This is a genomic window from Amycolatopsis speibonae (genome assembly GCF_042647925.1).
GTDB lineage: Bacteria > Actinomycetota > Actinomycetes > Mycobacteriales > Pseudonocardiaceae > Amycolatopsis > Amycolatopsis speibonae.
In genome coordinates, this window is sequence record NZ_JBHRWK010000044.1 from 113,629 (window position 1) to 171,299 (window position 57,671).

Consider the following 57,671-nt stretch of genomic DNA (forward strand, 5'->3'; position numbering starts at 1 on the left):
CCGCCGAGGCCGCGGGCGATCTCCCACAGCGTCTCCGAGCCACGCAGCCGGTGCGCCCAGGGACGTTCGAGCGCGGGCAGGGGCGGGGACAGGGTGTCGATCAGGTCCACAGTGCCACCTCGCGGCCGCGGCCCGCCGCGATGGCGCGGGCGGCCAGCGCGTGCGCCACCGGGATGTCGGTGATGATCATGCCGCTGCTGAACGCGAACACCCGGTCTTCGGCGCCCCGACGGCCGGGCGCGCGGCCGGCGAGGATCTCGGGAAGTTCGGCGTCGACACGGAAGACGCCGTCCGGGCCCGCCATCCGCCGTCCGGTCACTTCGACCTGCGCGCCGCTGGTGGCCACGGTGTAGTCGGCTTCGGCGAGCGTGCCCTCCTGGACTCCCTTGCTGGCGACCGAGATCAGCAACCCGCCCGGCGGCAGCCAGCCGAGCCGGATCTTCGGATGCGCGGCCCGGCCGGAGGCGGCGACCACGATGTCGGACTCGCGCGCCGCGGCCTCCACGTCGTCGACGAGTTCGACCTCCCTATCCGGGAACCGGTCCTCCATCGCGGCGACACTGTCGCGAAGACCGTCGGGATGCGTGCCGAACAGCCGCAACCGGTCCAGCTCCGGCACCGCGGTGAGCAGGTACGGCAGCGTCCGGATCCCCTGCGCGCCGGTGCCGACCATGAGCACGGACCGCGCGCCCGGCCGGGCGCAGGAACGCGCGATCAGCGCGGTGCTGGCGGGGGTGCGGGTGGCACCGACGCGGTGGCAGTCCATCAGCGCGAACGGCAGGCCGGTGGTGTCGTCGTAGAGGGTGATCGTCGTGTAGTACTTCTCGGCCGACGTGCCACCCTGCCGGTAGCTGGTCTTGAACGCGGCCTGTTCGAGGGAGCCGTCGTAGCCGAGCATCGAGTACGCGACGGCGTCCCGCGCGGGATCCGGCATCGGCATCATCAGCTTCGCCGGGTTGCGCGACGCTCCGGACGCGTAGGCCAGATAGCCGTCTTCGACCATCGTGATCGCCTCGTGCGGGGTGAGCTCGAGGTTGTGCAGGTCCGTACGCGTGAGGATGTGCAGCGAGGGGCCGGGGTTCATGAACGGTCGACCTTTCTGGTGGACGGGTAAAGCCCGGCCGGAGCTTAATGAAAATGATTGTCCTTATCGACAACTGTGGTCCTTGTCACGCTAGGCTGACGGCCGTGATGGGGTCTTGGAGAGCCGCGGAAAGCCGCTCACGCGCGGAAGAAGCCGAAGATCTCCACGCCATCGCCCATCTGGCACCGGAGGACCACTCACCGGGATCGGCCGGACCGCTGGCGGGCGTTCCGCTGGTCGTCAAGGACAACATCCACGTCGCGGGTATGCCGAACACCGCGGGCACCCCGGCGCTGGCGAACCACGTCCCGCGCGAGCACGCGAGCGTGGTCCGGCGCCTGATCGACGCGGGCGCCGTCGTCCTCGGCAAGGCGACCATGCATGAGCTCGCGTTCGGCATCACCTGCGACACGACACCGGTGGGGCCGGTCCGCAACGCCTGCGACCCGTTCCGCTTCGCCGGGGGCAGCAGCGGCGGGACAGCGGTCGCCGTCGCGGCGGGAATCGTCCCGGCGGGCCTGGGCACCGACACCGGCGGGTCGGTGCGCGTTCCCGCCGCGCTCAACGGGGTCTGCGGTTTCCGGCCCACCACGGGCCGCTACCCCTCCGACGGCATGACACCGCTGAGCCACACCCGGGACACGGCCGGGCCGATCGCCCGCGGGGTCGCCGATCTCGCGCTCCTCGACTCGGTGCTCGCGGCCGAGGAGCCGGGAGCCCTCGCCGAGATCTCGCCGTCGGAGATCCGGCTGGGCGTGCCGCACGGCTTCTCGACCGGCGATCTGGACGAGGAAGTCGAAGAACTGTGGCTGGCCACCCTTGCCCGTCTGCGCGCGGCCGGGGTCACCCTGGTGCCGGTCGACGACACCCGGCTGGCCGAACTCGGCGCGGATCAGGGAATGCCCCTGGTGATCCACGAAGCGGGCACCGGGCTCCGGTCCTACCTCGACCGGTACGTGCCCGACGTGTCGTTCGAGCGACTCGTCCACAAGGTCGCCGCACCCGACGTCCGCGCGATCTTCACCGAGTCGGTCGTACCGGGTGTCGATCCGGCCGTCTACGAGGCGGCCCTCGCCACCCGCTCGGACCTGCGCCACACGTACACGAGGATCTTCGGCGAGAACGGCATCGACGCCCTGGGGTTCCCCACGACACCGGCGACGGCCAAGGAGTTCTCGGCCGTCGGGAACTTCGTCCACCGCGGACGCGTGGTCCCGACGTTCCCGACCTTCATCCGCAACTGCCAGCACGGCAGCATCGCGGGCTTCCCCGGCCTGACCGTCCCGATGGGGCGCGACCGGAACGGCCTGCCCGCCGGGCTGGCGCTCGACGGCGCTCTCGGCGAAGACCGGAGACTGCTGGCGATCGGGGCTTCCGTCGAGCGGGTCCTGGCGAATCGTCAGGCGTGAACGCTGCTCCGCAGCGCGTGGATGAGCGCGGCGGCGGCGGGCGGATCCGGCGGATCGCCGTACGTGACGGCGTAGATCTGGCGAGGATCCTCGGCCAGTTCGGTGGCGTGGATTCCCGGCAGCCGGTGCGCGCGCAGCGCCAGCCGGGGCAGCGTGGTGACCCCCATCCGGGCGGCGACCAGCGCCTGCATGACGACGATGTCGTCGCTGACCAGCGAAATACGCGGGGCGAACCCGGCTCGTCCGCAGATCGTGACCAGCTCGTCCTGGCATCGGCCGCAGCCGCCGATCCAGGTGGAATCACGGTGATCGGCGACGGTCTGCCCCGGTTCGCTGGAGATCAGATAGATCGGGTCTTCGAGCAGATGGACCAGCCGCAGCCCGTGTTCCTCGCGCGGCGTATCGGCGTACCGGAAGATCAAGGCGACGTCGATCTGCCCTTCCCGCAGCATGCGCAGCGCTTCGCCCGGCTGTTCGTCGACCAGCCCCAATTCGATCCCGGGATGGGCTCGGGCCAGCGCGGCGGCCGCCCCGGGGACGATGGTGCTCAGGATCGACTGGAACCCGGCCAGCCGGACCCGCCCGGCGCGTAACCCGACCTGCGCGGCCAGCTCGACCTCGGCGCCTTCGACCCGGCCGACGATCTCGGCCGCGCGGGCGGCGAGCAGCTTCCCTTCCGGGGTGAGCCGGATACCGCGGCCGATCCGCTGGATCAGCCTCGCGCCGGTGGCGGCTTCCAACCTCGCGAGATGGTGGCTCACCGCCGGTTGGGTGTAATGCAGTTCCTTCGCCGCCGCGGTCATCGAACCGTGTCTGGCGACAGCCGCCAACACCGTGAGCTGGACCAGATTCAGCATACATAAAGAGTACCTATGAAAGCGAAAGAACGTCGTCATTGGACGCCCGGCGAACAGCGGACCACGATGGGAAGCGACCGGAAGGAGAACACAAATGACCGTCGCGCCCGCCGAAGTCAGACCCGGCCTCGCGGAACTGATTAAAAGGCTTCGTCAGTGCACCGGGCGAAGCGCCGAACCCCACGCCACCGCACAGGCCGTGGCGTCGGTTCTCACCGAGCTCCGGCCCACTCCGCTGCTCCTCACCGAGGCGGAACGAGAGGGGTCCGCCGCCGGGTACACCCGCACCACGCTGCACGCCGAGTCCGCCTTCTCGATCACCGCGCTGGTCTGGCGGCCCGGCCAGCTCACCGAGATCCACGACCATCTGGTGTGGTGCACTTTCCTTGTCCTCCAAGGAACCGAGACGGAGAACATCTTCGACATCGACGGCGACAGACTGGTCAGGACAGCCCAGCGGCAACGCCCGGCGGGCTCGGTCAGCGGCGTCGCACCGCCCGACGACATCCACCAGGTGCGCAACGCCGGCGACACCGTCGCCATCACCTTGCACGTGTACGGCGCCGACCTCAGCAAGGGGACCAGCGTGCGCCGCAATTACCAGCTGCGCGGTGCCCCGACCTATAACTCGTGAGCATTGCTCCATTTCGACCAAGGCGCTCATCTCGATGCCGATACCCGGCCATTTCCGGCGGCAGGGAAAAAGGCGTACCCGCACATTCTTCACCCGATCGCCGAGGCATTCGGGTCAGCGGCCCGCACCCCCAGGCGCCCGGCCGTTCGCTTTTCGGCCAGTCGACTGCGCGCAGTGGCTAGCGCCGTGATCGCGCCGGCGGGCATGCTTCGCGCATGGGCCGCCCCGGACCCCGGCGGCCCACCCGACCGAGGTCGCGTCCTGTCACCGGGATGACAATCACAAGCCGGCGAATTCGCCTTCGCATAATAGTTTCGAGAAGGCCGGGAATATCCGGCCGGTTATCGGTAGTTTCCACGACGCGTGTCCTGTCGCGATTCCGCTATACCTGGAAAGCCGTTCCGGCCTCGGAACGGCTTTTCCGAAAGGACATGCGCGATGAAGCGTGGACCACAGTGGGCCGCCGGGGTGCTGGGTGCGGTGATCGCACTTCTGGTGGCGGTGCCGGGGACGTCGGGTGCCGCCGTCGAGGAAAGTCCCTATGCGCGCGGACCGGCTCCGACGAAGGCCGGTATCGAGGCGGATCGCGGCTCGTTCCGGACAGCCACCGAGCAGGTCCCGGCCGGGCAGGGTTTCGGCGGCGGGACGATCTGCTACCCGACAGACACCGGCCAGGGCACGTTCGGCGCGATCGCCGTCGCGCCCGGTTTCCTGGAAACGGAGGGGGCGATCGCCTGGTACGGCCCGCGGCTGGCGTCCCAGGGCTTCGTCGTCATCACGTTCTCGACCAAGAGCACCTGGGACACCCCTGACAACCGGTCCGAGCAGCTGCTCGCGGCGCTGCGCTACGTCACCGACACGAGCAAGGCCAAAAGCCGCGTCGACCCGTCCCGGCTCGCCGTCATGGGGCATTCGATGGGTGGCGGCGGTTCCTTGATCGCGGCCCAGAAGGCACCGACGTTGAAGGCGGCCATCCCGCTGACGGGCTGGAACCCGAACACGACGTTCTCAGACGTCAAGGTCCCCACGTTCGTCGTCAGTGCCCAGAACGATTTCATCGCGCCGGACGGAACGCATTCCCGCCCGTTCTACCAAAGCCTTTCCGCGTCCTTGGACAAGGCGTATCTGCTTTTGGCGGGCGTCGGCCACATGGCGCCGACACAGCCGAATGTCACCATCGCCAAATACAGTATCTCGTGGCTGAAACGCTTCGTGGACGAAGACACCAGGTACGACCAGTTCCTGTGCCCGCTTCCGGCTGACGATCCGAAGATCGCCGAGTACCGGGGAACCTGCCCGCTCGGCTGAGCACTCGCCCGCTGTGGCCTCCGAGAACCCGGAGGTCACAGCGGCTCGTGCCCGGCGACCCAGACGGCCAGCCGGGTGCGGTTGGTGAGGTCGAGTTTGTGCGAGATGTGCTGCAGATGCGTCTCCACGGTGCGCCGGGCGATGACCAGCCGGGCCGCGATCTCCCGGTTGCTCAGCCCGGCCGCGACCAGCCGCGCGATCTCCGACTCCCGCCGCGTCAGCGGTGGAAGAACGGACCGCTCGCTCTCCGGGTGAGCGAGCGGTCCGGCCAGGGCCTCATGCGGATTCCGCCGCTGTCCCAAGGAGAACGCCGCGTCGAACTCACTCGCCCCCAACGCTTCCCGGGTGGCCCCGTGGAACGTCTGGCGGGTCGCCGCGAGGGCGACATCGGGCTCGGCGCCGCAGCGGTCCCAGAGTGTCGCGGCGGTCCCGAACAGTTCCGCCGCCCGGACCCATTCCCCGCGCCGCGCGGACACCCAGGCCAGCCCGTCCACCCGGTACGCCGCGGACAGCACGTCGGACGCGCGGAGATCGATTTCCAGCGCGGAGCGGATGAACCGTTCGCCGTCGTCGAGATCGCCGCCGAAGCCGACCTCGGCGACCCCCAGCCCGAACAAGGCCATGGAGCGATACCGGTTCTCCCCCGCCTCCTCGCACCGCGAGCGCATCGAGCCCAGCAGCGTCCGCGCTCCAGGAAGGTCCCCTCGGTAGGCCAGCGCGACCCCCTGCAGGAACATCGGATGCATCTGGCGTCGTACATCGCCCCGTTCACCGAAGACCCGCACCGCCTCCGCCGCGTGGGCCAGTGAGTTCGGCTCGGTGGACAGCATCAGCACGAAGGCCCGCGCGTGGGCGACGTAGGGCGCGGCGTTGTCGTCCTCGATCGCCTCGGCGGCGGTCAGCCGCTCCCGGGCACGCGGCAGATCCGCGTGCAGCGCCGCGCAAAGGGCCGCGATCGCCAGGCCCCTGGCCCGGCCCGGAGTCTCGGGTCCCGCCGAGGCGAGCGCGCGGTCGATCCAGTCACGCACTTCCCAGGCGGCACCACGGGCCACCCAGTATTCGATCATCCCGGTGGCCATCTCCAGCGCCACCGGGCTTTCCCCAGGGGTGCGAAGCGACCATGACAGCGCTTCACGGAGGTCGGCGTGCGCGGCCGTCAACCGCTCGTCGGTCTCGTCCTGTCCGGGTCCGAACCACGTGTCGGCGGCCTGCTCGATCAGCCGGGCGTAGTGGTCGCGATGCTTCCTCGCCACGGCGGGCTCTTCACCGGAATCGGCGAGCCGGTGCCCACCGTATTCGCGGAGGAGGCCGAGCATCCGGTAGTGGACCCTGTCCGTGCCGTCGACGCGGGCCAGTACCGATTTGTCGACCAGCCCGTCCACCGCGTCCAGCACGGCCGACCCGGCTCCGAGTGGACCGCAGACGTCCTCGGCGGCGGACACGTCGAACTGCCCGGCGAACACCGAGCAGCGTGCCCAGACCGTCCGCTCGGCCTCGTCACACAGGGAATGACTCCATTCGATGGTGGCGCGCAGCGTCCGGTGCCGCTCGACAGACAGCCGGAGACCGGTGGCCAGCACGCTCGAATTCCGCTCGACCCGGTCCGCGATCTGCGACGGCGACAGGACGCGGATCCGGGCCGCCGCGAGTTCGATCGCCAGCGGCAGCCCGTCCAGCCGCCGGCAGAGGCGGACGACATCCGCGGCATTGCTTTCGGTGACCTCGAACGAGGGCAGGACACTGCCTGCCCGCTCCACGAACAGCCGTACCGCGCCGAACGCGAGCGCCTCGGCAGGTGTCCCGATCTCTTCGGGCGGCACGGCCAGGGGCTGGATCGTCAGGACCTGCTCACCGGCGATCCCCAGCGAGCACCGGCTGGTGGCCAGGACGACGAGGTCCCGGCAGTCGCGCAGCAACGCCGTGATCAGGCCCGTGCTGCCGTCGAGGAGATGTTCGCAGTTGTCCAGCAGCAGCAACGAGCGGCGAGACCGCAGGTACGACACCACGGCGTCGGTGTCGGTCCGCGCCGCCGTGTCGTACAGGCCGAGGCTGTCGGCGACCGTGCGCGCGACAAGACGTCCGTCCCGCAGCTCGCTCAGTCCGGCGACAGCCACGCCGCCGGGGAAAGCCCGGGTGAGCGAACTGGCGACCTGAGCGGCCAGGCGTGTCTTGCCCACGCCGCCTGCGCCGGTCAAAGTGACCAGGCGCCCCACGCCGAGCAGCCGCCGGACCTCGTTCTCCTCGTCCGCGCGGCCGACGTAACTCGTCAGGGGCCGTCGCCCGACCTCGTTGTCGCCCGCCATTTCAGCGGCCCTTGCGGAAGATCGCGGTCACCTGCGCGCCCTCGTCGACCTCCATCGGCCCTGTCGAGCGCCGGGTCTCGACGCCGACGGCGGTCGCCAGCGCGCAGCCGTACAGGTCGAGCGCGGATTCGGCCAGCGAGGTCAGATCGGTGATCGCGGACCGGCCGCGGACCCAGCCCGTCGTGCCGATCACCACCGCCATCACGAGTGCGGGCCACCACAGCGCGCCGAGCAGCAGCGTCGGCCAAGCCCAGCCGGCGACCGTGATCGCCGCCGCGAACGCCCCGTTGGCGGCGGAGATCTCGGCCCGCGCGGTCTCCGGCATGGTGAGCCACAACCGGGGCCACGCGAACGGAAGATCCAGGCCGTACCGCCCGGCCGCGATCGCCTCGACGGCGTGGATCCGGTCCCCCATCCAGGTCGGCCTGCCCGGTCGCGCCATCGCGACCGCGTTCATCCGCGCGGTGGCACGGTCGATCTCGTCCTGCGTCGAGGCGCTTCGGGCTTCCGACGGCTGCGCGGCCTCCAGCTCCTGCCGGTGCCGCAGGCGCCGTTCCCACCTCCGGACCCGCCGGGCCGTCAGGATCGTTCCCGGCCACTGGCCCAGCCACAGGGTGCGGGTGACCGGCGCCATGGCCTGGACCAGCAGACCGACACCGGCCGCCGCGAGCAGTGCCGCGACGAGCACGACCGCCTGCACGGTGCCCGCCCGGCCGGCGATGGACGTCGCCGCCGTCGTGAACACCTGCGACGCCATCGAGAGGTCCAGCGCGTGCGCGTGCCCCAGCCGGACACCGACGAGCGCGACGGCGACGAACAGCGCGCCGGGTACGAACAACAGCCCGATCCACCGCTGTGCGAGGGTCTTCGCCAGTTCCTTGAAGAAGTCGCTCATCGAAGGCGTTTCATCGCCGAGTCGGTCAGCCGGCAACGGGGCACCGGCCCGGCGGGAACGGGCCGTTCCTCGCGCGAACAATGGCCTTGCGGGCAGCCGAACAGTTCCTCGTGTGCCCGGCCGGTGCCGGCGCCGGGCAATCCGCCGTGCAGCGAACGGTTTCCGGTGGCCGGGTCGATGCCGAAGTACCGGGTGAGCAGGCCGGAGATCGGCCTGCCCTCGGCCGCGGCCCGCTCTATCCGGGTCAATTGCCCGTGTTTCGTCTCGTCGAGCCGCGCGACCTCGGCACGCAGATCCGGCAGATCGAGACAGAACCGGGCCACCACTTGCCGTTCGGCGTCATCCATCCGGTTCTTCCCCTCTTTGTCCCTTTTCCTGCGCTTCTGGGGGTACGGTATCGGCTGGTGGCACATTACGAGGCGCTGAACCGATTGTCCGGGCTGCTGACCGACTTTCAAAGATCGGGCGAGCCGGAGAAGTTGTTCACGACGGCGGCCACGGCCGACGCGGATGCTTTGACGTCGCTCGCGCTGTCCGGCGCCGACGACCACTGGGCCACGGCGTGCCAGGTGCTCGGCTGGTGGCATTTCTTCCGTTGCTCCGTTCTGACCACGGACGCCAAGTACGCGGAGTTGGCCAGGGCGCTGGTCTTTCTCTCCCGGGTGGCGGCCGAACCGGCCGCGCTGCCCGAGCCGGTGCGAGCGCTCATCGGCCCTGCCGCCGACGCGGACACTCAGGCCGAGATCGGACGTGATCTGCTGCTGGCAGGCTCACGCTCCCCCGATCCGCGGTTGCTCGACGCCGGGATCATGCTGCTGTCGGCGGCCACCGCGGCCGACGATCCACGCGCCGGCAGCCGGATGGCGCTGCTCATCGTGGGTCTCCAGTGGCGTTACCGGCGTAGCCGTCGCATGGACGATCTGGAACGGGCCGTCGAAACCGGGGAACGCGCGATCCGGCTCCTCGCCCCGGATCATCCGGAACTCGCGGGAATCCTGTCGAATCTCGGCGTGGTGTTCCGCGCCAGGTACGCGCGGACCGACGCGATTCCGGATCTGACCCGCTCGATAGAACTGACCACGACTGCGGTGAACTCGTGTGCCGAAGACGACCCGCGGCGCGTGGCGAGCCTGTCCAATCTCGCCGACACCTATTGCGAGCGATCGATCAGGACCGGTGACCTCGGCGACCTGAGCACCGCGATCGACTGTGCCGAGCAGGCGTTGGCCCTCATCCCCGCCGGAGACCCGGAGCACGCGAGCAGTCTGGCCAGTGTCGGCGCGATCCACTTCCGCCGGTACGAGCGGCTGGGCGACGTCGAAGATCTGCGGCGCGCGATCGACTTCGAGGAGCGGGCCCTCACGGCGGCACCGGATCTGCCCAAGCCGCTGACCGACCTGTGTGTGCTGTATCGCGAGCGATACCAACGGCTCGGCGACGTCGCCGACCTGCGCCGTGCCGTCGAGTCGGGTGAGCGGGCCCTGGCGTCGCTGCCCGATGGCGACGCGCGCCGGGCCACCCCGGCGTCCATGCTCAACCTGGCGTGTCGCCACCTCTACGAGGCGACACAGGAGCCTGCCCAGTTGCGGCGCGCGATCGACTACGGCAGGCAGGCGGTGGCGGCGAGCCCGGCCGGTTCGCCGGACCGGGCGAGCGCGCTGGGCAATCTCAGCCCGGCGCTGCAACGGCTCTACGGGGACACCGGTCTGCTGTCGGATCTCCAGCAGGCCATCGACGTCGACGAGGAAGCGCTCGCGCTGCTGCCCGACGGTCATCCGAGCCGCATCACGTCCCTGTCCAATCTCTGCGTCGCCTACCGGAGCCGAGCGGAGCACACGGAGGCGTCCGCCGACCGGGCACACGCCATCGATCTGGGTGAGCAGGCGCTGGCCGCCATCCCCGCCGACGATCCGACGCGGATCGTCACCGTCCGGATGGTGTCCGCGGCGTACCGGGAACAGTTCAAGCACCACGGCGACATCGCCACCCTGAACCGGGCGATCGAACTCGCCCATCTGGCGCTGGACACGCTGCCCGCCGATCACCCCACCCGTCACCGCTGCTTGTCCGAACTCAACACCGTCTACCAGCTCCGGCACCGGCATTCCGCCGACGTGGCGGACATGCGGCGCGGTATCGAGTTCCAGGAGCAGGCGCTGGCGTGCCTGGAGACCGGCCATCCCGAACTGGCCTTGGTTTCCGCGAACCTCGGCCAGGCGCACCACCAGTTCGCCGACACCACAGGCCGTCCCCTGGGCGAAAATCGCCTTGGCCCCCTCATCGACGTGATCGTCGAATCGGCGGCCACGGCTTCGATGACGCAGCAGGTGCGCTCGTATCACGTGGCGGGCCGGGTGGCGACGGTGCTCGGTGACCACCTCCGCGCCACGGCGCTGCTGGACTCGGCCACCGCGCTGTTGGCGTCGCTCCCGCAGTCGGGCGCGGACTGGCGCGACCGCGAATACCGGATCGGCCAGTACACCGGGCTGGTGCGGGAAAGTATCGCCGCGCACTGCGCCGTCGACGATCCGGCGGGCGCCGTCGAGGCCGCCGAACGCGGCCGGGGCATCCTGCTGGCCGCCGAACTCGACGTCGGCGTCTTCGCCACAGCGGCTTTCCCCGAACTGCGGACGGCGGCGGCCGACGGCGCGGTGGTCCTGGTCAACACGAATCTCCGCCAGGGCGAAGCGATCATCGTCACGGCCACCGGCGACCCGATCCTCGTCCGCCTGCCCGGCCTCGGCGGCGACGGACTGCACGAGCGGGTCCAGCAGCTCATCGACGTCAACCAGCAAAGCGGTTTCGCCGCCGCACTGCGCCGGCGACGGGTCGTCCCGGACATCGTCGGCTGGCTGTGGGACGTGGCCGTCGCCCCGATCCTGGCCGCGCTACCCGGCACACGCCGATTGTGGTGGATGCCGACCGACCTGCTCGGCCTGTTCCCGTGGCACGCCGCCGGGCATCCGGGCGAACCGGGCGCGCTGGACGCCGTGGTCTCCTCCTACACGGCGACCCTGCGCACGCTGGCCCACGCCCGATCCCGCCCGCCGTCGGCCGAACGCCGGCAACTGACCGTCGCCGTCCGCGACGTCCCGGGCGCGACGCCCCTGCCCGCCACCGTCAGCGAGGCGGAACACCTCCACGGCACCCACCCGGATCTGCCGCTGCTGATCGACGAACACGCCACGGCCGACGCCGTACTCACCTCACTGCGCGAAGCGACGTGGGCCCACTTCGCCTGTCACGCCGACGCCGATCTGCTCGTCCCTTCCCGCGGTGGAATCCGGCTCCACGACGAGATCCTGACGCTGTCCGACATCAGCCGCCTGCGGCTGGCCGACGCCGAACTGGCCTACCTGTCCGCCTGCTCGACCGCGAACCCGGGCATCACCCAGGCCGACGAATCACTGCACCTGGCGTCGGCGTTCCAGCTGGCCGGCTTCCGCCACGTCATCGCCACCCTGTGGCCGATCGCCGACGACATCGCCGCCACCACCGCCCGCGAGATCTACCGGCACCTGGAGGGAACGCCGTCCGCCGACTCCGCCGCCCACGCCGTCCGGCGGGCCACTCTCGACCTGCGCGCCGAACACCCGGACCGCCCGGATCTGTGGGCCTCGCTCATCCACAACGGTCCCTGACAGCAAGCCTTCTTCGCAGTAGGGAACTTCGCGGCACGGTCTGAACTGACCCAACGGGAGCCGGTCGCGATCTCTACTGTCCACAAAGGACAACATGTCCGGTCGTTGTGCCCAGGGTAAGGCAAACGTGTCATTTCGTTGAGGTGCCCCCAATGTGGCATTGGGGACGTTGAGTGTCCCTAATGCCACATTGGGGACACTCCGGGGTCGGTACCGCGGTCGTGAAGGCCCCTTTGAAGACGTTCAACGTCCTGAAGGGGGCCTTCAGGACAGTGACATAGCGCGACCTGGAGCACCGGGACCCAGCAGGGTGACGTGAAGGGAACCTTTCCCGCGCGCAATGCGGCGAAAGTTCCCCTCATTCCCGCCTGCTGCTAACGTCCCGCAAGTCCTGGCGTGGTACCGGCCCTTTCGACACTTGCCGCAGTTCAACTGCTATGTCGCCGAGATGGAAGACGAGCGCGGATTCAGCTCGCACGACGTGGTACACCAGTCGTTGCTTCTCGGCGAAGCAAGTCGGCGAATTATTCAAAGCCATTCGCAAACATCAGAATATGCGCACCGGCACCACTTCGATCATCGGCAGTGTCGACGAAGAGCTGGCCGACGTCCTCATCTACCTCTGCGCCATCGCGAACCGGCTCGACATCAGCCTGGAGGAAGCGCTCCGGAAAAAGGAAGCCGTGAACGAAACGCGCTCTTGGATCTAGCGTTTCCACGCGACCACAACAAATTCGCCTTACCCTCACTACGTCGACACTATAGATTGGCCCCATGAGTCGGCCGCTCGTTCAGTCCACCGTCCAGGTCAGGATCGTCGAAGGGCACTTCCTCATCGAGGACGAAGCCCTTGAGTGGCCGACAATCCCCACCTTTCGCGGGCCCGGCGACTGGCTGCTCACCACCGACGACCAGATCGCTGTCTGCGGCGCTTCGGGAGAATGGCATGTCGTCGAAGCGCTACTCCAGCGCTGGGACATCACACCCTCCACCCTCGACCCCGGCTGGGACCTTCATCGACAAGGCCGCTGCCACTTCTCCAGCGGCAGACTGAACACCTGGAACCCCGCACGCGAAGAGATTTTCGGCACCTTCGATCTCGAAGCGCCCGGCACCTACGATGTGCGCGTCCACACGACTGATCGTGACCGCACCAGACGTGCGTTGGAGGACGCGGCAACCACCGCGGGAGACCAACCGATTCGCGGTATCGAAAGATTCCTCATCCAATTCCGGCCCGCACCCGAACAATCCGGCGACCGGATCGCCACAGCTACGGAAACCGCCACGCCGGAATGGCAGAACGGCATCGCCGCACTCGAGATGATCGCTGACGAACGGCGAAACCGGGCCCACGACGCGCGATCACGCCGACGCCGGTAACTTGTCCGGACGTCCAAGAATTTTCACCCGCGGAAGTCATCGCCGATCGCCCGGCGACGCGGGCCCGCCCCGGCAGGCGTTCGGATTCGCACCCACCGGGAAGCTTCCCGTTCGGATGCACGTGCTCTGAGCGGGACCGATCGGCTGACCGGCCAGACGCCCGACGGCAGGCGATCGCACTTCGTCACCGAAGCGCGAGGTATGAACCCTTTACCGGAAGCGGATCCACGAAATATCACTTCCCGATGGCGTTATCAGACAAGATCACGAAAACCCGATCTCGGCGAGTTTTTCAACGAAAAGAACCAAGCCAGTACGATGAACGGGCGCGACCCGATATGCCGATCGCCGGTTCGGCATCCGGCGGGAACCGAATGAAACCGAGCCCATAGGATCATCCTTCCCCAAGTGAAGCTTGACAGCCCGACCAGGCCACGGCTTTCCACGTGTCCAGTGCGGCGCGCTCGGAATCTGTATCCCCGTTCCGCCGTCCGGCCCAAATCCGGCCACCTCGTTCGGCACCATTTCTCCCTTGTCACCCGATTGCTGGTCCTCACCCGCGAGGAGAAGAGGGAAGATCCATGCCGGACCGCGACGAAAGAGGATTCGGCGAAAATGAGTACCGACGTCGCCGCGGCGGTCGGTTTGACGGATCGCCCGAGCGAGCGACCCTGTTCTCGGCGAATGCGGGCACCGCCCGGCCCGGGCCGACCGCACGGCCCGGGCCACGCCGGGCGCCCGTCAAACACCCAAGGGGAACCATGAACCGCGTCACCACGCTTGTAGTAGACGATCAGCCCCTCATCAGATACGCGCTCAGCAGGCTGTTGCAGGATTCGGCAGGGGTGGAGGCGGTGGCCGAAGCCGCGAGCGAGCCGGAAGCGTTGTGGCAGTGCGAAAAAAGCCATCCCGACATGGTCATCACCGAGCTGTCGATCTGGGGCGAACCCGCCGGGACCGCGATCTGCCGGTTCGTCAAGAAGCATTTCGAGCGCGTGACCGTCCTGGTCTTCGCCGGTGACGCCTCGCCTTCGGCCATCGCCACGGCGCTGAACGCGGGCGCGGACAGCTTCGTGCACAAGTCCGCCGGCGTCGGCCAGGTGCTGTCGGCGGTACGCTCCACTCTCGCCGGTCAGCGGGTGTGCCTGCAGGCCGGCGGAACCCCGCCGGTGGTCACCGAAGCCGTGCAGTACGCGAGCCTGATGACCGGGCGGGAGGAGGAGATCCTCGCGTTGATCCTGTACCGGTGGTCGAACGACGAGATCGCCGAAGAGCTGCACCTCGCGACGCAGACGGTGAAGAACTACGTCAGCCGGATCCTGCAGAAGCTGGGCTTCGGCAGCAGGCGTGACCTCTTCCGCGAACTGCGATTCCGGCCGGGCGGCAACCCGCTGCCGCGGCTGGAGACGACCTCGCGCGAAGGCGAGTCATACGCCGCGGACCGGCTGGCCGGGTACCGATGCTAGGCCGGTCGAGTGAGCGACGTACCGGAAGTACCGAGACCGGATCAGGTTCGGTACCTGCCGTATCCTGCGGCGCCGAGATCGTTTTTCTAGCGTTGCTGTCATGACGAAGTCAGGTTCCCTGCTCCTGATCCTCGCGCTCGCCGGAACCCCCGCTCCGGATACCGTCCGGTCTTCGTCGGCCAAGATCCACGAGGTGCTCGGCGGCCCGGCAGGCTACATCGACCTGCACAACACCAGCGGCGCCACCCTGGACATCGGTGGCTGGTCCGTTCAAGCGTGCACAGGCGGAGCCGCACCCGTCGAGCTGGCCACCATGCCGGCCGGGAGCGAGATCCCCGCCGGTGAGCACTTCCTCATCACCGGACAGGGCTTCGGCGGAACCGTGCAGCAGATGGTCGTCGAGGCGATCGTCGGGGACGGCGAGATGTTGCTGGACCGGCGCGGAGCCAAGGTCGACAGCATCGGATGGGCGCCGTCGTCGCCCTGCCGCGAGAATCAGGCCGCCCTCGCCTGTCCCGGTTTCGCTCAGGCAAGGGACGCCGTCAGTCGTGACACCGACAACAACAAGGCCGACTTCGGCTGCGTACTGCCACTCGACTGAAGGCCATCAGCCAATCCGTATTCAACTCCTTGCACCAGTACCGGAAAGGTGCGGTCGTGGCCGCGAACGGCAACCGCGGGGATACGACCCCGCTGTGCGAACTGCTCGCCGAACAACGAATCGCGAAAGGCTGGTCACAGTGTGACCTGGTCGCGAAGTTGCATACCCTCTCCGGCAACGACAGTGTCACCCGGGAGGAGGTTTCCCGCTGGGAGCGGGGAAAACGTATCCCCGGTCCGTACTGGCGGCAGTGGCTCAGCGACGTGCTGGACACGTCCGGCCGGGAGCTCGAACTCGCTGCCGCGGTCGCGAGAGGACAACGCCGGAAGAGCGCTCCCGAGCGCCGGTGGACGGTTATCGATTGACGGGAAAGTACCGGAAAACTGGCCCCTTCCCGGCGGCACCCCGGTTCTCGGATACTTATCTGGTCGGCACCGGCGGAAAGGATTCCGGTCCGACATTAATCCCCCGCAAAAAAGCTGAAAGGAATTTATCGTGCGACGAATTCTGGGCGCCTCGGCGGTATTCGCAATGCTGGCGATGGGTATGGCGGGCGGTGTCGCGAACGCGGCCGGTGAGACCGAGGGCACCGAGGTCGCGCCGCTCGTCTCGTCCACCGTGGTCGTCAACGAGGTTTCGACCCGCGGTCTGAACGGTCAGCTCGACGAGTTCATCGAGCTGCGCAACATCTCGAGCCAGGTGCAGGACATCAGCGGCTACCTGGTCCGCATCTACTCGCCGTCGGGCATCCTGACCGACACGGTCGTCATGCCGGCGGGCACGGTTCTGCAGCCGAAGGGCACCGCCGGCCAGTACGTGGTGCTCGTCGGGCAGAACTTCTCCGGAACCATCGCCGACCAGACGAACGTCGTGCCGTTCACGCTGGCCGGCGTCGACGGCATCCCGACCACGGGTGGCGTCACGGTGCAGAACCTGGCCGGCACGAAGCTCGACGGTGTCGCCTTCAGCAACGCGGTCCTGCCCGCGCGTGAAGGTCAGGCCGCGTCTCCGGAGAGCGCCGCCACCGACCAGCTCAACGCGTCGAACACCCGCAACATCCTGAGCACCGACACCGACAACAACCGGCAGGACTTCTCGCTGCAGCTGCGCAGCGCGGGTCAGTGAGCCGACCCCTCTAGACCGGGCCCGGGCCGCCGTCGGCGGTCCGGGCTCTTCCATGGCGGTATCTCGCCAACGGCGACATACCGCCAACGAGAATTGTGTTCATCCGGCAACTCCTGCCTCATCCTCGGGAAACTCCATCTTCGCGGCGGCCGTGTCCACGGCCGCTTCTCACTATCCGAGGAGAGTGAGGCTCGATGTTCCCCCGTTCCCCTCATTTGACGAGACACCCCAGACACCCGGTGGCGATCCTGGCGGTCTCCGCACTGGTCGCACTCTCCCCGCTGACGGTGACCGCGACCGCCGCGACAGCCGCCGTACCGAGACCCACCCCTGCCGCCGGTCAGCCGGACGTCCATCGTGTCACGTTGCTCACCGGCGACGTCGTGACCTACGAACGGGACGGCGCCGGACACGACAGCGCACAGGTCGAACCCGCGGTGCGGCCGGACCGGCCGAGCCCGGCGTTCCAGATCACGAGCACGGCCGAAGGGATGACGGTGTATCCGTCGGACGCGCTTCCGTTTGTCAGCAAGGGTTTGCTCGGCCGGGAGCTGTTCAACGTCACCACGCTCGTCGGAGACCGGCGTGACGACACGGCGAGCGCCACGATCCCCGTCATCGTGCGCTACGGCGACCGGGCGGGCCTGTCCGCACAGTCGCTGGATTCGAAGGCGAAGACGCTCCCGCAAACCCAGCGACTCACCCCGCTCGTCACCGCCAACGGGGTGGGAGTGCAGGTCAAGAAAGCCGGGACGGGAGACTTCTGGCGTTCGCTCGTCGCGTTCGATCCAGCCGGGAAACCCGTTCTGAGCCAAGGGATTTCGCAGGTCCGGCTGGACAGGAAGGTCCGGGTGGCACTGGACAAGAGCACCGCGCAGGTCGGTGCGCCCGCGGCGTGGAGCGGCGGGTGGACCGGGAAGGGGGCCACAGTCGCGGTGGTGGACACCGGGATCGACGAGAAACATCCCGACCTGGCGGGCAAGACGATCGCCTCGGCGGACTTCAGCGGAGAAGGCGACATCGTGGACCGCTACGGCCACGGCACCCACTGCGCGTCGATCATCGCCGGTACCGGCGCGGCTTCGGGCGGCCGGTACAAGGGCGTGGCACCGGACGCGAAGCTGGTGGTGGCCAAGGTTTTCGACGCTTCCGGCGAGGGTGACACCGCACAGGTCATGGCCGGGATCGACTGGGCCGTCGCGCAGGGCGCGAAGATCGTGAACCTCAGCCTCGGCGCCGGCATCACCGACGGAGCCGACCCGTTGAGCGAACAGATCGACACGCTTTCGGCGAAGACCGGCGCGCTGTTCGTGGTCGCGTCCGGGAACTCCGGGCCGGGCGATCGAACCGTCACGACGCCGGGGACGGCGACGTCCGCGCTCACGGTCGGGGCGGTCGACAGGGACAACAAGATCGCGTGGTTCAGCAGCCGCGGCCCGCGGATGCGGGACGCCGCGGTCAAGCCGGAGATCACCGCGCCGGGCGTCGGGATCGTGGCCGCCAGGGCCGCGGACACGGCGATGGGCGACCCGGTGGACGACAACTACACCGCGGCGTCGGGTACTTCGATGGCGACTCCGCACGTCGCGGGTGCCGCGGCGATCCTGCTGCAGCAGCAACCGGGGCTGACCGGGCAGGCACTGAAGAACACGCTCGTCACCACGGCCAAGGACGTCGGCCTCCGGTGGTACGAGCAGGGAGCCGGACTTCTCGACGTCGCACGGGCGGTCTCCCAGAAGGCGACAGGCACCGCGGTCGCGAGCTTCGGTCGCAACGAGCGGACGACCAACGCCTCGGCGCAGGTCGTCCGGCAACTGTCCTACACCAACTCCGGGACGCAGCCGATGGCGCTGAACCTGAAGCTGACCGTGCAGCCCTGGGACAACGGCGCCAAGCCGGGCACCGGGATGCACCTGGCGAAGTCCGATCTGACGGTCCCGCCGAAATCCACCACCACCGTCGACCTCGCCGTGAATCCGAGCGAAGGGGTGGCGGGCGTCTACGGCGGCGCAGTGGTGGCCACGACCGCGGACGGGACCAACTCCGTGCGGACGCCCGTGAGCACCTACAACGCGTCCGAACTGTTCCCGGTGACGATCCGGGTACGGGACTCGGCGGGCGGCCCGGCTCAGCTCGCTTCGGCCCAGCTGATCGACGACTCGGCCGGTGCGGGCAACCGCAACGACCCGTTCCTCGACCAGGTCAGCCAGCAGATCGGCTTGGTCGACGGAATCGGCCGGGTGCTCGTTCCCGCCGGACGCTATTCGGCACTGGGCTGGGTGATGGAGCGCGGGCTGACCGTGCGCCGCTGGTCGGCGATGACCACGACGCAGGTCGCCGTCTCGGCCCCGGCCGAGATCGTGTTGAACGCGGCGAGCGCCGTGCCGGCGGGACTGGTCACACCCACACCCACCGATCTGCGGGACCGCACGGTGATGTTGAGGCGCGTGATCCCCGGTGGAGCGGGCGTCAACGGCTACGTCGGCGAAGCCGGACTGTCCGGCGGAGCAGGCTGGGATGTGCGAGTGACACCGGCGGCGGCCACGTCCGCAGGTGCGATTTCGTTGCAGGACAGCGCGACGCTGAGCCAGACCGCGGTCGAAATGCAGGTCGTCGGCGGCGGCTCGAACGTGCTGAACCCCGCGTACGACGTGCCGACGCTGACGGCGAAGTCACCCGGTGAACGAACGCTGCCGGTCGTGTTCGGCGGCGCGGGTGGCACGAGTGATCTCGCCGGTCTCGACGTCCGCGGCAAGGCCGTCCTGGTGCGGATTCCGGTCCCGGCCGGATCACCGGACCCGGTGGGGGCCGTCAACACCGGCATCGCGAACGCGGCCCGCACGGTGTCCGCCGCGGGTGCGGCGGCGATGATCCCCTACGCAGGTTCACCGGGTTCGCTGAGCGTTCCGGCTCTCAGCAGTGCGGTGGTGCCGACCCTGTCCCTCGGCTGGGACGAAGGGGAGAAGCTGCGGACAGCCGGTGCGGTTTCGGTGCGCTTGCTGGTGCGCGCGACTCCTGACGTGATGTACAACCTCAGTTACCTCGACGCCAACGGGGTATCGAAGGATCTCGTCCGGCGCGTCGACCAGAAATCCTTGGTCGCGACGAAAACCAGCTATCAGGCCGAAAAGCCGGGGCTGACCGGGCAGAAGAACTGGTACGCCTTCCCGACCGGCAGGTGGAAGACCCAGGCGGTACAAGGCACGAAGATCGCGGTGCCGGGCGCGTGGACGGAGTACACCGGCCCGGCGGACGATCGGCTGGTCTGGAAACGGGTGGTCACCCTTTCCGGTACCGACACCGCGGGCCGTCGCGCCGCGCTGAGCATGAACGCGCAGAACATCTACCGCGCGGGCGAGCGGGCGAGGCCGGACGAGTACTGGTTCCGCGCACCGCTGCACAGCGGCACGGTGGAACTGCCTGCCGACCATCCGGCTCGCTACCCGGCGACGGCCAACGGCTGGACGGTGCTGTGCTCGATGTGCCGGGGCGGCGCGGATCCCGACCTGTTCATCCCCGGGTTGCAGTGGATGGACGGAACGGCCGGCCAGGGCGGGCACTACTCGAATCCCTACGAGAACGCGCGGTACTTCACGGCGACCACGGCACGGCTGTACCGGGACGGGACCGAGATCCCGCGGTCCAATCTGGACGATCCGTACGCACTCGTCCCGGAGTTCCGGCTCGCACCGACCCCCGCCACCTATCGGCTGGACGTGACCGACGTGATGCCCGGCCAGGCGCAGATCGGAGCACCGAGCGGAGTGCTGTTCCAGAACGCCCCACGGACCGACACGTCGTGGACGTTCGCCTCGGCACGGTCCAACGCCACGGCACCAGCCGGGTTCTCCTGCTACGTCTCGGGCAGTGCGTGTTCCTTCCAGCCGCTCATCCAGCTGGACCAGCGGCTGCCGCTGGATCTCGGCGGCCGCGCACCGGCGGGACGTCCGTACACCTTCGACGTGTTCGCCGGCTCGCACAGCGGCGCACGCGGCGGTGGTCCGGTGACGCAGGTGAAGGTCTCGGCGTCGACGGACGGCGGGCGCACCTGGACGGCGGCGACCGTCCGGCCGAACGGGACCGGGCTGTGGTCGGCGACGGTGGATCACCCGCAACTCGCGGCGACCGACGGGTTCGTCTGGCTGCGCTCGGACGCACGGGACAGCTCGGGCAACACGGTGACGCAGACGGTCCAGCGGGCCTACGCGCTCACGGACGTGGCGAAGGTGAACCCGCGCCTTCGATGACGTCCTCCTCACGCGAGGGTTGGGTCCCCGGCAAGGTGACCCAACCCCGCGTGGCGACCTGAAGCCCGGCCTGGAATCGGGTGGTCGCGCCGAGGGAGGTCATGAGATCGCGGAGTCGCCGCTGGAACGTCCGGTAGCTCATGCCGAGTTGTTTGGCGATGCTCCGGTCGGGCAACCCGGTGGTGAGCAAGGCGAGCAGGCGGGCGTCGTCGGAAGCGGCGACGCCCGCCAGCTCGGCCGAGCCGGGCAGGTACAGCGGAAGCCCGCTCTGCCAAAGGAAAGTGAAGACCGCGCTGAGCGCGTCGAGCAGCGCGCACGGGTGGATCACCAGTGCCGTGCCGACCTCGGGAAGATCGGACCGCAGCGGCACCAGTCCGATTCGCTGGTCGACCACGATCATCTTCAGCGGGGCGGCGGTGACCACGCGGGCCTCCTCGCCGAGGGCGAGGCCCGCCTCGAGGTCGGATGCCAGGTCGTGCATTTCCAGCGCGCTGCGTTCGTAAATCCCGCGAAACCGCACACCCTGGCCGAGGAGATCACGTTCGGCGGGATGCAGCACACTCGGCGTTTGCGCGTAAGGCGGTTTGTCGACGAAGGCGACCTCCCGCTCGGCCGAGCGCAGCAGCTGATCGGCCCGGTCGGCGATGAGCGCGTTCCCGTGGATCACCTCGATGAGGTCGACCGGGCGTTCACCGGACGTCGCCCGATACCGCTCACGCAGCCTGTCGGCGACCAGCCGCGCACTCGCGAGTTCCTGCTCCTTCTGCCGGAGCATCGCCTCCAGCGCGATCTCCGGCCGTACCGCCGAATAGGCCTCCGCCGGACCGGGAAGCTTGGTGAGCAAACCTTTTTCGTTCAGCACACGCAGAACCCGGAGCAGCTGCTGTTTGGGCAGCCCGGTTCGTTGCCGGATTTCGGCAACGGTCATCGACCCGGTGCCGGCGAAAGCATCGTAGACTTCGACGTCGATTTCACTCAGGCCGATGATGTCCAGCACGTTTTCCCCCGCTGCAGCCGCGGTCGCTTTCGTCCGACCCTACCGCTGGACTTCGGCCGGCAAAAGGGGCACGACGAGGTGCACTGCTCCTGGATCGTCCAATAAGGACAGACAGCCTGGCTGGTCACGCATCGGCACGGCGTCCACTTTGTCCGCTCTACGGCAGACGGCGGACTCCGGGGTCAGACGGTGGGCGCCGGGCCTGCCGTCATCGCCCCGGTGCGGATGGTGTGGCTCTCTGGAGCGGCGTTGACCGCGCCGAAGTCCCAGGGCAGGCTGATCCGCGGGTCGCTGGTGTCGCCGCGCGGGCTGGTTTCCTGGGGCGCGGTGACCGTGATCGCCAGCGGCGTCTCCTGCCGCGGCGAGCCGATCGCGGTCCAGTGCAGCGGGAGGTAAGCCGAGGACCCGTCACTGATCTCCACCGAGGGAGCGTCCGGCGCGGCGTCGGAGGACAACGTCACGTCGCGGGCGCCGACGAGTTCGATGGGCAGCGAGCCGGGCAGCGTGCAGGTCTCGCCCTGCTTCGCGGTGAACTGGATGGCCGCGTCCCTGCCACCCGCGCCCGCCCCGCCGTAGACGAGCCGGCTGGTGACCTGACCCGACGTGCAGTTGAAATCGGTGGGCATCGCGGCGGCGGTACCGGTGGTCAGTGCCGTGGCTCCGGCCGCCGCTCCGGCGGCGAGCAGGATCGCGGCGCTCCGGCGGATCTTCGTGCGAGTGGTCATCGGTCTTCCCCTTCTGCCGTACCCGGGCGGGCTGTCCGGCCCCGGCGGTGATCGGCGGTCGTGTCGACCTCGATCGCCCTCGCCACCAAAACTGCCCATCGCGAGATCCGGCCATGCGCCGAGGTGAGATTGATCAGGTAAAAGCAACCTCGGCAGGGCCGACACGTCCACAGAAGTAACCGTGCCTCAGCGCGGTGGGTCCAGATCGTCGGCCTGATCGCGCAAGTAGCGCTGCTCGGTGCGGTTGCCGGTGAGGCTCGCCGCCTCGCGGTAAAGGCTTGCCGCGCGCACCGGATCACCGGTCAGGTGGGCACGGACCGCGCGTTCACGTTGGCGGGTCAGCGGATCCCGGTCCAAGTGGTGACGCCGGTTGAGATCGTCGAGCAAGGTCAGCGCTCGTTCGGGTCCGTACGCCTTGGCCACCGAGACGACCCGGCTGAGCCGGACCGGCGCGGTGGGGGTGAGCCGTTCGAGCCACAGATAGAGCGCCGCGATCTGCGGCCAGTCCGTCCACTCGGGCGATCCGGCCGTGGCGTGCACGGCCGCGATCGCGGCCTGCAGCTGGTACGGGCCGATCTCACGGCGGTGCCAGACGCTGTCGATCAGCGCGGTCCCCTCGTGGACGAGATCCGCGTGCCAGCGGGTCCGGTCCTGTTCGTCCAGTGGTACCAGTTCGCCGTCGTCGCCGGTGCGGGCAGGCTGCCGTGCCTCGGTGAGCAGCATCAGAGCCAGCAGGCCGGTCACCTCGCCGGTCATCGCGCCGCCGTCTGGGATCGCGGCACGGAGCAGGCGGGTGAGCCGGATCGCCTCGCGGGTCAGCTCGACTCGGGTGAGGCCGTCACCGGACGAGGTCGTGTAGCCCTCGTTGAAGATGAGGTACAGCACCTGCGCGACCGCGGCGATCCGGCTGTCCAGGTCGCTGTCGGCCGGCGGGGTGAAGCGGGCGCCCGCGCGGGCGAGTTGCTGTTTGGCGCGACTGATCCGGGTGCCCATGGTGTTTTCGGTGGCGCCGTGGGCGTGGGCGATCTCGGCTGTGGTCAAGCCACCCACCGCGCGCAACGTGAGCGCCACCTGGGAGCTCAGGGACAAGACGGGGTGGCAGCAGAGCAACAGCAGGGTGAGGCTGTCGTCGGTGTCCGGTGGCGGGCCCGCGTGACGGGCGGGTTCGTGCATGGCCGCCACGCCGAGACCGGCTTCGTGTTCGCGCCTGCGCCGAGCCTGCTCGGAGCGGAGCAGGTCGACCATCTTGCGGTAGCCGATGCGGATCAGCCAGCTGCGCGGGTTTTCCGGGACCCCGTCGGCGGCCCAGGTCCGGCTCGCCGCGAGCAGCGCTTCCTGCACCGCGTCCTCGGCGATGTCGAACTGGCCGAACCGCCGCGCCAGCGCGCCGAGCACCTGCGGCGCTTCGGTGCGCATCAGGTGCTCGATTTCGCCGGTGGAACGTGTCATGCGGTGAAGTCGTCACCCATGATCGGGCGGATCTCGATCGGTTCGCCCAGCGCGTCGACGATACGCCCGGCGATCTCCATGGCTCGCTCGTGACCGGCGACGTCGATCACCGCGAAGCTGGCCAAGACCTCCTTGAGTTCGGCGAACGGCCCGTCGGTCGCCACCGCCCCGTTCTCGGTCTTGCGGACGGTGAAGCTGACCGCCGGATGTCCGAGGCCCTCGCTGGTGACGAACTCGCCGGTCTCGATCAGTTCCTGTTCGAACTTCTGATAGGCGGCGAACGCGGCCAAGGCCTCGGCGGAGGGGGTGTCGGAGGTGTCGGCATCCCAGGCGGCGGCCGGGGTGTAACTGAGAAGCAGGTACTTCACGGTGGTTCCTCTTCCTTGATCGCGCTCGGGCAACGGTACGGGCTCAGGCGGCGTCACGAAGCGACAGCGCGAAGACGGCCGTCCAAGTGAACGCCACCAGGCCGTTCACCGCGATCTGGATGGTCATGAACTCCGGCGACATGGGCAGCAGCAACACCAGCGCGGCCACGCCGTCGAGCACCGCGAGCCGCACCTTCCGCTCGCGGCCGTACCGGACCGCCAGCACGATGGCCGCGAGGGCCAGCGCGGTGAACGCCACCGCGGCGGACGACGAGTGCACGACGCTGTGCCACGACATCCGGGCGACGGGCTCATCCGGGGTGCCCACCGGGAAGCCCTTCTCCGGGTCCATGGTGAACAGGCCCGCCACGACCAGCCCGGCTCCGAAGATCCCGACGAGCACCGGCACCGCCCGCCTGCCGACGCCCTCGGAAACGGTACGCCGGACACCCACGGCCAGCGCGAGGGCGCCGGCAAGCAGCAGGCGCTCGGCCGGACGACGGACGACGGGGACGGCGGCAGTGGCCATGGCTCCTCCTTGATGGGCATTCACCGCGACCACGTCACGGATCCGCCGATCTCGACCTCGCTCGAAGGTGTTCCGGGTCACTTCTCCCGGGTGTCGACTCCGCGGTGGCGCCTCCGAGGTACCGGTACCTGACAGACGATCCAAGGAGGACACCGTGTCCGAGACGACCATCCGGCCCAGCTCCGAACTGCGCGCGCTCGACCGCCTGGTGGGCACCTGGACGGTGACCGGCGGAGCCGAGGGCACCGTGCGGTACGAATGGATGCCGGGCGGGTTCTTCCTGCTCCAGCACGTCGAACTCACCCAGTTCGGCCAGCCGATCACGGGTATGGAGATCATCGGCAACCTGCGCCCGTTCGGCGAACCCGCCGGCGCGGACGTGGTGTCCCGGTTCTACGACTCGACCGGGAACACTCTCGACTACGTCTACGAACTCGACGGCGACACCCTGACCATCTGGGGCGGCGCGAAAGGCAGCCCCGCCTACTTCCGGGGCACGTTCGACTCGGACGGCACCACAGTCTCCGGTGAATGGGTCTACCCCGGCGGAGGCGGCTACCCGTCCACCATGACCCGGAGCTGACCTCGGGTCACGCTCGTCAGAACAGCACCGGGAAGTAGGTGAGGGGTTCCCCGGTCGCCGGGTCGTAGTATCCGGCGATTTCGAGGTCGCCCCATTTCCCCGACCATGCCCCGGTCCGCTCGTCCTGGACCAGGTCCGGCGACTGCCACGCGCCTTCCGCGGCACGGATGACGTCGTCCCTGGTCCAGTCGGGCGGGAATAGGTGAAGTCCACATAGGACACCCGGCCGGAGGTCGGGTCGCGTTCCTCGGTAACGGCCCGGCGCACGTCCGGATAGCCCGGCGGGTGCTGGAGCGCGGGCTTCCGCGCCGTGGTGACCAAGAAGTTCCGCAGCCGACTTGGCCACTGTGGACGACAGCGCCGCACAAGCACGCGCCGAAGACAGAGAACGCCTCCAACGACAGCTCACCGACATCGAACGCAAACAGGAAGCCCGGCTCCGGCAAGCTACAACGAGCTCGCGGCAACCAAGAACACCGTTCAAGCCGAAGTGGCTCAGCTGGACACGCGAGACATCGAAACTCCAGCACCACCCACGCCGTCGGACCTGAGCCTCCTGAACACAGTTCCCGCGATGGCGGAAGCGGGAGAAAGGATTACCGATGCTATGCCAGCTCCCGAAATAGCAAAAAGCGCCGATCAAAGTGATCGACGCTTTTTGGGTAGAAGCTGTACGTACCCCCGACGAGGTACGAGCAGCTTCCACCCAGGCTGACATAGCTTCTGAGCTGCGGCTTTCCGCCACCGTCGAGGTGCCACGACTCGGCCGCCGCCGTTCCGGAGGTGCCGCGTGAGCGCCGTCTCGCTCCGAATCCAGTGTGCCTGCACCGCCCTGGTCGCCCTCGGCGCCGCCTACGCCTCCTACATCCACGGACGCCAATTCGCCCTCCGCTTCGGCGCCGACACCATGACCGCCTCCATCTGGCCCCTCATCGTCGACGGCCTTCTCACCACCGCAACTGTCGAACTCTGGAAACCGAACCGCGACGGCTCCAGCCGGTGGCCGGCCTGGGCCGGCTTCCTCTTCGGCATCTCGCTGTCGCTCTGCGCGAACATCGGCTCGGCGCCGGTGACCAGCGCACTCGGTGTCGCCGTCGCGGCTTGCCCACCCCTTGCCCTGCTACTAGCTGTCGAACTTCTCAACCGTGCCCTCAAACGCCACCGCACCGAACCCGTTGCCCCAAAACCTGAGGTACCCGCACAAGGTCCCATGATCCCCTCCGCTCGACAGACTTCGGACGCATCGAGTCCGGCGGTCCCTCTGACAGCCGAACAGCGAATGTGGAGCCACTATGTGGCGGAACAGGAGTTAGGACGGACACCCTCCGGCGCCGATCTCGACCGGGTCGCCGGGACGCATAACTACGGCCGCAGGGTTCTCCGAGAGTGGCGAACCAAGGGCGTGCTCGCGCCCTCCGCCACCGGCCCCGCCACCGGGGTTTCGTCCGCCTCGATGACCGGATAGCGCTGGCGGGTCCCGCGGGACATGCGATGATGGACAGCGATGACCGCTTGGAGGGGAGGTGACTGTGGCGACAGCAGAGATCATCACGGAAATGGTCCGTGCACATACACACGGTGACGACACTCGGTGGCTGAACCTGCTGAAGCAGTTGATCGCGGCGGAGTCACGCGCAGGCCACACCCGCCAAGCCGCCCGGCTGAGGGAGCTACTGTCCGAAGCCAAGGATGCCGATTTCAGCAAGACCGGGGCACGACGGCCCATCCAGCTCGCCCGGCCACCTCGCGATCTCGCTGACGTCCTCGACATCCGCTACAGCGAAATCAGCCTAGGCGAACTCGTTCTGCCGTCCGGCCTGCGCGCGAACGTGCAACGAGTCCTGGACGAACAACGGATGTCCGGCAGGCTCGCCGAGCACGGCTTGCGTGCCCGCCGAAGGCTTCTGCTGCACGGCCCGCCCGGTTGCGGCAAGACCATGGCCGCATACGCACTGGCGGGGGAACTGAAGCTCCCCCTGGCCCGAGTCAGGCTCGAAGTACTGTTCAACCGTTACCTGGGTGAAACTGCGGCCACGCTGACCGACATCTTCCAGCAAATCGGCCGTGTTCGGGCCGTGTATCTGTTCGACGAGTTCGACGCGCTGGGCAAGCACCGCGGAGACGAGTTCGACGTCGGTGAAGCCAAACGTGTTGTGGGCACCTTTCTTCAACTGCTGGACGCCGATGAAAGCGACAGCCTGATCGTGGCCGCCACCAACATCGGAGGCGCACTCGATCACGCACTTCTGCGTCGTTTCGACGATGTGCTCGAGTTTCCCCCACCGGACTCCGAAGGCCTGACGACCCTGCTGCGTCGCCTGCTTCGGTCCGTACCGCTCGACGACGCCGCCGTGGGCAACCTCGTCAGAGAGGCCCACGGGCTCTCCTTCGCTCAGGTTCGCGCCGCCGTGGACAACGCGCGAAAGGCCGCGATTCTCGCCGATCAGGAGTACCCCGCGTACGACGAGATCAGGACCGAACTGATGTCCCGTACCCGGGAAGGCAGTCTGTGACGGATCCAGCATGATTCGGACAGGGCTCCCACTGCTCCGGGTCAGCCGTGCGGCCGAGGAAGCCTACCGGGCGTTCGGTGGTGGCAAGCGTCGCCCGCCACCCGCCCGGACCCGGCAACAGCATGCGGCGAGGTTGCTCCGCTCACTGGACGCAATCGAGGGAAGGCAGACAACTCCGGCCCCCGGAAGCGAAGGCCGGCTGATCACGGCCACGGGTTCATCAGACTTGAGCAAGTACGCGGACAGCCTGGGCGACAAGTCGTCATCCGCGGTACTGGTCTCCATCGACCAAGGACAGGCGCTAGTGCACGTCCGGACGGACGCCCGAGCGCTTCGCCGCAAGATCGAACAGTACCGGGACAAGACCACCAAGTCCGGAGCGCCTTCCAACGAGCCACTCATAGCACGCATCGACTCCCTCCGTGTCCCCACACTGGCCGATCTGAGCTTGGGTGAGTTCAGCGCCGACGACATCGACGACAACACCTCGTACTGGGTGGAGCTGTGGACACGCGGCGGCAGCCTCGACTCAGCTCACGACAGGGAGCGAGTACGACAGGAGATCCACTGGCTCGCTCAACTGGGCGGTCACCATGGATCTCCGACGCGGTTCGAAGGAGCCGAGCGAGACATCTTCCTGGCCCGTCTCTCCGGAAACGTCCTTTCCGAACTCCCGAGCCTGGTTCCCGAGGTCTACGAAGTCCACCTCGCTCAACGTGTACGACTCGTCGAAGCATTGCTGCAGGGTGAAGCATCGGCCTCACCCCCTGTAGCCGTCGGCGAACCACCGACAGACGCGACCGTGGTCGCCGTGCACGACACAGGGATCAGCCCGGCACATCCGTACCTACGGCCGATCTTGCTGGGAAGCGGCAGTGTGGTACCCGGTGAGCCGGACGCGGCGGACCGTCACGGGCACGGCACCGCTATGTCCGGTATCGCCGCGTACCCGGACTATCTGCAAGGAATTGCGGCAGGCTTGCTGAATCCCCGGAACAAGCTGATCGGCATGCGCCTCATACCCACCCCCACCAGCGGTCCACAGGACGACGACCCGGAACTTTGGGCGGAGCGTACGGAGAACTCCGTCGTCGAAGCCGAGAATCTCGCGAACGGCCACAATGTGGTCCACAGCCTCAGCGTCGGAGCGGACAACCCGACCGCACTCCGCACCGCGTGGTCGATCGGGGTCGACCGGCTCGCCTGGAACGACGGGCGAGGACGGCTGATCGTCGTCGCCGCAGGCAACGTACCCAACGACCGGCTTGCCACGGTGGCCGAGGACTATCCCACGGTGAACTTGGGCGAACCGATCTGCCAGCCGGCTCAAGCGTGGAATGCGCTCACCGTCGGCGGCTATACCGGTCTTGCGGGTCCTGCCGCCCAGGGCACTGGCTCTTATCCTGCTCCGTTGGCACCGTCGGGTGGTCTGAGCCCCTACGCCAGCACGGACGTGGGTGGTAGCGCTCGGCCGATCAAACCCGACATCGTGAAAGAGGCAGGCAATACGGCTCCAGGGGGCGGTCTGCCGAACACGGGAGCACAGCACCTGTCGTTGTGGACGACGAGTTATCGGCACGGTAGTGGCGAACTGAGCACCCAGGTCTGGGCCACCAGTCCGGCCGCGGCGTCGGCCGCTGCCGACCTCGCGACGCTCGCGCGCTTGCATCCCGGCCTGGGAGCCTCCGCTTTACGCGCCCTGTATGTACACAGCGCACGCTGGACACCTGCCATGATGGACCAGTTCAGCGACCGCAAAGACCGGTTGCGCGCGGTCGGCTACGGTGTCCCGGATCTTCGCCTGGCCAGTGGTGCGGACAGCAACCGTCCGGTCTTCGTTCACGAAGGCGCCCTCGCCCCGGGCAGCAGGCAAGCTCACCTGCTGCGGGTACCACTGCCCCAACAGGTTCTCAACGACAACGCCGAGACACCGGTACGGCTGACCGTCACGCTGGCCTATTTCGTCGAGCCGACCGAAACGCTCGATATCCGCCGCTACGCGGGTGGAAAACTCAGGTGGGAGATGCAGGGGCCTCTCGAAAGCGAGGACCAGATGCGGCGCAGAATCAACGCGCTCGCACGAAGCACGGGAACGAGCAAGGCCAAGACCAGCGGATACAACTGGACGGTCGGGTCACTGCACCGCGCCCGCGGCACGGTGCAGTATGACTGCCTGGATCTGACGGCCAGTGAACTCGTGGGCGACCGGCTGATCGCCATCTATCCGGCATTGGGCTGGTGGGAAGACCACGACCGCACCAGGCATCTTCGGATTCCGTATGCAATGGTCGTCAGCGTCGACTTCGGGTCAGCGGACGTGGACATCTACAACGCGGTCCAGATCAGCACGACGGCCAGCGTATCCGTCTGATCATCCCCGGTGCCGGGACGCCCGCCCGACTCACCTGGTGGCGAGCGCGACGGCGGCGACCAGCGCGGAGAGGGTCGTGGCCATAGCGCTCACGGCCGCGGCCGAATTGGCCGTGTTACCCCAGAACCGGCCGAAGAGCTCACCCCATTTACTGGCTCGGAACGCCATCCTCGTCTTCTGCCATTTGTGCTCACGCAGGGAGCACCCCAACAGCAGGCCGGAAGAGTTTCGGCGGCAACCGTTCCCGTCGCGCGTCGTCGCCATGCACCAGGACGGCGCGGCGAAGAGCATGTAGAGCAAGGTCAGCGACGAAGCGATCAGAATGAACGCGGCGCCCATGTTCCCCGATACCCAGCCGTACACGATGACCGGCAAGAGAACATACCCGAAATACCGGCCGATAAATCCCGACTTCCTTTTCCGCATCCTCCCCATGCATTCCATGTTAATGCGATTCTCGCGACATGAAAGCGCCTGATTGTGTGCGCCGAGAGCGGAATCGGTCACCGAGGAGCAAAACACAACAGTAGGATTGGTTCCGTCGCACCGAACCACCGACCCGAGCGGGCTAGTCACCGACACGCACAGTGGCGCCTGCCCGGAAGATCGCCTGTTGAGACGTCACGGACCATTGCGGTAGCCGCGCAGGATCGTGGCGAATCGCTCCTTGAGGTCGTGCTCGGCTTTGAGTCCGGGCAGCACTCCGAGTTCATAGGCTCGTTCCCTGCCCTGGAGCAGGTGCATCACCGATCTGTTGACGACCGTCGCCGCCAGGATGGTCTTGGCCCTGCGCGACATTTCGGAGTCGAGACCGAGGAATTGCCGCCCCATGCCGAGGGACAGTGGTCTGGTGTAGTACTTGCCCTCGACCACGATCACCGCACCGGCGCTGTTCGGGTCGATGCGAAGCCTCCGGCAACGATCGGCCACGTCCTGGCGGAGCACCAGGACATCCGCCTCGTGGGCCACCTTGCTCGCCCCGATCACGGCGATACCAGTGTGTACTTCCAGCGAGCCCTTGGCTGCCCCCGGGTGGCTCAGCACCGCGTGGGTGAAGTCACCCGTCGGCAGCCGTCCGGGACCTCGACGCAGCCGGAACTCGCTCGTCGGCCCTCCGTCACTCTGCTGGAGGTCCACGGCGTAGCCCTCAGCGCCGGCAGCACGAAGAACCAGCGAGAACAGGTAGGCCTCGTACAGATCGTTTCCGGCCGTGGGATCGGCGCCGGCCGCGGCCAGGGCCGTGGGCAACGCTGCGGGCAGCGAGGCTTTGAGCCTGTCCAGCAGCCGCCGTTCCGTACCGGGCCCCGGCGCTTGTCCCTGGCTCGTCATCGCGTTCTCACCGACCAGGAGGGGCCGTCGTCGTCACGATCGTAAGGCGAGAGCCACTCCCCTCGCGGTAGTTCCGTGACAGCTCGCAGTTCGTGGATGACACCGACCACTTCGGCCACGGCAGGGACCGCCGCCCTCCGCTCCGAAAGCGTCCACGATTCCACGCTCGTTCCCCGCAGTTCGGCTTCCGGTGGGCTGTCGAAGGTGATGGTGGCACCGAGATCAGCCAGGACGGCACGCTCCATCTCGACCGTGCCCGCTGTCGTGACCTCGATCAGGTCGAGTAGCAGCCCGAGCCTGGAACGGACGTCCAAGGGCCTCACGAAGACGTCACTTTTCGACAGGCGGTCCTGCCGGCCACGGGCCACAAGGTCGAGCTGCGACACCTCCTTCGAGGTCAAGGTCTTACCCTCGGCCGCGATGACCCGCTCCTGGGCGACCACAAAGCCGAGTCCCGCGTCTTCGACCAGCTGTTCCAGCTCCGCCAGCAACCTTGCGTGGTGTTCCTCGTCCATCGATTTCGCCCCTCCCGCCTCCGGACACATCGAGCATAGGGCGCTGAGGCTACCGTTGCAGGAGCGGCAACAGCACGATCACGACACTGGCCGCTTGGGCGAGGACGGCGGTCACTTCCAGGACCAGTCCGCCGAAAAGTGCCCTGGCTCGGATCCGGTTCACCTTTCTGAGCCCGGCCAGCAGCCGGGCCTGCTGCCGGTACTCCTCCCGAGCGCTTTCGCCGTCCACAATGGACCAGTCGCTCGACTCGGCGACGACGATCAGGTCGGCCGCGTCGATGAGCGGCACGCGGGCGGGAACGTTGATGAGCAATCCCAGCACGGCCGCGGCGACCAGCACTGTCAGCGCCGAAACGAGCAGGATCACCGCGGTGTGCGGCAGCGTGAATCCCGGTGCACGGGTGGCGAGCGCTACGAATCCGAGTGTGACGGCGACCAGGGTGCCCGAGGTCGTGATGACGGCGATCCCGCGCTGCTCGATCGAGCCTTTCTTGCTCCGCTCGTCGGCCAGCTGGTCAAGCAGGAGTGTCCGGTAGCGGCCCGCGGGCTGCTCGTCCGTCATGCGCGGCCCAGCCGCGCGGCGAACGGTGATCGCGACGGCCGGGCGAGCACGGTGACCGGCCACTGAAACTGCCGCCACTCCAATAGTCCCGTCGTTCCGGCGTTCTCCAACCCCAGCTCCTCCCCCACGGCGAGCGTCGCATCGCTGATCCGAAATCCGCTGTGGAGCGCCACCAGTTCGGCCTTGAGCTTCCGCAACTCGGCCAGGAATCCCGGGTTCTCGGCGGCTGTCCCCTTCACCATGCCCTCGTAGCGCGGATTCCCCCGCGGATACCCACTCCGAAGCTTCTTGAGCACCCGCCGCACCAGGCGGGGAGTCCCGAACTTGCCGGTGTGCATCAGGTCCAGCAGACGTCTCGCCATGAGTTCTTCTTCGTCGGTGAGCCGTTCGGGCGACTCCAGCCGCACGGCCAGCCATTCGCAGAGGGAACGTTCCTCGCTGCCACGTCCGCTCGCCGCTTCGGCCAGCCGGCGAGCGATCGAGGCCCGATGGTGATCCCACTCCCGGTGGATGCCCCCGACCGCCCGTTCGAAGCGCTCCAGTTTGGACACGGTCACGCCGCCGATCTTCATCTTCGCGAGTTCGGCCTCCTTCCGGTTGATCTCCGTCGCGAGCGGTTCGATCCGCGACTTGATCGACTTCAGCAACTGATACACGGTCGTGCTCCCCGGGAGTTCGACGGCGAGCGCCGTCCTTTCCTGTAGTGACACGACCACAGCGCAGGGCACCATCGACTCGGCGATCCCGAAAAAGGTCTGCAACTCCGAAACAACGGTGGACAAAGCCGTCTCGTGCCGCTGATCACTGTCCACCGGATACGGCGCGGCGAAGACCTTTCCAGGCGGGTCACCCTTCACCAGCCGGACCGAACGCGAAGACACCGCCCGCAGCCGATCGCGTTCACCGAACAAGGCCAGGTCGGGAACCGCGGCCCAACGGCCGCCCGGGTACGGACCGCCGACCAGGATCGATCCTTTGACCATCGGGGTGATGACACCGAGGTAGCGGCCTGTGACGTCGTGGATGCTGCTCCAGTCGCGGAGCAGGCCGAGATAGCGGTCCGGGTCGTCGGCTGCCCGGCACACCAGGAAGACCAAGGCCGCGTAGCCACCGTCGTCGGTCGACCGCAAGCTCATCCGGAAGAGCCTGTCCACCGGAACATCCGTGATCAGCATTGCCCCTCACAGCCTCGTTCCGCCACGCCCCACCAAGGGGAGAACGTAAGCACAGTACCCTCGGACGCCGCCGCTCCCTGACTTCCCCGCGCACGCGCGGGGAAGTCAGGGAGCGAGACCTCTGTCAGGCTTTACCCGGATCCGACCGCAACGGATAGTAAACGTGAGGCGGCTCCCGAGACGTCCCCGGGATCGCGAACCAGAGGATCCATTCGTCCGGCTGTTGCACGATCCGCACGGCCTGTTCGAGCCCGGCGACGAGATCCAATGCGGTGACCGTCTCGGCGAGCAGGACCACGAAAGTCCCATCGTCGAGGTAGCGAGTGATCAAACCGCTCGTGTGTCGGACCTCGAGATCTCGCCAGGCCACGCGGACGTCGCGCTCCTGCAGCCATGTCACCAGCATCGGGACCTGGGTGTCGGCCACGATCAGATCCGCGGTCCGTACCACGTCGACGCCGAGCATCGCATCTTCCACTTCGTCTCGGTCATCGTCGTCGCGCAGATACGCGTGCTGCGTGTCAGAGCCACACACAGCGCATTTCCGCCAGACGTAGCAACGTCCGATGGCGGCTCGGCGACCGTCGACCTCCTCGATCGGCGCTTCGCCCCAGCCACTCCAGTCACTGACCTTTCTCGTTGCACCGCATTCACAGCACAGGGCAAGATAGGCTTGTTTCCTCTTGGCCATCATTCGTTCCCAGCGGGGGACAATTCCAGAAGCTTCCGATCCTCGACCACCTTTTCACCGACTCGGGTGATGAACAGGTGCTCCTGCGAGCAATGAACGAGCGCTTTTCCATCCAGGGCACCAAGGGTTCTCTTGAGGTTCTTCCCCGTGGCAGGCGAGAGCCATTCGCGAAGATTTCGCAAGGTGGTGCCACTGGAGCCGACGTGGTAGAGCAGGACCAAGACCACCTCGCCGGCCCTGAGGTCCGCACGCACGACGCGCGGCTTGCCCCGGAAGACTTGCACTGACGGATACTTCCGGGTCACCAGGTCATCGACCAGTTGCTGAGCCCCGTCCACGGTCGCCTTGCCACTCAGCCGGATCAGTTCCGCGACCACCCAGTCGAGCACCGATACCACCAAGGTCGCGTCCTGCAGGTTGGGATCGATACCGTCAGCGATATGGCCAACAGCCCTGTTGTTCCGAATATCGTAAACGACACGGAGCGCTCGCGGCAGGTATACGCGAACCGACTTCGGATACCCGGCGGCCGGGAGCGCAGCGAGCCGCTTCGCCACTTTCTCGGTGTCGAGGATTCCTCCGATGGGCGTGAACGCTCCGGTCGCCATGGATTCCAGTATGCGATAGGCAGCCTCGCAAAAATGGCCTCCTTCCACCCCGCTGAGCTTGTGACCACCCAGCAGGTAATTACGCTTTGCCTCACTGTAGGCCTGCAGCAGTTTGTCGACCAGCTTCCGGTCGTACGCGGACTCCAGTATTTCGCGGGCGCCGGCGCTCACTCCTGCTCCAGACCGTTCGCGTCTTCTTTCCTGCCATTTCCCGAACTCCGTTTCGCGCGGTACCCGTGTTCCCGCTTCGCCTCCTTGACCGCGTCGCGTGCGGGAAGGGCCTCCACAACCGCCTCGCCGCGCATTGTCAGCTGTTTCAGTCCGGTACCAGCCGAGACGATGTAACCGCTCTGCCGATCCGCGTTGTCAATGTCCCGCGAGAGGTGCCCCAGCCTACGCCCCGCCGCTTCGGTATTCAGTGCATCGATGTCCTTCGCCTTGAAGTGCCGGACACCACGGTGGTACGTGAGATAGTAGGCGAGACAAGCGATACGCTCAGTTTGACTCTGCGGCTTCTTCACTCCCATGAACGCTCGCGGGTCGAGGTCTCCTTCAGGCGTACTTCTCGCGGACTCGGTCTCGACACGGGAGGCGGCGCCAGGCGCGGCCAGGTGCCCGCGGACGGGCTCCTCAAGCTGAAAATTCTGGACGATCCACAGTATTGATCGCACCTTTCCTTCATCGGGCAGCAGGTGAAGTGCGCCGTAGCACTCGGCCATCGCCCTGAGCTCGGAAACGCCACGGTCCGCGTCTTCGTCGTTTCCGCGCCGAAGTGGGCTCACCTCTCGAAACCCCCCGTTTTGGAGGGCTCGAATCTTCGGCTCCCCCATAGGGTTTTCGCCATCTTCCGAAGCAGACATTTTTGCTCCCTTTCGCCGGTGATCTCGCCACTCGACGGTAACGCCGACGGAGCCCACCGATGTCGCGCTTATGTCGCGGACATTCCTCAGACAAGCCTCCTCGCGAACCCTTTTCCCAGGTCAACACCCTCACGACGGTCACCCGAAAGAATGAGCGGCACGCCTTCGGCCGTTGCTATAATGACCGGTTGCCCTATCAAGGAAGGTGATCACCTGTGGCGAGGTCCAAGCCGAACGCCGAAACCGCTGGACGTGTTCTTCGCTATCTACTCATAAGCAACGATCGATACCGAACTCGCTGGCAACACGAAGTGAAGCGCGAACGCGGCGAATTGAACCAGGCCGCGATCGCGAAGGTGGTCACCGATTTCGCTTGGGAGAACCACGACCGGCGCGAGATATCCGATGCCAGGGCTTTGAAGGACCTTGTCCGAAGGGCTTTCACCGGCGAACACCTGACGCCGCCTACCCTGGCCCTGTTCATCGCGGCGTTCGACATGGACGTCGCCGACAGCGATCGTTTATGGCGGGCGCTCGCGAGCCCGGACACCGCGGCGCCCAGCACAACGGCCCGCATTCCGGCGCGCGGCCGCGCGATGATCTTTCCGCAGCGTCATCGCACGGTGAACCTGGTGGAACGCTACGTGGTGGAAGAAGGTCGTTACCTGCGAGGCAGGCACACGACACAAACGCTCCGCGCCGTCGACGACAACGTCTGGTTCTACTTGTTCAACCACGAGCCCGAGGCTCGCGGCGTGGACGTACTGCACGGCGGGCGGCCGGGCCGCAGTCACGAATACGGCAGGGGTCTTCGCGGAATCGAAATCGAACTGGAGCGCCCTCTGCGCCGGGGAGAGACAGCGGCTCTGGACTATCGCACACATTTCGGCGGGCCGCGCACCCAGCGGACCGAGGTACGCCGACCTGTTCACGCCCGGGTCGAGAATGTCGACTTGGCGGTAGCGTTCAAGGGGCGACCACCCCGGCGAGTGTGGTGGTGCGTCTGGACCGACCACCTCGCCGACGAACCGGCCGAACAGCGTCCGGTCAGGATAGACGGTGGAAGGGCGAGGTGCTTCGTGTCGTCGCTCGATGCCGAGGCCGGCTTCAGGTGGATTCCGTAAGGCACGCCGCCGCAGCGAGAGGAGGTGGAAACGAATCAACCGGAGAGATCGGAGCGCCACTCGTCACCGGCGGTCAACTCGGTGAATCCGACCTCTTCCTGGGCGAGACGTGTGCCGCCTGTCAGATGCCCGGCTGCGCTGCTCCGCAAAGGCGCGGGAAGCCAGGCAGCCAGGATGTGCGCCTTGGTCTCAGCCAGGCGTGCTTGGCCCGGCTGGGGTCTCGCATGGTGGAACATCGCCTCATAAAGACCTGTCGCAGGCCGTATCTCCGGAAGGTTCTCACGCGCCGCGAGCGCCGCGGCACCGGCCGGGATCTGCAAGCCTTTGGCGTCGAGGTCTCCGAAGTACCACACCTCCCTGACGGCGTGACGCAACCTGCCGAGCGAAAGCACCGACTGTTCGAAGCCCCCGCCCGCTCCCCAGCCGACTCGGCCGACGTCTCCGGGCTCCGCCGTGAGCACGGACACGAGCGAGTCGAATGTATCGCTGTTCTCGACCACGAGAAGCACGGGTCCAGGTCCGACCGCCTCGACGATGAACCCTGGAGCGACTCGCCGGGCACGCAACAGTTCCAGGCTGAGTCTGCCCTCACCGAACAAGGTCGTATTCATCAACCTGTCCAGCACCTTCTCGTTGCCGAAGATCTTGACCGACCGCTCTCGATGCGGAACTACCGGCAGATCTTCGTGTCCGTGCTCGTACAACCACGTGTTGAGGGCCAGCAGATGCGTTCGCTGGGCAGGAGTGGGCCGGACGTCCTCGACCCACGCCAGCCGGTGATGCCACACCACCTGGAGAGCCGATTCCTGTGGTTCGGATGCCGGCAGCGTCACGAATTGCGGCAAAGGTGGTTTCTGGCTGCGATCCCAGGAGCGCACTCCGGCCGGCTTCAGCAAGCCGACGTTGTCGAGTTCCACGATGACCTCGGCGAGAACCTCCCGCCTGCCAGGCGCCGATCTGCTGGCCGGATCCGCCGTATCGAAGAGGCGCCATAACTCCTCGAGACGCACTCGCCGTCGCGGCCAGGCGGCGAGCTGATCCGCCAGCCCACGAGCCCGAAAGCTGAGGGCATCCCCGCCTACAGCCACTCAGCCCACCTCCTCGACGGTGTGTGGCTTACGGAAGAACCGGGCCGCGGTGAGGTGTCCGTGCTCGGGATCGCCGTCCGCAGGGAGCCTGGCCCGGATCTCGTCCTCGATGGTCAAGTAAGCCATGCCGCTTCGCAGGTCACGGTCGTTACGCAGCCGGATGATCAGCGGGAACAACGAAAGCGCGTTGATGTCGAAGAGCCCGGTCGTGTAGATCAGCTGGACGCCCAGCGCGTCCGCCACACCCAACTGCAGGTCCAGCAGATAGCCCGCCGATGCCCGGCCGATCGGGTTGTCCAGGAAAAGGACTCCGGCATGGGGACGGCGAAGAAGACCGCGCTCGTTCGATCGCAGGGCCGCCATCGTGCAGTAGAGGATGATGGCCGCGGTGAGCGCCTGACCGCCCGAAAAGACGGTGTCCACCATGGAGATCCGGATGCGCTCACCGCTGAACACGGTGTCGGGCTTGAGAATTTCGACTCGTATGCCTTTGGGTATCGCGGCTCGGACTCCCTTGAGCAGAAGCGTCATGCCGTCACGTTTCCCGCCGGTCGCCTTCGCGGTGCCCGCGGCCGCTTCGTCCACCACCTCACCGAGCCGCTCGTCGAGTACCGAGGCGTCGAGTTCGGTGAACCGGATGTGCAGGAAGCGAAGGTTCGCCCAGTCGCCGAGCGATTCGGGCAGCGCGCTGACTTTTTCGGCGGTACGAAGGGTTTTGAGCGCGATCTCGACCATTCCACGCAGCCGGACCACGATCTCGGTGCGGTGACGCTCGATATGGGCGAGATCGTCGGTGAGACTGCGCAGCCGCGGCTTGAGCGCGCGCTCCCAATCCGCCGCGTACTCGACGAGCCGTTCCCGATCGACCGCGATCATCTGTTGCCTCACCGGACTCTCGACCTTCTCGAAGGCTCGGTCGACGGCGCATCTGCCGAGCGCTGAGGAGCGTTCCCGAACCTCCTTCTGGGCGTTGTCGAGCAATTCGTTCGCTTCAGCCACCGAGCTCCGGATCTGGGCGCGTCGCTCGCGTGCGGTCGCAGCGTCACCGGGATAAGGGGACTCGTCGTCCTCCCCCGTGATCGCCAGGCCGCTCACCGACTCGTAGAGCGACCCGAAATCGCGGGTGATCCCCTCGGTCGCAGCGATCTTCTTGTCGATCTCCTCCAGCCCGCGCTGTGCTTCTTCGGCGGTTCCGCGGGCGTCCCGGTAGTCGGCCGAGGCGACGTGCAGCAGTTCTTCCGCGTGAGCGAGGTCGTGAGGATGGCCATAGGGCTCCATCGAAACTTCCTGCGGCTGCTGGGCTTCATACGCATGTTTGCGAGCACCCTCCTGTGCTTGCGCCTTGCCGACCTGCTCCCCCAGGCTTTTGACAGCGCGTTCGGCCCGCGCGGTGGCCGCGGACCTGGCCGCCGCGTCCGCGCCGTCCGGTCCGCTCAGCAGCTCGGTCGCGCGAGCCTGGATGTCCGGTGGCAGCTTCTCCAGCGCGGCACGCGCCTGCGCTTCGGTGCGGAGCTTCGCCTCCAGATCCGCCCGCAGGTCAGCACCGACCTCGACCTGTTCATACGCTTCCTTCGCTGCTCGATACGACGCGCGGAGCGTTTCGACGGACTCTGAAGGTGGTGTCGAGGGGCTGTCCGCTGAGCCGCCGCCGGCGATCTGCCCGACCTCCTCGCGGGCGGTGGCGACGGTCCGTCCCTGGTCATCGGCCTTGCGATGCAGTTCGGACTTCTCGCCGTGCAGTGTTTCGCCCCGGCGTCGGGCATCCTCCGCGGCGAGCTGAGCTTCACCGGCCGCAGTCTGCGCCTCTTTCAGCGCGTTCGACCATTCCGGCTCCTGGGCGACGACCTTGGCGAGAGCCGCGAGCTCGTTCGCCCGGGCCCGGGACGTCCGGGCCGTCGAACGCAAGCCGGGCAGGCCTGTGGCGATGGCTTCCTCTGCCTCGTTGATCTCCTCGAGCCGGGTGCGGAGATCCTTCACCCGGTTCTCGGCCTGCTCCAGCTCTTCGCCCGCCGTGTCACGTTCAGCGGTGAGCCGTTCGACAGCACCTGGTGGCCATGCGTCGCGCCATTCCTTCAACCGCCTGACCAGCGCCCGATCATGGTCACCTTGGGCGGCCAACGCGTCCATCCTCGTCCGTCGTTCCCCTGCGGCTTCCAGCAAGCGTTGCCGTTCGGCGGCCGCCAGCCCCACGTCGTACATGGCAGGGTTCGGCGGCACGACGTACTCGGGCTCGACCGGCGGCGGCAACGTCCCACCCAGGGGCTCGGTCGTACCGACGACGACGATGGCCTGCGGCAGCAAGCGCGTCGATTCCAGGACATCCCGGGCCCTGTCGAGCTGCTGTGGATTGTTGAGGACGACACCGTCGACCAGCTGCGGATGCGCCGCCATGACCCGTCCACGCCGGTCCTCCGGCACTTTGGCCAGGTAGTCCCATCCGGCGTACGCCCGGATTCCGGCTTCATCGAGGTTTTCGAGCACTGCGACAGTTTCGGGGCGCGGTGGAAGCAACTCTCCGGTCCGGAGTGCCTCCAGCACCCGGCGGTCGGCGTCGTCCGCGACTTGCAGGGCGACCAGCGACCTGCTGTCCTCCTCGATGGTCTCGCCCAACCGGGCCAGGAGCGCGCAGTAGTCGTCCGCGAGAGTGATCGACACGGTGCCCAGCACAGCCGCCAGCCGTTCTTCGGCGGCCAGCGCGGCTGTCACGGTCAGCGCCTCTTGAAGGGCATGCTCCTTGGCAGTGAGGTCTGCTCTGTGTCTGCCGGCTACCTGGTCCGCTTCGCGCATCACTGGATCGACCATTCTGCGCTCGGCACCGAGCCGGTCGGACTCGTTCTCGGCATCGGAGACGGCCGTGTCCGCCTCTTCGGCGATCGCCCCGGCTTCTTCAGCCGCGTCGGCAGGGGACCGAGCATCCTCCAGGAGTCCGTCTCCCACCGCCTTGATCACCTGTGCCCGCGCCGCGGCGATCTTGTCTCGTGCCGCTTCGGCGCGCGCTTTTTCCCTTCCGATCGTTTCCCGCTGCGCGCCTTCTTCTTCAGCCAAATCGGAAATCTCGTGCTCAAGATTTTCCGCCAGCCCTGTCAGGCGCGCGATCTCCGCTTCGGCCTTGTCGATCAGTGCGAGGAGACCTTGCACGAGCCGGGCAGCGGCGGCGTCCCGTTCCCGCAAAGGCCCCGCCGCTTCCTTCTCTTTCGCCGCGACTTGGTCATGCACGGCTTTCGCGGTCCCTCGGGCGCGCTGGAACGCGAGTAAGACATCCATCGCCTTCCAAGCGTCCAGATCCACCTGATGCGTGGCGAGCCGGTTCGTGAGCTCATCCAGGAGGTCCTGGGCCAGTCGCCATTCGATGCGAGCCTTGTCCCGGCGGAGTTCGAGGACGAGGCGGTTCATCCTGCGGTTCTCCCGCTCGGCGACATCGTGCCGCTCGTCGGCCGTCACCCGGCGCTCATTCAGCAGTTCGAGCCGCGAGGTTTCTTCGGCGAACCGGGCTTTGACCGCTCCGATGAACCGGGCGGCGTCCCGTGTCACATCGGCGGACATCTCCGCGGCCGCATCGGCTTCCTTACCGGCTTCCGCGAGTGGGCCGAGCAGTTCGAGTGTTCCACCGACGAAGTCCCGCTCGGCGACCATCGCAGCGCGTTCAGCGAGCTGACCGGCGTAGCCGTCGATGAGTTCGGCGAGCAGTCGCGGCTCGTCCTCCTCCGCCACGGCACGAAGCATCCAGTCGACGAAAGCCTCATCGCTCTTGAAAGAGAAGGCATCGGCTGCTTCGCCCTCACCCGCGTTCATCTTCCGTTGGTAGGCGAAGAGCTTCGAATCGAGATCCAGCGTCTCCAGATGCTCCGTCCACGCCGACGGGGCCGTCAGCCATTCGAACTGCAAGTGGGGTTCCTGCCGCTGGGCTTCGGTGAGCCGGTCCTTGAACCCGTTCAGCTCGACCTGTCTACCCTGCTGGGTCACCGGAAGAGTGTCCAGATCGAGTCGGTCGGTCGGCCGGAGCGACCACCATCGTTCGACGAGTTTGTTCGGGTCGCTCGACACGACGTGACCGCGCCAGGCGGACGACTTCCCGGTGAGCACCCGTTGTCCTGTCCTGGTGTGCTGCCATTCCAGGATCACGTGGGCGACGTCGTCCGCGAGCACGAAATTGTCCAGCACCTTCGTGTTCGTCGTGCCGACGATCTGCCGTCGCCCGGGAAGCATCACCGAGAAGATCAGCTTGATCAGCACAGACTTGCCGTTGCCGTTCTCCGCGAAGAGCACGGACGCCGGCGACGGCCGCCGCCCCGAACCGACCTGCCGCAGGTCGAGAACTACGTCCTGGTAACGCGCGCCTTTGGGGCCGACCGAATGCAGCCGGACACGGGACAGTTCATACATCGGTGCCGCCGTCCCCGGAGCCGTTCGTCACGGCGAGGCTGCCGGACGGATCCGTGACGGAGACGACTCCGAGGTCCAGCAATTCCCGGAAGGCCGCGCTCGCGGCCACTTCGCGAATCTGTTCCTGGTAACGAGCGGTCGTACGATACGATCCGCCGCTCTCATTATTGCGAAATACCAGGAATCCTTGGTCCGCCAGAAACCGCACGGCCTTCGCGATGATCGCGCGGGTGGTGTCCGGAGCCAACCGGCCGTCCTTGGTCGACGCCGCGGCCGGACGGCGTGCGTACGCGCGCCAAGCCCGTTCCAGATCAGGTGCCGTGTCGAGCGGATCCTGATTCTCGTCCGCCTCCACGGCGCGCTGTTCCAGCACCCGGCAGGCGTCCCGCAGGACCGCGTCGACCTCGGCCACGGCGACGTAGCCGACATAAGAAGTGTTGGCGAGGTCATCCGGCCGGGGGAAAGCGAGTGCGGCGACCGCCAGGTGCGCCAGCCCGTGCAACATCTTGTCGACACCCCGGTTGCCTCCCAGGGCGGCACGTTTGGCGTACTCGTCGAACTTCAGCTCGAATGGTGATTCCTCCCGCGGCACCGGGATCGCCCCGGCCTGCTGTGTCACCGCCAGCATCGTGATACCGAGTCCTTCGGCGAACGCTTTGACGAGTTCGGCGAACTCGTCGTCCTCGTGGTAGCGCCGGACCAGGTCCGCGTAAACGGCGTCCCGCGCGGGAAGGTGCTTGGGCCGCATGCCGAGCGCGAGCAGTCGCCCGGCGTCCGTCGCGTCCTCGGTCGACGAGTTCACGCGACCACCTCTCCTCGATCGTCATCGGCCGGGGCCTGATCGGCGGAATGTCGCTTGCTTTCCAGCGACGCGAGGCCGACCAGGAGATCAGCACCGCCGAACTCGTCGTCGGCCAGCGGGGTTCCGTCGTCGACGGCGAGCAGAATCGACTCGTCTCCCTGGCGCAGGGCCGTGGTCACTCCAGGGTCCAGGGCGTGAAAGACCCGGAGTCCGATCAGCTGTGGCAGATCGGGGTCGAGAGCCCGGGCCTCGGCCAGCAGCCCCGACAACCTGCGCGGTACGGCTCCCAACTCGAGCAGCCGGTCGGCCTTCGCCCACTGCTCGTCGGTGAAGACCGCCGGGTCCGGAGTGGGCACCAGATCCGGCTCCGGAACCGGTTCTCCGAGATCACCCCGGTCCACGGGAGGCGAGAGCAGCTTGTACACGAGGTCGACCATTCTCGGGACACCTTTCACCGACAGACCCGTTCCCTTGACGAAGAACGCCGTCGTCACCCTGGCCGCGCCCGCGATGCTCAGATCGAGTGTCGGCGCCAGCAACTGGCCGAACAAATCGACGGTGATCTTTCTGACGGGTGCTGAAAATTCCTGCCGATCCTGTTCTGAGCGGAAGGTCTTTCCGGCGGCGATCAGTCTGGCCTGGAGCTGCCCGTGCCGTTGCATGCAATCGCGGACGATCGTGATCAGGGTCGCCGCCTGCCGCTTACGAGCCGGCGACTCCGACTCGTCCCGTGCCTGCGTGATGTTCGTGAGGATCGCGACTTCGGCACGATGCCGGGCCGCGACATGGTCCAGCGCCTTTTCGATCAAGCCGGGTACTTCGTCCACCCAGTCGACCGCGCGGACGTTGCGGCGCGTGGCGTCGAGAACTCTTCGAAGCTGATCGGCGTACTGGACCGTGCGCCAGCGCGCGGCTTCGGCGGCCAGCTGCGCGTCGGAGAGCCTGCCTCGCCGGACCAGGTTGTCCAGTTTCGTCTCCGCGGCCTCCTGAGCCGACTCGACATCGGTGTCGAGTGCGCCGACCAGGACATTGATCGCTTCGTCAGTCGAACGCAGGTAAACCTCGCCTTCAGCCGAGAACGACTCGACCAGCAACTTGAACGGCCACGTGCGCCGCTCGTACCGGCCCTCCGCGTCGAAGGTGCCGTAGGTGGCCGCGAAGCCACGATCCTGGGTGCCGACGTTGATCAGGTTGTCCATGACCCACCTGGCGACTCTCCGATGTTCTTCCGACGCCCGGTCTGGCGCCTGAGCGGCCACGAAAGGGATGGTCCGGCGCAAGACCTCTTCGTGATCGGCCCCGCGGTCGAAATCCATCCGGATGGTTACCTGATCGATGATCGTCAAGGCGACTTCCGACATCTGGTAAACGTCGGCGTCGGCCCAGTCGAGCCGCCCCTTTCGCGCGTCCAGGTCGTGCACCGGAGCGGTACAGGCCAGGGCTTTCAATCGCCTCGCCAGGGCCGCGTCCACCACCGGCCCGTCCAGATCGCCGGGCGCTTCCTCTTCCACCATTCTCAGACCGTAGCCGCGGGGTACGACGGTTTTTCCGGGCCGCGAACGTCCTGACTCCCGAGGGTGCAGCTCGCGCTGAAAAGAAAAGTGCCACTACCTGTTTGCGAAGCTGTCGTTACCAGGGTTGCATGCCACGTCCTGACGAAACCGCGACGGTCCCCGGCTCCGATATTCGTCATGCCCCATTCGTCGCGGTGTGAGGCACCCCCGTTACGGCAGGCGCCTTACTCAGGGCAGGCACGTTCAGGCGACGATCCCGTCAAGTCTGTAACTCCAGCGCCACCGCTCGCCGTGCCGAAGTCGATACCTGCGACACGGCATGTCCAGTTCAGCCGGCCCACCGCCCTCACCGTCGGGGGAACCCTCCAAGGCGCAGCACTCTTACGCAGCAGTACACATCCTGACACTCCTTCACCCGCTTGATGTATCCGGATAGCCGTCCGGAGCGCCTTCCACCAGCTCACTGATGACATGGACTTCGAATCGCCTCAGGTCATAACCACCGGCCTCCCACGCCATCTCACTTGTCTCGACACGCCACTCCCGCCCGGTGGCACGTTCCCTCACCAACCAGCTCAGTCCGTCCACCTCCTCTCACCCCGCGCAAGACAGTAGAACATACGTTCGCATTCACCCTGTTGCCCGCATGGAACACCCCAGCCAAACGCATGTCTTCCCCATGAACGGTGAAGAAGACGCATTGCCCAGACGAGCATGGACCCCGCATGAGGCCGCACTGCAGCTCGGCGTCCCCTATGAGACAGTCTTGCGGCTCATCCACAAGGAGACGCTTCACGCCGTCACCGCCGGGCGCTACTACCTCATTCCGGACTCGGCGTTGGAGAGCTTCCTGAATCCCAGCGCGAGAAAGTGAAGCCATGGGACGCCCTCCTACACCAATCGGCGCATACGGAGTCATCTCCACGCTGAAGCTGCCGCCGACGAAATCCGGCCAAGTCCGCCACCTTGCCCGGACGTATTTCAAGGCACAGGACGGTTCCCTGCGACTTGTCGGCAGGCAAGCGACGACGAAGACGCAGGCGATCGCCAGGTTGAAGGAAGCCCTCGTCGACTTCACCGCCGAAGCGACCGGCGAAGACATCCACCCGGGCACCAGATTCAACGCCGTCACGGACCGGTATCTCGAGGAGATCGAGCTCGAAGCGAAGCTCGGCACTCTCTCCCCCGGCACGGTGAGTCTGTATCGCCGGGCGCTGAAGAACTGGGTACGACCGGCGATGGGACAACTCCACTGTCGCGAAATCCGAGTCTCCACCTGCGACCGCGTCGTCAAGAACGCCTTGCGGAAGCGTAGCTACGAAACGGCCAAGCTCGTGAAGTCCGCCTTGTCCGGGGTGTGCGATTTCGCAGTGCGGCACGACGCCATGGAAGCGAATCCGGTCCGCTCCCTGCGACGGATGACCACGGGCGGCAAGAAGGAGATCCTCGCCCTGACCACCGAGCAGCGTGTCGACCTCTTGGCCAAGCTCCGCGTGTACGGACCCATGCGTCAGCGCGACTCCCGTGGGCGCCCGCTGGGGGTCCGTGGCCAGATCTGGCTGGACCTGCCGGACATCATGGAGGCGATGCTGGCGACAGGTGTCCGGATCGGAGAACTTCTCGCCATCCACGGCACGGACGTCACGTCCACCGTCGCGGTGACACATCACGTCGTCCGGGTGACCGGGCAAGGTCTCGTCCGGCGACCGCTCCGCAAAGGGGGTGTCGACGGTCTGGTGCTCGCGGTCCCAGAATGGTCGACGCCGCTATGGGAGCGACGCCGTCGAGCCGCCGGCGAGGGCCCGTTGTTCGCCTCGTTCGCCGGGGACCTCCTGGATCCGTCGAACGTGGTGAACCGGCTCGAAGAGGCGGTGACCGCGGTGGGCTACAACTGGGTGACCAGCCACGTGTTCCGCAAGACGGTCGGCTTGGTCCTCGACGAGGCGGATCGTCCGGCCACGGCCATCGCGGACCAGTTGGGCAATACCCTCGCCGTCACCGAGCGGCACTACCGCAAGCGGCGAGCGTCCAATCAAGCCAACATCCCAGCGCTGGAAGGCATGTTCGTTTCTGATGGGTAAATCATGGCTTGAGCCCGAAAACGAAGAAGCCCAGGCCTCGTGGCCTGGGCTTGAGCTCCCCCGCTTGGACTCGAACCAAGAACCCTCCGGTTAACAGCCGAATGCTCTGCCAGTTGAGCTACAGGGGATTGTGCTCCGTACCAGCCGGATCGCTCCGACCGATGAGAGAACTTTAGCCCATGACCCCCGATGGCCGCGCACCCACCCCCCACTTTCGGCGTCACCTCGTCAAGTTCGCGTTTTGAGGGACAATGACAGCCGGAGCAAGATCGAACGGAGGCGTGGACTCGGATGAAGATGTTCCTGCTGGGTGCGGCCGCGGGCTACGTATTGGGCGCGAAGGCCGGCCGGGGACGGTACGAGCAGATCGTGCGGACGTACCGCAAGATCGCTGACCACCCCATGGTGCAGGGCGCCGCCGGGGTCGCTCGCGCCAAGGTCGGTGAGAGGTTCGGGCGGCCCCAGCGCTGACCCTGCCCGAGACGAACCGAGGGGCCCTTCGCCGGTGGCGGAGGGCCCCTTTCACGGCACGACGGCGACCACGAAGACGCGCCGGAACTCGAACCAGGTGGTCCCGTCGGGGCGCGGCGGGTAGGCCTCGTCCAGCTTGCGGGCGATCTGCGCGCGGAAGTGGTCCCAGTCGGCTCCAGGGAGGGCCTCCTTGACCGGCCGCAGCGAGGTGCCGGTGATCCATTCGAGCACGGCGTCCGCCCCGGCCAGCCGCTGCAGATACGTCGTTTCCCAGGCGTCGACGGCGCATCCCGCGTCGGCGAGCAGGGCGCCGTAGCCGAGCGGGCTGTCGACGGCCTCGTTCTCCCGCAGGACGACGTCGGCCAGGCGCGGGGCCCACTCTTCGGTGCGCGCGAGGTCGCGAACCAAGGCGTGCGACGGGGCGTCGAAGTTGCCGGGAACCTGGAACGCGAGCGTCGCCCCGGACGGCAGGAGATCCACCCAGCGACGGAGCAGGACCCGGTGTTCCGGGACCCACTGGAGCACGGCGTTCGAGATGACGACGTCGGTGTCCGGTTCGGGCACCCAGTCGTTGACGTCCAGCACCCGCGCGTCGACGCCCCGCGAGCGGGCGGCCTCGACCATTTCGGGTGAACTGTCACTGGCCTCGATGATCGCGTCCGGCCAGCGTTCCGCCAGGTCTGCCGTCAGGTTCCCGGGGCCGCAGCCGAGGTCGGTGACCCGGCGGGGCTTCTCGGCCGGAATCCGGCCGATGAGGTCGTAGAACGGCCGGGCCCGCAGGTCGGCGTAGTCGAGGTATTTGACCGGATCCCACATGGCGCCTCCCAGCGATACAGTACGAGCGTACTGCTAGCCGCGTGGGTTGGCCAGTTTCTCCGCCGCTTCCTCGGCGATCGCCTTGACCACGTCGACGTCCGTGCCCGGATCGGGCCGCACCTGCAGCACCGTGCCGTCCTGGCCGGGAACCTTGCGTTCGACGAACCACGCTCCCCCGGTTTCGAGGTCCTTGCGGTGCCGCCCCCGGACCGAGCCGTCGACACGCTGCCTCACCAGGATCGGGACCTTGCCCGGCTGGGCGAGCCGGAACCGGACCGGGGCCTTGTCGGCCAGCAGCACGGCCTTCCCCGAGGTCCCGACCTCCTCGGACTCGGTCAGCGTGAACACCCCGTCGGACCACGCGGCCTTGCCGACGAGATGCCAGCCGACCCGGCGCGGTCCCGGGATCCACAGCCCCAGCGGCGTGACCAGCAGATATCCGCCGCCCTCGACCGCCGCGCTCCCGACGATGTGTTCGCCGTCCGCCAGCGAGCCGTCGAAATCCGCCGGGACACGGTCACCCATCAGGTGACGCAGCCAGCCCATGCTCAGTCCAATCCGCCGATGGCCTGGTCCTTCAGCGCTCGCCGGTACTGCTCGAGCGCGACGAGATCGCCGAACAACGCGCGGTAGTCGTCCGGCGCTTCGACCGGGGAAAGCCGCTGCAGCTTCGACTTGATGTCGTTGATCTGGCGGCCGACCAGGCTTTCCTGCACCGCCGCGAGCTGCGCGGAGATGTAGCGCGAGTCGACAGCGCCCTTGGTGCCCAGCAGTTCGACCGAAAGCTCGCTGAGCACGCGCCGCACCGTCCCCTGCGGACAGTGCGGGGCCGCCGCGTCGAGCAGGGCGGGCCCGGTCAGCCCGGAACCCGCTCCTCCGGCGGCCAGCAACGCCTTGTGGATGGCGATGTAGACCGGGTGGGTGAACGCGTCCTCGGGGAGCGCGTCGTACTCCGCCCCGGCGAGCATCGGCTGCTGCAGCGCCGCCTTGAGCGCCTCACGCTGCGCGGTGAACCGCGGATCGCCGGGCGCGGGCCTCGGCAGGTCCTCCTCGACGGTGGCCGTGGCCGCCTGGGCGGGCCGCCGGACCTCGACGGTGGAGGAGCGTTTCGCCGTGGCCCCCGCGCTCCCGCGGACCCGGTTCACCACCTGCGCCGCGTCCTGCCAGCCGACCCACCAGGCGAGTTTCGACGCGTAGCCGTCGCGGCTGGCGCGGTCCTTGATCCCGGCGACCATCGGGACGGTCTTCTGCAACGCCGCGACCTGCCCGTCGACGGAGTCGAGGTCGAAGGCCTTGAGCATGCTTTTGATCGCGAATTCGAACAGCGGGATCCGCCGCGCGACCAGGTCGCGCACCGCGGTGTCGCCCTTGGCGAGCCGCAGTTCGCAGGGGTCCATGCCGTCGGGGGCGACCGCGATGTAGGTCTGCCCGGCGAAGGTCTGGTCGCCTTCGAAGGCCTTCAACGCCGCCTTCTGACCGGCTTCATCACCGTCGAAGGTGAAGATCACTTCGCCGCGGAAAGCGTCGTCGTCCATCATCAGCCGCCGGAGGACCTTCATGTGGTCTTCGCCGAACGCCGTCCCCGACGACGCGACGGCCGTCGGGACCCCGGCGGCGTGCATCGCCATCACGTCGGTGTAGCCCTCGACCACGACGACCTGGTGCCGCTTCGCGATCTCGCGTTTGGCCAGGTCGAGGCCGAACATCACCTGCGACTTCTTGTAGATCGGCGATTCCGCGGTGTTCAGGTACTTCGCCGAGACGCGGTCGTCGTCGTACAGGCGCCGCGCGCCGAACCCGACGACCTCGTTGCCGACGTCGCGGATGGGCCAGAGCAGCCGCCGGTTGAACCGGTCCATCGGCCCGCGCTGCCCTTCCTTGGCCAGCCCGGACGTGAGCAGTTCCTTGACCTCGAACCCGCGGTTGAGCAGATGTTTGGTGAGCTTGTCCCAGCCCGCGGGCGCATACCCACAGCCGAACGTCTGCGCGGCGGCCGCGTCGAAACCCCGTTCGGACAGGAAGTCCCGCGCCGCGCGCGCGTCCGGGGTGAGCAGCTGCTCGGCGTAGAACTCCTGGGCCGCGCGGTGTGCTTCGATCAGCCGGGCGCGGGTGCCGCGATCGCGCTGGACACTTCCGCCGCCGCCTTCGTAGGTCAGCCGGAAGCCCGCGCGATCCGCGAGCCGCTCGACGGCCTCGACGAACGAGATCAGGTCCATCTTCTGGATGAACTTGATCACGTCACCGCCTTCGCCACAGCCGAAGCAGTGGAAGGTGCCGTGGGTCGGGCGCACGTTGAACGACGGGGTCTTCTCGTTGTGGAACGGGCAAAGCCCCTTGAGGCTGCCGCCGCCGGCGCTGCGCAGCGCCACGTAATCACCGATGACCTCGTCGATCCGGTTGCGCTCGCGCACCTCCGCGATGTCGCTCTCCCGAATCCGTCCTGCCACGTTCACCACTCTAGGCCGTGCTCGCGGAGCACTGTGCGGCACACTCGGGGAATGAGCACCGCCCTGGACGAACTCGCCGGGAACTTCGCCACTCTGCGTCCCCATCTGGTGTCGGTCGCCTACCGGCTGACAGGCGCGCTGTCCGACGCCGAGGACGCGGTCCAGGAGTCGTGGCTGCGGTTGAGCGGCCTCGACGAGCGCCGCCGCTCGGCCATCGAGGACCACAAGGGCTGGCTGACCACCGTCGTCAGCCGGATCTGCCTCGACAGGCTGCGCTCGGCGGTGGTGCGCCGCGAGCGGTACGTCGGCGAGTGGCTGCCGGAACCGGTACTCGGCCCGCTGGGCACGCCGGCGTCGGAGGACCCGCTGACGGTCGCCGTCCGCGACGACGGGATGCGGATGGCGGCGATGGTGGTCCTCGACCGGCTGACCGCCGAGCAGCGCGTCGCGTTCGTCCTGCACGACGCGTTTTCGGTGCCGTTCGGCGAGATCGCCGAAATCCTGGGCTGCACGGTGGAGGCCGCGCGCCAGCACGGTTCCCGCGGCCGCCGCGCGGTCGCCGACGCCGACCCGCCGCCCCGGACGGCGCTCGCCGAACAGCAGCAGATCATCGAGAAGTTCATGACAGCGATGCTCACCGGCGACATCCAGGCGGTGGCCGAGGTGCTGCACCCGGACGTCGTCCTCGTCGGCGACGGCGGTGGCAAGGCGCGCACGGCGGTGCACACGGTCACCGGGTTCGACAAGGTCACCCGGCTGTTCCAGGGACTCATGCGGATGTACGACCCGGCCGGGATCGAGCAGGCGCGGCTCGCGCTGGTCAACGGCGACCTCGGGCTCTACATCCCGCCGCAGTCCGCTTCGGAGCAGTATCGGGCGCTCGACGAGCATGTCGACGCCTTCGTCATCCGTGGCGGGAAGATCGTGGCGATCTACGACATGGCGAACCCGGACAAGCTCACCACCGCGCGGAGCCGCGCCGGTTCCTGACCGCGTTCAGTCAGGGAAGCGGGATCTGGCAGGCATCGCCCGAGGTGAAGCCTTGCGCGGTGATGTCGAGCGCGCTGTTCATCCGGGCACGCATGTTCTCCAGGCCGATCTGGTAGGTCAATTCGATGACGCCCTTGCGGCCGAACTCGCCTTCCAGCTCGGCGACCTGCTCGTCGGTGACGGTCACCGGGCTCTCGGTCATCGCGTCGGCGTACGCGAGCGCGAGCCGTTCCTGCGCGGTGAAGGCGGGCGACTTCGCGTAGTCGTCGATGTTCTTCAGCCGTTCGATGTCGAGCCCTTCGTGCAGTTGCAGCATGGTCCCGAAATCGATGCACCACGAGCAGCCGAGCCGGGTCGCGACGCGGTACACGGCCAGCTCGCGCACGTTCGACGTCAGTGTCTTGCTGGCCTTCTCCGCCAGCATCTCGTGCACGCCGTTCGCCCGGAGCAGCGCCGGGTGGTGCGCGTAGACGGCCATCGGCTCGGGCACGGCACCGAAGCGCTTCCCGGCGAACTTGTAGATCAGCTTCAGCAGGAAGCCGGCATCGGCGGTCTTGACGACGGGAATACGCGGCATGGTGTCCTCCTCGTGCGGTTGCGAACACCAGGTGGACGAGACGGCCCGCGCGGACGTGACAGGCGCTCCCCGGTGACGTGCACCACCCCGCCTTTTCGATCACGGTCCGTTCCCCGGCATCTCCGCATTCAGAGGACGAAACGCAGGGCGTCAGGGGGTGATCGTCCGGACGTCCCAGACCCAGACACCGTCGACGAACTCGGCGGGCTTCCGCAGCAGCAGGTCCACGGTGGCCCGGAAGGCGTCCTGGTGCTCGCGCGGGATCAGCACGAGGACGTCTGCGTTCCAGTACCGCAGATCCTCCAGCGCCTGCACCCGCTGCGACTCGGTGATCGTCGCCGGCACCCCGGTCTGCTTGATCTGGTCGAAGATGATCGACGTCGGCCGCTGGATGGCGCCGTAGCGACCGCGTTTGTCCTCCGGGCCGCTCGGGCCGACGAAGTAGCCCTCCGGCATCGAATAGCCGAGCCCCGCGTCGATCTGCCAGTGCAGCGGTTCCGATTCGCCGGAACTCGGCAACGGCACGGGCACCACGGTCCCGCCGGGCGCGACGTAGGACCGCCAGGTGCCGTCGGCGAGGAACTTCGGTGTCGGCGGCCGCTCCTTCACGATCAGCTGCGTCGGCGCGATCGGCAACAGGACGGCGATGACGACGCCGATCCACACCAGCCGCAACGGGAATCGCCGCTCCCCCGGCACTTCGGGCAGCTTCGACGCGACCGTGTGGACGCGTTCGGTCGCCAGGGCCAGCAGAGCGCCGATGAGCGGGATGCAGCCCATCGCGAGCCGCGATTCCAGCAGGGATTCGAACAGCGGCAGTTCCGACAGGATCTTCCACGGTCCCGGGATCCCGGTTTCCTCGTGCACCACGACGAGTTGCACGCCGAGCGAGAGCCAGGCCATCACGAACATCGAGATCGCCAGCGCCCGCGCGAACACCTCGCGCCACAGCCAGACGGTGATGACCACCATCAGCACGATCAGCGGCCAGCCGAAGAAGGCGTTCTCCTCGGTGCGGTTCATCGACACGTCCGCGGCGGCCTGCGCCTGCCCGGCGACGGACTGCGTCGCGAACCGGGTGAAGGCGGCCGTGTCGTTCCCGACGGGGCCGTGTTCGATCGCCTGATAGCTCTGCGGGCCGAAGAACTGCCACCACAGCGGGAAAGCGCACAGCACGAGTGCCACGAGGACACCGATGCCGACACCGATCCCCAGCGGTTTCGCCATCGGCGGGAACTCGCGGTAGTTCGTCGCGAAGTAGCCGATGGCGAAGATCGCGAACGCCATCGCGAAGATCAGCAGCGGCTCTTCACCGAGGAAGACCTGGTACGCCGCCAGCAGGCCGAGGAAGATCCCGTTGCGGACCGGACGCTCACCGCGCGCGATCTTGAAGACCAGCAGCGCGATGAACGGCAGGACGAACCACGCGACGAAGTTCGGGTGCGCGTTGCCGTGCGAGATCATCGGCGGGGCGAACCCGACGAACGCGCCGCCGATGGCCGCGCCGACCCGGTGGGTGACCAGATGCCGCGAAAAGACCCAGTACCAGGCCGCCGCCGTGCCGGCGAGACCGCCGGTGAGCGCGATGGCCCAGGTGAGCGTCGGACCGAAGACGAGCGTGATCGGCGAAAGCGGGATGCCGATGCCGAGCATGGCCGTGTTGGCCATCAGGTTCACACCGAGCGGATGGTTCTGGAAGTGCGAGCTGAGCGGGTTCCTCAGATGCAGCACGTTGTCCGCGGTGACGGAGAAGAACCACTCCCACAGGTTCTGGTCCGACGCGCTGTTCCAGAGATAGCCCTCTTCGAGATCGAGCCAGAGCCCGTTGTAGAGCAGGAAGGCGAACAACAGGAAGCCGCCCATGATGGCGGCGTCGGCGGCGGCGAACCGGCGGGGTCTCGTGGGAGTCTCGTCAGCCTCCACGGCAGCCGCCTCAGCCTGGAAAAGACTCACTGACCATCCTCACGGCTCGACAACGCGGGCGAGAAAGTAGATCACACCCGTCGAGGCGTGCCTCACGAGCAGAAGGAAGGGACGATCGACGGCGACTTCCAGCGGCTCCTCGACCATGATCGACGTCAGCCGCATCAGCACCGCCGTCGCCGCGGCGCCTTCGAGACCCTGTTCGTCGATGCGGAGCACGGACTGGTGGACGACCTCGGACACTTCGATCCGGTCGTCGTCGGCGAGCCCGGTGAGATCGGCGGCGGCGGTGAACATCGTCCGCACGCCGAGTTCCTGCAGTTTCGCCGTCAGCGGGCTGTCGACGTCCAGGTCGAGTTTCGGCAGTGACAGGGCGAGCGTCTTGGACCGCGTGTTCTCCAGCAGCCTCGCCAGCTTGCCCGCGTCGAGCTCGGCGTCGTCGAGGTCGCCGTCCGGCAGCAGGATGATCGCCTCCACCCCGCCCTCGGCACCGAGGCGGACGACCTGCCAGCCGTCCTCGTGGGTGTGGTCGAGCTGTTTTTCGAGCCACATCGTCGGCACCGTACGGGCACCGGACGGCGCGTGGAAGTCCGCGGGCGCGGTGTTGTCACGCGAGAACGGATTGGTCCAGGCGGTTTTGAGATACAGCGCGTTGACGATCGCGGCGACGGTGTCCCGCGCGACCGTTCCCGGCTTGAGCAGCTCGGGGATCAGTTCGCGGGTGGCCTCCGCCACATCGGCGTTGATCAGCCGCCGCGCGGCCTCCGGATCTTCGCCGAACGGGGCGCTCTCGACCTTGCCGCCCGGCCACGTGGCGAGCTCCTCGCGGAAGGACTCTTCGAGCGTGAGCCCGTCCCAGGCCCAGAGCGTGTTCGCGACCGCTAGTTCGGGGCCGTCGTCGAGCAGCGACGAGGCCTTGCCCAGCAGGTCGGCGAGCTCGTCCGGATCGCCGAGCAACGCGATCAGTTCGTCTCTGGTCTCGCCCTTGGCGGCCTGCGTCACCAGACCGAGCGCGCTCGCGATCGAGTACGGCGAGAAGCACGCGTTCTCCGCGCGGCTCGCCAGCACCCGATAGAGGTCCAGACCAAACCGGAGGTGGCTTTCGACAGCTCCCATGCCGCAGACCGTACCGTGCACGGGCCCGTCCGTCTCCTGTCCGAAAGTTCCCCTCTTTGTTCCAGGGGTGACGCGTCGGCGGCGTGGCGCGGAAGCCACTTTTGGCTTGGGTGACCGCCGCGCTTCTCTCTTGCAGTACAGGAAGGCCCCCTTCAGGTACTTGGGGAAGGTGTGAAGGTCGAGTTTCCTCGGCTGAGCCGCGTGAAGGGGGCCTTCACGGACTACCCGACCACGGCGGCGCGCACGAAGGCACCCTTCGCACGGCTCAGCCACAGAAGCGACGTCTGTGAAGGCCTCCTTCCCTACCTTCAGGGTAGGGAAGGAGGCCTTCACGGACCGTACCGCTCACGACCCACCCTGACCTGTGCCTTCCCGCGCCACGGCTCGATGGTCGTGAATGTCTTAGGCACTGCGGTTGATGCGGGTCCGGACCGGTCTTTGCCCACCTACCGCTGACCTGCGCGAAGATGGCGATTCAGGAGAGTGCCGGGCCGACGATGCAGGAATCAGGACGTTGAATGTCCCGATTCCTAACATCGTCGAACGTCCTGAATCCTCCACACTCGACCGCCGGCCACACCAGTGGGTAAGCAAATACGGATCCGCCAGAACGACCCAAAACACTCACGACCCAATCGTGCGACTCAGCCGTGGCGGCCGGTGTGCCAGGCATGCCACGCGTGCGCCTGCGCGTCCGTGAGCGAAGCCACCTGGTCGACGACCACGCGCAGGCGAGCCGCGTCGTCCGGGGCTGCCTCCCACGCGGGCAGGAACAGGCCGTCCAGCGCGTCCGGCGCCCGGCGGCACAGCGCCCCGGCCAGTTCGGCGAGCGTCTGGCGCTGGCCGTCCTGCATCGCGAGGCGCCGCCTGTCGCTCATCACGTACCGCAGCGCGAGCGCCTTGAACAACGCGACCTCGGCCGCGACCTGCTCCGGGATGACCAGCCGCGCGGCGTAGCGGCTCAGCGGGCCTTCGCCGTACACCTCCCTCGTCGCGCCGACGACCGCCGTCGCGAACCGGCCGACCAGTTCACTCGTCAGCCGCTTCAGCGCGACCTGTGCCTTCAGTGATCCGTCGAGTCCCGGTTCGGTGAGTTCCGCGACCACGGGCAGGTCGAGCAGTTCCTTCGCCGCACCCTCCAAAGTGGACTGCGACTGGTCCGAGAACCTCCGCGCCGCCTCGGCCACCGCCGCGCGCTCCTCGGCGTCGGCCAGTACCCGCAACGAGATCCGGCCGGCCAGCACTCCGTCCTCGACGTCGTGCACGGAGTACGCGACGTCGTCGGACCAGTCCATGATCTGCGCTTCCAGACAGGTGCGGCGGTCCGGCGCACCTTCACGGACCCACGCGAACACCTCGGTGTCGTCGGCGTAGACGCCGTACTTCGGATTGCCCACTTCACGTGGCCACGGGTACTTCGTGGAGGCATCGAGGCAGGCTCGGGTGAGGTTCAGCCCGCCGACGGCCCCGTCTTCGAGCAGGACCTTGGGCTCCAGCCTGGTCAGGATCCGCAGGGTCTGCGCGTTGCCCTCGAAACCGCCGCACGACTGCGAGACCTCGTTCAGCGCGCGCTCGCCGTTGTGCCCGAACGGCGGATGCCCGATGTCGTGCGCGAGCCCGGCGGTGTCCACCAGATCCGGGTCCGCGCCCAGTTCGTCCGCGATGCCGCGGCCGATCTGCGCGACCTCCAGCGAATGGGTCAGCCGGGTGCGTGGCACACCGCTGACCTCGGCGCCTTCACCGGGACCGACCACCTGGGTCTTGCCCGCCAGCCGCCGCAGGGCCGCCGAGTGCAGCACCCGCGCGCGATCGCGGGCGAAGGCGCTCCGCCCGTCCTCGGCGCCTTCCAGCGCCGCGCCCTTGGGCCGCTCGGGCAGCAGACGCGCCCTGTCGGCCTCGGTGTAGGTGTCCACGCGACCAGCTTAAACGCGATCACCGACACTTACCGCCGCGTCAGACCTCGCCGGTACCGAACAGAGTGTCCGCCGGGGACTTCGTGAGGCGGTAGTACAGCAGCGCGCCGGTCTCACGGACGATGTAGTGCACCTGCGTCTCGCGGGTCTGCACGATCGGGCCGCGATGGGTGGGCGACGTCCAGGCCTCCAGCCCGA

The 57,671-nt window shown here is 67.6% G+C and carries 51 protein-coding genes and 1 tRNA gene (2 of these 52 only partly in view); 20 read left to right on the plus strand and 32 right to left on the minus strand.

Going from position 1 to position 57,671, the window contains the following annotated elements; genetic code table 11:
- Both ACFOSH_RS26650 and ACFOSH_RS26655 read right to left on the minus strand, forming a co-directional pair.
- Window positions 1-110 carry the 5' portion of a Y4yA family PLP-dependent enzyme gene (locus tag ACFOSH_RS26650; protein WP_378241799.1) on the minus strand. Its footprint begins 1,237 nt before the window's first position, so only the first 110 of its 1,347 coding nucleotides appear in the window; its start codon is at window positions 108-110; its stop codon lies off the left edge, out of view.
- Complete coding sequence (locus ACFOSH_RS26655; protein ID WP_378241800.1) at window positions 101-1,084, minus strand: ornithine cyclodeaminase; 984 nt, start codon at window positions 1,082-1,084, stop codon at window positions 101-103. Before ACFOSH_RS26655 ends, ACFOSH_RS26650 begins: the two co-directional genes overlap by 10 nt.
- A 107-nt stretch (window positions 1,085-1,191) precedes the next feature.
- Here ACFOSH_RS26655 and ACFOSH_RS26660 point away from each other — a divergent pair, with 107 nt between their 5' ends.
- Window positions 1,192-2,493, plus strand: a complete 1,302-nt coding sequence (locus ACFOSH_RS26660; protein WP_378241801.1) for an amidase family protein — start codon at window positions 1,192-1,194, stop codon at window positions 2,491-2,493.
- Here ACFOSH_RS26660 and ACFOSH_RS26665 read toward each other — a convergent pair.
- Entirely contained in the window at window positions 2,484-3,350 is an 867-nt protein-coding gene (locus ACFOSH_RS26665) for a LysR family transcriptional regulator (RefSeq protein ID WP_378241802.1), read from the minus strand. The two genes, ACFOSH_RS26660 and ACFOSH_RS26665, sit on opposite strands and share 10 nt — an antisense overlap.
- Before the next feature lie 94 nt (window positions 3,351-3,444).
- On the opposite strand from ACFOSH_RS26665, the gene ACFOSH_RS26670 reads away from it, so the two are divergent.
- The gene (locus tag ACFOSH_RS26670; protein WP_378241803.1) at window positions 3,445-3,984 is read left to right on the plus strand and encodes a cysteine dioxygenase family protein; all 540 of its coding nucleotides are present in this window, start codon (window positions 3,445-3,447) and stop codon (window positions 3,982-3,984) included.
- Between the two features lie 438 nt (window positions 3,985-4,422).
- Complete coding sequence (locus tag ACFOSH_RS26675; RefSeq protein WP_378241804.1) at window positions 4,423-5,292, plus strand: poly(ethylene terephthalate) hydrolase family protein; 870 nt, start codon at window positions 4,423-4,425, stop codon at window positions 5,290-5,292.
- A gap of 35 nt (window positions 5,293-5,327) precedes the next feature.
- Here ACFOSH_RS26675 and ACFOSH_RS26680 read toward each other — a convergent pair whose 3' ends face one another.
- From ACFOSH_RS26680 to ACFOSH_RS26690, 3 genes are read right to left on the minus strand one after another with little or no spacing between them, the layout of a single operon-like run.
- Window positions 5,328-7,595 (minus strand): ATP-binding protein, encoded by a 2,268-nt coding sequence (locus tag ACFOSH_RS26680; protein ID WP_378241805.1) that lies wholly within the window; start codon window positions 7,593-7,595, stop codon window positions 5,328-5,330.
- Window position 7,596: 1 nt separating this feature from the next.
- A complete protein-coding gene (locus tag ACFOSH_RS26685; protein ID WP_378241806.1) occupies window positions 7,597-8,490 on the minus strand; it encodes a hypothetical protein in 894 nt (297 codons plus the stop codon).
- On the minus strand, window positions 8,487-8,837 hold the full coding sequence (locus ACFOSH_RS26690; protein WP_378241807.1) for a hypothetical protein: 351 nt from the start codon (window positions 8,835-8,837) through the stop codon (window positions 8,487-8,489). The genes ACFOSH_RS26685 and ACFOSH_RS26690 overlap by 4 nt, the downstream gene beginning before the upstream one ends.
- 57 nt (window positions 8,838-8,894) lie before the next feature.
- Here ACFOSH_RS26690 and ACFOSH_RS26695 point away from each other — a divergent pair, with 57 nt between their 5' ends.
- From ACFOSH_RS26695 to ACFOSH_RS26730, 8 genes are all read left to right on the plus strand, one after another.
- Window positions 8,895-12,131, plus strand: coding sequence for a CHAT domain-containing protein (locus ACFOSH_RS26695; protein WP_378241808.1), 3,237 nt, complete (start codon window positions 8,895-8,897; stop codon window positions 12,129-12,131).
- A 437-nt stretch (window positions 12,132-12,568) separates the two neighbouring features.
- A complete protein-coding gene (locus ACFOSH_RS26700) occupies window positions 12,569-12,841 on the plus strand; it encodes a MazG nucleotide pyrophosphohydrolase domain-containing protein (protein ID WP_378241809.1) in 273 nt (90 codons plus the stop codon).
- 64 nt (window positions 12,842-12,905) lie between these two features.
- Window positions 12,906-13,514 carry a hypothetical protein gene (locus tag ACFOSH_RS26705; protein ID WP_378241810.1) on the plus strand — a complete coding sequence of 203 codons (609 nt, stop codon included), beginning with the start codon at window positions 12,906-12,908 and terminating at the stop codon, window positions 13,512-13,514.
- A gap of 761 nt (window positions 13,515-14,275) precedes the next feature.
- Window positions 14,276-14,980: a response regulator transcription factor gene (locus tag ACFOSH_RS26710; RefSeq protein ID WP_378241811.1), complete on the plus strand. Its 705-nt coding sequence runs from the start codon at window positions 14,276-14,278 to the stop codon at window positions 14,978-14,980.
- A 100-nt stretch (window positions 14,981-15,080) separates the two neighbouring features.
- Window positions 15,081-15,581 (plus strand): lamin tail domain-containing protein, encoded by a 501-nt coding sequence (locus ACFOSH_RS26715; protein WP_378241812.1) that lies wholly within the window; start codon window positions 15,081-15,083, stop codon window positions 15,579-15,581.
- Between the two features lie 56 nt (window positions 15,582-15,637).
- Window positions 15,638-15,946: a helix-turn-helix domain-containing protein gene (locus ACFOSH_RS26720; protein WP_378241813.1), complete on the plus strand. Its 309-nt coding sequence runs from the start codon at window positions 15,638-15,640 to the stop codon at window positions 15,944-15,946.
- A 130-nt stretch (window positions 15,947-16,076) separates the two neighbouring features.
- Window positions 16,077-16,706, plus strand: a complete 630-nt coding sequence (locus ACFOSH_RS26725; RefSeq protein WP_378241814.1) for a lamin tail domain-containing protein — start codon at window positions 16,077-16,079, stop codon at window positions 16,704-16,706.
- Between the two features lie 239 nt (window positions 16,707-16,945).
- Window positions 16,946-20,953: a S8 family serine peptidase gene (locus tag ACFOSH_RS26730; protein WP_378241815.1), complete on the plus strand. Its 4,008-nt coding sequence runs from the start codon at window positions 16,946-16,948 to the stop codon at window positions 20,951-20,953.
- On the opposite strand, the gene ACFOSH_RS26735 is transcribed toward ACFOSH_RS26730, so the two are convergent.
- From ACFOSH_RS26735 to ACFOSH_RS26755, 5 genes are all read right to left on the minus strand, one after another.
- Window positions 20,916-21,950 carry a helix-turn-helix domain-containing protein gene (locus ACFOSH_RS26735; RefSeq protein WP_378241816.1) on the minus strand — a complete coding sequence of 345 codons (1,035 nt, stop codon included), beginning with the start codon at window positions 21,948-21,950 and terminating at the stop codon, window positions 20,916-20,918. The genes ACFOSH_RS26730 and ACFOSH_RS26735 overlap by 38 nt on opposite strands.
- A gap of 182 nt (window positions 21,951-22,132) precedes the next feature.
- Window positions 22,133-22,675, minus strand: a complete 543-nt coding sequence (locus tag ACFOSH_RS26740; RefSeq protein ID WP_378241817.1) for a DUF4232 domain-containing protein — start codon at window positions 22,673-22,675, stop codon at window positions 22,133-22,135.
- Between the two features lie 186 nt (window positions 22,676-22,861).
- Window positions 22,862-24,124 (minus strand): RNA polymerase sigma factor, encoded by a 1,263-nt coding sequence (locus tag ACFOSH_RS26745; RefSeq protein ID WP_378241818.1) that lies wholly within the window; start codon window positions 24,122-24,124, stop codon window positions 22,862-22,864.
- Window positions 24,121-24,492 (minus strand): YciI family protein, encoded by a 372-nt coding sequence (locus tag ACFOSH_RS26750; RefSeq protein ID WP_378241819.1) that lies wholly within the window; start codon window positions 24,490-24,492, stop codon window positions 24,121-24,123. The genes ACFOSH_RS26745 and ACFOSH_RS26750 overlap by 4 nt, the downstream gene beginning before the upstream one ends.
- 43 nt (window positions 24,493-24,535) lie before the next feature.
- Entirely contained in the window at window positions 24,536-25,021 is a 486-nt protein-coding gene (locus ACFOSH_RS26755) for a DUF998 domain-containing protein (protein ID WP_378241820.1), read from the minus strand.
- A 154-nt stretch (window positions 25,022-25,175) separates the two neighbouring features.
- On the opposite strand from ACFOSH_RS26755, the gene ACFOSH_RS26760 reads away from it, so the two are divergent.
- From ACFOSH_RS26760 to ACFOSH_RS26775, 4 genes are all read left to right on the plus strand, one after another.
- The gene (locus tag ACFOSH_RS26760) at window positions 25,176-25,604 is read left to right on the plus strand and encodes a hypothetical protein (RefSeq protein WP_378241821.1); all 429 of its coding nucleotides are present in this window, start codon (window positions 25,176-25,178) and stop codon (window positions 25,602-25,604) included.
- Window positions 25,605-26,394: 790 nt separating this feature from the next.
- Window positions 26,395-27,069: a DUF2637 domain-containing protein gene (locus ACFOSH_RS26765; protein WP_378241822.1), complete on the plus strand. Its 675-nt coding sequence runs from the start codon at window positions 26,395-26,397 to the stop codon at window positions 27,067-27,069.
- A gap of 64 nt (window positions 27,070-27,133) precedes the next feature.
- On the plus strand, window positions 27,134-28,117 hold the full coding sequence (locus tag ACFOSH_RS26770) for an AAA family ATPase (RefSeq protein WP_378241823.1): 984 nt from the start codon (window positions 27,134-27,136) through the stop codon (window positions 28,115-28,117).
- Window positions 28,118-28,343: 226 nt separating this feature from the next.
- Complete coding sequence (locus ACFOSH_RS26775) at window positions 28,344-30,488, plus strand: S8 family peptidase (protein WP_378241824.1); 2,145 nt, start codon at window positions 28,344-28,346, stop codon at window positions 30,486-30,488.
- A 30-nt stretch (window positions 30,489-30,518) separates the two neighbouring features.
- Here the strand turns inward: ACFOSH_RS26775 and ACFOSH_RS26780 are convergent, their stop codons facing one another.
- From ACFOSH_RS26780 to ACFOSH_RS26815, 8 genes are all read right to left on the minus strand, one after another.
- Window positions 30,519-30,923: a hypothetical protein gene (locus ACFOSH_RS26780; RefSeq protein ID WP_378241825.1), complete on the minus strand. Its 405-nt coding sequence runs from the start codon at window positions 30,921-30,923 to the stop codon at window positions 30,519-30,521.
- Window positions 30,924-31,109: 186 nt separating this feature from the next.
- Entirely contained in the window at window positions 31,110-31,817 is a 708-nt protein-coding gene (locus ACFOSH_RS26785) for a hypothetical protein (RefSeq protein WP_378241826.1), read from the minus strand.
- Complete coding sequence (locus ACFOSH_RS26790) at window positions 31,814-32,332, minus strand: hypothetical protein (RefSeq protein WP_378241827.1); 519 nt, start codon at window positions 32,330-32,332, stop codon at window positions 31,814-31,816. The genes ACFOSH_RS26785 and ACFOSH_RS26790 overlap by 4 nt, the downstream gene beginning before the upstream one ends.
- 49 nt (window positions 32,333-32,381) lie before the next feature.
- Window positions 32,382-32,894, minus strand: coding sequence for a hypothetical protein (locus ACFOSH_RS26795; protein WP_378241828.1), 513 nt, complete (start codon window positions 32,892-32,894; stop codon window positions 32,382-32,384).
- Window positions 32,891-34,030, minus strand: a complete 1,140-nt coding sequence (locus ACFOSH_RS26800; protein WP_378241829.1) for a hypothetical protein — start codon at window positions 34,028-34,030, stop codon at window positions 32,891-32,893. Before ACFOSH_RS26800 ends, ACFOSH_RS26795 begins: the two co-directional genes overlap by 4 nt.
- A gap of 163 nt (window positions 34,031-34,193) precedes the next feature.
- Complete coding sequence (locus tag ACFOSH_RS26805; RefSeq protein WP_378241830.1) at window positions 34,194-34,760, minus strand: DUF6315 family protein; 567 nt, start codon at window positions 34,758-34,760, stop codon at window positions 34,194-34,196.
- Entirely contained in the window at window positions 34,760-35,539 is a 780-nt protein-coding gene (locus ACFOSH_RS26810; RefSeq protein WP_378241831.1) for a hypothetical protein, read from the minus strand. Before ACFOSH_RS26810 ends, ACFOSH_RS26805 begins: the two co-directional genes overlap by 1 nt.
- Window positions 35,536-36,228, minus strand: a complete 693-nt coding sequence (locus ACFOSH_RS26815; RefSeq protein WP_378241832.1) for a hypothetical protein — start codon at window positions 36,226-36,228, stop codon at window positions 35,536-35,538. Before ACFOSH_RS26815 ends, ACFOSH_RS26810 begins: the two co-directional genes overlap by 4 nt.
- A 311-nt stretch (window positions 36,229-36,539) precedes the next feature.
- Between ACFOSH_RS26815 and ACFOSH_RS26820 the strand changes: the two genes are divergently transcribed.
- On the plus strand, window positions 36,540-37,352 hold the full coding sequence (locus ACFOSH_RS26820; RefSeq protein WP_378241833.1) for a hypothetical protein: 813 nt from the start codon (window positions 36,540-36,542) through the stop codon (window positions 37,350-37,352).
- A 35-nt stretch (window positions 37,353-37,387) separates the two neighbouring features.
- On the opposite strand, the gene ACFOSH_RS26825 is transcribed toward ACFOSH_RS26820, so the two are convergent.
- Genes ACFOSH_RS26825 through ACFOSH_RS26840 form a run of 4 tightly spaced genes read right to left on the minus strand, consistent with a single transcriptional unit; the run spans window position 37,388 to window position 45,139 of the window.
- Window positions 37,388-38,440 carry a Wadjet anti-phage system protein JetD domain-containing protein gene (locus tag ACFOSH_RS26825; RefSeq protein WP_378241834.1) on the minus strand — a complete coding sequence of 351 codons (1,053 nt, stop codon included), beginning with the start codon at window positions 38,438-38,440 and terminating at the stop codon, window positions 37,388-37,390.
- Window positions 38,441-42,823 (minus strand): hypothetical protein, encoded by a 4,383-nt coding sequence (locus ACFOSH_RS26830; RefSeq protein ID WP_378241835.1) that lies wholly within the window; start codon window positions 42,821-42,823, stop codon window positions 38,441-38,443. It abuts the gene before it with no gap.
- Complete coding sequence (locus tag ACFOSH_RS26835; protein WP_378241921.1) at window positions 42,816-43,571, minus strand: hypothetical protein; 756 nt, start codon at window positions 43,569-43,571, stop codon at window positions 42,816-42,818. The genes ACFOSH_RS26830 and ACFOSH_RS26835 overlap by 8 nt, the downstream gene beginning before the upstream one ends.
- A 50-nt stretch (window positions 43,572-43,621) precedes the next feature.
- Window positions 43,622-45,139 carry a hypothetical protein gene (locus ACFOSH_RS26840; protein ID WP_378241836.1) on the minus strand — a complete coding sequence of 506 codons (1,518 nt, stop codon included), beginning with the start codon at window positions 45,137-45,139 and terminating at the stop codon, window positions 43,622-43,624.
- Window positions 45,140-45,839: 700 nt separating this feature from the next.
- Here ACFOSH_RS26840 and ACFOSH_RS26845 point away from each other — a divergent pair.
- Window positions 45,840-46,013, plus strand: a complete 174-nt coding sequence (locus tag ACFOSH_RS26845) for an excisionase family DNA-binding protein (protein ID WP_378241837.1) — start codon at window positions 45,840-45,842, stop codon at window positions 46,011-46,013.
- A gap of 4 nt (window positions 46,014-46,017) precedes the next feature.
- A complete protein-coding gene (locus ACFOSH_RS26850) occupies window positions 46,018-47,220 on the plus strand; it encodes a tyrosine-type recombinase/integrase (protein WP_378241838.1) in 1,203 nt (400 codons plus the stop codon).
- Between the two features lie 55 nt (window positions 47,221-47,275).
- On the opposite strand, the gene ACFOSH_RS26855 is transcribed toward ACFOSH_RS26850, so the two are convergent.
- A tRNA-Asn gene (locus ACFOSH_RS26855) sits at window positions 47,276-47,348 on the minus strand.
- A 163-nt stretch (window positions 47,349-47,511) separates the two neighbouring features.
- On the opposite strand from ACFOSH_RS26855, the gene ACFOSH_RS26860 reads away from it, so the two are divergent.
- A complete protein-coding gene (locus tag ACFOSH_RS26860; RefSeq protein WP_007031230.1) occupies window positions 47,512-47,691 on the plus strand; it encodes a hypothetical protein in 180 nt (59 codons plus the stop codon).
- Between the two features lie 51 nt (window positions 47,692-47,742).
- Here ACFOSH_RS26860 and ACFOSH_RS26865 read toward each other — a convergent pair whose 3' ends face one another.
- The 3 genes from ACFOSH_RS26865 to dnaG are packed head-to-tail and all read right to left on the minus strand — an operon-like array spanning window position 47,743 to window position 50,963.
- Window positions 47,743-48,507, minus strand: a complete 765-nt coding sequence (locus ACFOSH_RS26865; protein ID WP_378241839.1) for a trans-aconitate 2-methyltransferase — start codon at window positions 48,505-48,507, stop codon at window positions 47,743-47,745.
- 33 nt (window positions 48,508-48,540) lie between these two features.
- Entirely contained in the window at window positions 48,541-49,053 is a 513-nt protein-coding gene (locus ACFOSH_RS26870; RefSeq protein WP_378241840.1) for a hypothetical protein, read from the minus strand.
- A 2-nt stretch (window positions 49,054-49,055) separates the two neighbouring features.
- Window positions 49,056-50,963, minus strand: coding sequence for a DNA primase (dnaG, locus tag ACFOSH_RS26875; protein WP_378241841.1), 1,908 nt, complete (start codon window positions 50,961-50,963; stop codon window positions 49,056-49,058).
- A 42-nt stretch (window positions 50,964-51,005) separates the two neighbouring features.
- On the opposite strand from dnaG, the gene ACFOSH_RS26880 reads away from it, so the two are divergent.
- On the plus strand, window positions 51,006-51,944 hold the full coding sequence (locus ACFOSH_RS26880; protein ID WP_378241842.1) for a sigma-70 family RNA polymerase sigma factor: 939 nt from the start codon (window positions 51,006-51,008) through the stop codon (window positions 51,942-51,944).
- Between the two features lie 10 nt (window positions 51,945-51,954).
- On the opposite strand, the gene ACFOSH_RS26885 is transcribed toward ACFOSH_RS26880, so the two are convergent.
- The 5 genes from ACFOSH_RS26885 to ACFOSH_RS26905 form a co-directional block, all read right to left on the minus strand.
- A complete protein-coding gene (locus tag ACFOSH_RS26885) occupies window positions 51,955-52,521 on the minus strand; it encodes a carboxymuconolactone decarboxylase family protein (RefSeq protein WP_378241843.1) in 567 nt (188 codons plus the stop codon).
- A gap of 150 nt (window positions 52,522-52,671) precedes the next feature.
- Window positions 52,672-54,474, minus strand: coding sequence for a glycosyl transferase (locus ACFOSH_RS26890; protein WP_378241844.1), 1,803 nt, complete (start codon window positions 54,472-54,474; stop codon window positions 52,672-52,674).
- A 9-nt stretch (window positions 54,475-54,483) separates the two neighbouring features.
- Window positions 54,484-55,560 carry a serpin family protein gene (locus tag ACFOSH_RS26895; protein WP_378241845.1) on the minus strand — a complete coding sequence of 359 codons (1,077 nt, stop codon included), beginning with the start codon at window positions 55,558-55,560 and terminating at the stop codon, window positions 54,484-54,486.
- A gap of 644 nt (window positions 55,561-56,204) precedes the next feature.
- Window positions 56,205-57,473, minus strand: coding sequence for a deoxyguanosinetriphosphate triphosphohydrolase (locus tag ACFOSH_RS26900; RefSeq protein WP_378241846.1), 1,269 nt, complete (start codon window positions 57,471-57,473; stop codon window positions 56,205-56,207).
- 40 nt (window positions 57,474-57,513) lie between these two features.
- A protein-coding gene (locus ACFOSH_RS26905; RefSeq protein ID WP_378241847.1) for a YdcF family protein crosses the window boundary here: on the minus strand, window positions 57,514-57,671 show its end. The gene runs 496 nt beyond the window's last position; only the last 158 of its 654 coding nucleotides appear in the window; the start codon falls outside the window, past its right edge; it ends in the stop codon at window positions 57,514-57,516.

Bases quoted from the DNA above. Each gene is read 5' to 3' on its own strand.
- ACFOSH_RS26655 (WP_378241800.1), bottom strand. From the start codon at position 1,084: ATGAACCCCGGCCCCTCGCTGCACATCCTCACGCGTACGGACCTGCAC.
- ACFOSH_RS26660 (WP_378241801.1), top strand. From the start codon at position 1,192: ATGGGGTCTTGGAGAGCCGCGGAAAGCCGCTCACGCGCGGAAGAAGCC.
- ACFOSH_RS26665 (WP_378241802.1), bottom strand. From the start codon at position 3,350: ATGCTGAATCTGGTCCAGCTCACGGTGTTGGCGGCTGTCGCCAGACAC.
- ACFOSH_RS26670 (WP_378241803.1), top strand. From the start codon at position 3,445: ATGACCGTCGCGCCCGCCGAAGTCAGACCCGGCCTCGCGGAACTGATT.
- ACFOSH_RS26675 (WP_378241804.1), top strand. From the start codon at position 4,423: ATGAAGCGTGGACCACAGTGGGCCGCCGGGGTGCTGGGTGCGGTGATC.
- ACFOSH_RS26680 (WP_378241805.1), bottom strand. From the start codon at position 7,595: ATGGCGGGCGACAACGAGGTCGGGCGACGGCCCCTGACGAGTTACGTC.
- ACFOSH_RS26685 (WP_378241806.1), bottom strand. From the start codon at position 8,490: ATGAGCGACTTCTTCAAGGAACTGGCGAAGACCCTCGCACAGCGGTGG.
- ACFOSH_RS26690 (WP_378241807.1), bottom strand. From the start codon at position 8,837: ATGGATGACGCCGAACGGCAAGTGGTGGCCCGGTTCTGTCTCGATCTG.
- ACFOSH_RS26700 (WP_378241809.1), top strand. From the start codon at position 12,569: ATGTCGCCGAGATGGAAGACGAGCGCGGATTCAGCTCGCACGACGTGG.
- ACFOSH_RS26705 (WP_378241810.1), top strand. From the start codon at position 12,906: ATGAGTCGGCCGCTCGTTCAGTCCACCGTCCAGGTCAGGATCGTCGAA.
- ACFOSH_RS26710 (WP_378241811.1), top strand. From the start codon at position 14,276: ATGAACCGCGTCACCACGCTTGTAGTAGACGATCAGCCCCTCATCAGA.
- ACFOSH_RS26715 (WP_378241812.1), top strand. From the start codon at position 15,081: ATGACGAAGTCAGGTTCCCTGCTCCTGATCCTCGCGCTCGCCGGAACC.
- ACFOSH_RS26740 (WP_378241817.1), bottom strand. From the start codon at position 22,675: ATGACCACTCGCACGAAGATCCGCCGGAGCGCCGCGATCCTGCTCGCC.
- ACFOSH_RS26745 (WP_378241818.1), bottom strand. From the start codon at position 24,124: ATGACACGTTCCACCGGCGAAATCGAGCACCTGATGCGCACCGAAGCG.
- ACFOSH_RS26755 (WP_378241820.1), bottom strand. From the start codon at position 25,021: ATGGCCACTGCCGCCGTCCCCGTCGTCCGTCGTCCGGCCGAGCGCCTG.
- ACFOSH_RS26780 (WP_378241825.1), bottom strand. From the start codon at position 30,923: ATGGGGAGGATGCGGAAAAGGAAGTCGGGATTTATCGGCCGGTATTTC.
- ACFOSH_RS26785 (WP_378241826.1), bottom strand. From the start codon at position 31,817: ATGACGAGCCAGGGACAAGCGCCGGGGCCCGGTACGGAACGGCGGCTG.
- ACFOSH_RS26790 (WP_378241827.1), bottom strand. From the start codon at position 32,332: ATGGACGAGGAACACCACGCAAGGTTGCTGGCGGAGCTGGAACAGCTG.
- ACFOSH_RS26795 (WP_378241828.1), bottom strand. From the start codon at position 32,894: ATGACGGACGAGCAGCCCGCGGGCCGCTACCGGACACTCCTGCTTGAC.
- ACFOSH_RS26800 (WP_378241829.1), bottom strand. From the start codon at position 34,030: ATGAGCTTGCGGTCGACCGACGACGGTGGCTACGCGGCCTTGGTCTTC.
- ACFOSH_RS26805 (WP_378241830.1), bottom strand. From the start codon at position 34,760: ATGGCCAAGAGGAAACAAGCCTATCTTGCCCTGTGCTGTGAATGCGGT.
- ACFOSH_RS26815 (WP_378241832.1), bottom strand. From the start codon at position 36,228: ATGTCTGCTTCGGAAGATGGCGAAAACCCTATGGGGGAGCCGAAGATT.
- ACFOSH_RS26830 (WP_378241835.1), bottom strand. From the start codon at position 42,823: ATGTATGAACTGTCCCGTGTCCGGCTGCATTCGGTCGGCCCCAAAGGC.
- ACFOSH_RS26835 (WP_378241921.1), bottom strand. From the start codon at position 43,571: ATGCGGCCCAAGCACCTTCCCGCGCGGGACGCCGTTTACGCGGACCTG.
- ACFOSH_RS26840 (WP_378241836.1), bottom strand. From the start codon at position 45,139: ATGGTGGAAGAGGAAGCGCCCGGCGATCTGGACGGGCCGGTGGTGGAC.
- ACFOSH_RS26850 (WP_378241838.1), top strand. From the start codon at position 46,018: ATGGGACGCCCTCCTACACCAATCGGCGCATACGGAGTCATCTCCACG.
- ACFOSH_RS26860 (WP_007031230.1), top strand. From the start codon at position 47,512: ATGAAGATGTTCCTGCTGGGTGCGGCCGCGGGCTACGTATTGGGCGCG.
- ACFOSH_RS26865 (WP_378241839.1), bottom strand. From the start codon at position 48,507: ATGTGGGATCCGGTCAAATACCTCGACTACGCCGACCTGCGGGCCCGG.
- ACFOSH_RS26870 (WP_378241840.1), bottom strand. From the start codon at position 49,053: ATGGGCTGGCTGCGTCACCTGATGGGTGACCGTGTCCCGGCGGATTTC.
- ACFOSH_RS26880 (WP_378241842.1), top strand. From the start codon at position 51,006: ATGAGCACCGCCCTGGACGAACTCGCCGGGAACTTCGCCACTCTGCGT.
- ACFOSH_RS26885 (WP_378241843.1), bottom strand. From the start codon at position 52,521: ATGCCGCGTATTCCCGTCGTCAAGACCGCCGATGCCGGCTTCCTGCTG.
- ACFOSH_RS26895 (WP_378241845.1), bottom strand. From the start codon at position 55,560: ATGGGAGCTGTCGAAAGCCACCTCCGGTTTGGTCTGGACCTCTATCGG.